At 52.0% G+C, this 57,671-nt stretch carries 51 protein-coding genes (1 of these 51 running past the window's edge); 24 read left to right on the top strand and 27 right to left on the bottom strand.

What is annotated here, in order from left to right; genetic code table 11:
* Nucleotides 1-221, bottom strand: partial view of a hypothetical protein gene (locus O4H49_RS18830; RefSeq protein ID WP_269424993.1) — the start only. The gene continues 412 nt to the left of window position 1, outside the view; only the first 221 of its 633 coding nucleotides appear in the window; its start codon is at nt 219-221; the stop codon falls past the left edge of the window.
* 314 nt (nt 222-535) lie between these two features.
* Here O4H49_RS18830 and cysQ point away from each other — a divergent pair, with 314 nt between their 5' ends.
* Nucleotides 536-1,399 (top strand): 3'(2'),5'-bisphosphate nucleotidase CysQ, encoded by an 864-nt coding sequence (gene cysQ, locus O4H49_RS18825; protein ID WP_269424992.1) that lies wholly within the window; start codon nt 536-538, stop codon nt 1,397-1,399.
* 41 nt (nt 1,400-1,440) lie between these two features.
* Nucleotides 1,441-2,463 (top strand): L-threonylcarbamoyladenylate synthase, encoded by a 1,023-nt coding sequence (locus tag O4H49_RS18820; RefSeq protein WP_269424991.1) that lies wholly within the window; start codon nt 1,441-1,443, stop codon nt 2,461-2,463.
* An 11-nt stretch (nt 2,464-2,474) separates the two neighbouring features.
* On the opposite strand, the gene O4H49_RS18815 is transcribed toward O4H49_RS18820, so the two are convergent.
* Both O4H49_RS18815 and O4H49_RS18810 read right to left on the bottom strand, forming a co-directional pair.
* Nucleotides 2,475-3,728, bottom strand: a complete 1,254-nt coding sequence (locus O4H49_RS18815; RefSeq protein ID WP_269424990.1) for an MFS transporter — start codon at nt 3,726-3,728, stop codon at nt 2,475-2,477.
* Between the two features lie 21 nt (nt 3,729-3,749).
* The gene (locus tag O4H49_RS18810) at nt 3,750-4,364 is read right to left on the bottom strand and encodes an HAD family hydrolase (RefSeq protein WP_269424989.1); all 615 of its coding nucleotides are present in this window, start codon (nt 4,362-4,364) and stop codon (nt 3,750-3,752) included.
* Nucleotides 4,365-4,531: 167 nt separating this feature from the next.
* Here O4H49_RS18810 and O4H49_RS18805 point away from each other — a divergent pair, with 167 nt between their 5' ends.
* From O4H49_RS18805 to O4H49_RS18780, 6 genes are all read left to right on the top strand, one after another.
* Nucleotides 4,532-5,974 (top strand): cryptochrome/photolyase family protein, encoded by a 1,443-nt coding sequence (locus tag O4H49_RS18805; RefSeq protein ID WP_269424988.1) that lies wholly within the window; start codon nt 4,532-4,534, stop codon nt 5,972-5,974.
* Nucleotides 5,975-6,101: 127 nt separating this feature from the next.
* Nucleotides 6,102-7,565 carry an FAD-binding oxidoreductase gene (locus O4H49_RS18800; RefSeq protein ID WP_269425011.1) on the top strand — a complete coding sequence of 488 codons (1,464 nt, stop codon included), beginning with the start codon at nt 6,102-6,104 and terminating at the stop codon, nt 7,563-7,565.
* Nucleotides 7,562-8,032 carry a GNAT family N-acetyltransferase gene (locus O4H49_RS18795; protein ID WP_269424987.1) on the top strand — a complete coding sequence of 157 codons (471 nt, stop codon included), beginning with the start codon at nt 7,562-7,564 and terminating at the stop codon, nt 8,030-8,032. The genes O4H49_RS18800 and O4H49_RS18795 overlap by 4 nt, the downstream gene beginning before the upstream one ends.
* Before the next feature lie 114 nt (nt 8,033-8,146).
* Entirely contained in the window at nt 8,147-8,575 is a 429-nt protein-coding gene (locus O4H49_RS18790; RefSeq protein ID WP_269424986.1) for an organic hydroperoxide resistance protein, read from the top strand.
* A 206-nt stretch (nt 8,576-8,781) separates the two neighbouring features.
* Nucleotides 8,782-9,228 (top strand): MarR family winged helix-turn-helix transcriptional regulator, encoded by a 447-nt coding sequence (locus O4H49_RS18785; RefSeq protein WP_269424985.1) that lies wholly within the window; start codon nt 8,782-8,784, stop codon nt 9,226-9,228.
* 212 nt (nt 9,229-9,440) lie between these two features.
* On the top strand, nt 9,441-10,922 hold the full coding sequence (locus tag O4H49_RS18780; protein ID WP_269424984.1) for a PLP-dependent aminotransferase family protein: 1,482 nt from the start codon (nt 9,441-9,443) through the stop codon (nt 10,920-10,922).
* Nucleotides 10,923-10,944: 22 nt separating this feature from the next.
* Here the strand turns inward: O4H49_RS18780 and O4H49_RS18775 are convergent, their stop codons facing one another.
* The gene (locus O4H49_RS18775; RefSeq protein ID WP_269424983.1) at nt 10,945-11,394 is read right to left on the bottom strand and encodes a hypothetical protein; all 450 of its coding nucleotides are present in this window, start codon (nt 11,392-11,394) and stop codon (nt 10,945-10,947) included.
* A gap of 190 nt (nt 11,395-11,584) precedes the next feature.
* Here O4H49_RS18775 and O4H49_RS18770 point away from each other — a divergent pair, with 190 nt between their 5' ends.
* On the top strand, nt 11,585-11,908 hold the full coding sequence (locus tag O4H49_RS18770) for a PilZ domain-containing protein (RefSeq protein ID WP_269424982.1): 324 nt from the start codon (nt 11,585-11,587) through the stop codon (nt 11,906-11,908).
* Nucleotides 11,909-12,066: 158 nt separating this feature from the next.
* Here the strand turns inward: O4H49_RS18770 and O4H49_RS18765 are convergent, their stop codons facing one another.
* The 4 genes from O4H49_RS18765 to O4H49_RS18750 all read right to left on the bottom strand — a co-directional run bounded on the left by O4H49_RS18765 (nt 12,067) and on the right by O4H49_RS18750 (nt 19,678).
* Entirely contained in the window at nt 12,067-16,263 is a 4,197-nt protein-coding gene (locus tag O4H49_RS18765) for an ATP-binding protein (RefSeq protein ID WP_269424981.1), read from the bottom strand.
* A gap of 160 nt (nt 16,264-16,423) precedes the next feature.
* Complete coding sequence (locus O4H49_RS18760; RefSeq protein WP_020592155.1) at nt 16,424-17,416, bottom strand: GlxA family transcriptional regulator; 993 nt, start codon at nt 17,414-17,416, stop codon at nt 16,424-16,426.
* 422 nt (nt 17,417-17,838) lie between these two features.
* Entirely contained in the window at nt 17,839-19,419 is a 1,581-nt protein-coding gene (locus O4H49_RS18755) for a trimethylamine methyltransferase family protein (protein ID WP_269424980.1), read from the bottom strand.
* Nucleotides 19,412-19,678 carry a hypothetical protein gene (locus tag O4H49_RS18750; RefSeq protein WP_269424979.1) on the bottom strand — a complete coding sequence of 89 codons (267 nt, stop codon included), beginning with the start codon at nt 19,676-19,678 and terminating at the stop codon, nt 19,412-19,414. The genes O4H49_RS18755 and O4H49_RS18750 overlap by 8 nt, the downstream gene beginning before the upstream one ends.
* Before the next feature lie 465 nt (nt 19,679-20,143).
* On the opposite strand from O4H49_RS18750, the gene O4H49_RS18745 reads away from it, so the two are divergent.
* A complete protein-coding gene (locus O4H49_RS18745) occupies nt 20,144-22,663 on the top strand; it encodes a GcvT family protein (RefSeq protein WP_269424978.1) in 2,520 nt (839 codons plus the stop codon).
* A gap of 119 nt (nt 22,664-22,782) precedes the next feature.
* On the opposite strand, the gene O4H49_RS18740 is transcribed toward O4H49_RS18745, so the two are convergent.
* A complete protein-coding gene (locus tag O4H49_RS18740; RefSeq protein ID WP_269424977.1) occupies nt 22,783-24,291 on the bottom strand; it encodes an FMN-binding glutamate synthase family protein in 1,509 nt (502 codons plus the stop codon).
* A gap of 302 nt (nt 24,292-24,593) precedes the next feature.
* On the opposite strand from O4H49_RS18740, the gene O4H49_RS18735 reads away from it, so the two are divergent.
* Complete coding sequence (locus O4H49_RS18735) at nt 24,594-25,619, top strand: glycosyltransferase family 61 protein (RefSeq protein ID WP_269424976.1); 1,026 nt, start codon at nt 24,594-24,596, stop codon at nt 25,617-25,619.
* A 40-nt stretch (nt 25,620-25,659) separates the two neighbouring features.
* Nucleotides 25,660-26,622 (top strand): UDP-glucuronic acid decarboxylase family protein, encoded by a 963-nt coding sequence (locus O4H49_RS18730; protein WP_269424975.1) that lies wholly within the window; start codon nt 25,660-25,662, stop codon nt 26,620-26,622.
* Nucleotides 26,623-26,765: 143 nt separating this feature from the next.
* Here the strand turns inward: O4H49_RS18730 and lpdA are convergent, their stop codons facing one another.
* Genes lpdA through O4H49_RS18710 form a run of 4 tightly spaced genes read right to left on the bottom strand, consistent with a single transcriptional unit; the run spans nt 26,766 to nt 31,794 of the window.
* Entirely contained in the window at nt 26,766-28,160 is a 1,395-nt protein-coding gene (lpdA, locus tag O4H49_RS18725; protein WP_269424974.1) for a dihydrolipoyl dehydrogenase, read from the bottom strand.
* A gap of 3 nt (nt 28,161-28,163) precedes the next feature.
* On the bottom strand, nt 28,164-29,543 hold the full coding sequence (locus O4H49_RS18720; RefSeq protein ID WP_269424973.1) for a dihydrolipoamide acetyltransferase family protein: 1,380 nt from the start codon (nt 29,541-29,543) through the stop codon (nt 28,164-28,166).
* Between the two features lie 2 nt (nt 29,544-29,545).
* The gene (locus O4H49_RS18715; RefSeq protein ID WP_269424972.1) at nt 29,546-30,559 is read right to left on the bottom strand and encodes an alpha-ketoacid dehydrogenase subunit beta; all 1,014 of its coding nucleotides are present in this window, start codon (nt 30,557-30,559) and stop codon (nt 29,546-29,548) included.
* 2 nt (nt 30,560-30,561) lie between these two features.
* The gene (locus O4H49_RS18710; RefSeq protein ID WP_269424971.1) at nt 30,562-31,794 is read right to left on the bottom strand and encodes a 3-methyl-2-oxobutanoate dehydrogenase (2-methylpropanoyl-transferring) subunit alpha; all 1,233 of its coding nucleotides are present in this window, start codon (nt 31,792-31,794) and stop codon (nt 30,562-30,564) included.
* 149 nt (nt 31,795-31,943) lie between these two features.
* Here O4H49_RS18710 and O4H49_RS18705 point away from each other — a divergent pair, with 149 nt between their 5' ends.
* On the top strand, nt 31,944-32,441 hold the full coding sequence (locus O4H49_RS18705) for an Lrp/AsnC family transcriptional regulator (protein WP_269424970.1): 498 nt from the start codon (nt 31,944-31,946) through the stop codon (nt 32,439-32,441).
* Between the two features lie 23 nt (nt 32,442-32,464).
* Here the strand turns inward: O4H49_RS18705 and O4H49_RS18700 are convergent, their stop codons facing one another.
* Nucleotides 32,465-33,199: a transporter substrate-binding domain-containing protein gene (locus O4H49_RS18700; protein WP_269424969.1), complete on the bottom strand. Its 735-nt coding sequence runs from the start codon at nt 33,197-33,199 to the stop codon at nt 32,465-32,467.
* Nucleotides 33,200-33,454: 255 nt separating this feature from the next.
* Between O4H49_RS18700 and O4H49_RS18695 the strand changes: the two genes are divergently transcribed.
* Entirely contained in the window at nt 33,455-34,174 is a 720-nt protein-coding gene (locus O4H49_RS18695; RefSeq protein WP_269424968.1) for a hypothetical protein, read from the top strand.
* Nucleotides 34,175-34,232: 58 nt separating this feature from the next.
* On the opposite strand, the gene O4H49_RS18690 is transcribed toward O4H49_RS18695, so the two are convergent.
* Nucleotides 34,233-35,822, bottom strand: a complete 1,590-nt coding sequence (locus O4H49_RS18690; RefSeq protein ID WP_269424967.1) for a hypothetical protein — start codon at nt 35,820-35,822, stop codon at nt 34,233-34,235.
* Between the two features lie 319 nt (nt 35,823-36,141).
* Here O4H49_RS18690 and bmt point away from each other — a divergent pair, with 319 nt between their 5' ends.
* Nucleotides 36,142-37,224, top strand: coding sequence for a betaine--homocysteine S-methyltransferase (gene bmt / locus O4H49_RS18685; RefSeq protein ID WP_269424966.1), 1,083 nt, complete (start codon nt 36,142-36,144; stop codon nt 37,222-37,224).
* A 320-nt stretch (nt 37,225-37,544) separates the two neighbouring features.
* The gene (locus O4H49_RS18680) at nt 37,545-38,291 is read left to right on the top strand and encodes a substrate-binding periplasmic protein (protein WP_269424965.1); all 747 of its coding nucleotides are present in this window, start codon (nt 37,545-37,547) and stop codon (nt 38,289-38,291) included.
* Nucleotides 38,292-38,367: 76 nt separating this feature from the next.
* Here O4H49_RS18680 and O4H49_RS18675 read toward each other — a convergent pair whose 3' ends face one another.
* The 4 genes from O4H49_RS18675 to O4H49_RS18660 all read right to left on the bottom strand — a co-directional run bounded on the left by O4H49_RS18675 (nt 38,368) and on the right by O4H49_RS18660 (nt 42,355).
* Nucleotides 38,368-39,084, bottom strand: a complete 717-nt coding sequence (locus tag O4H49_RS18675) for an HAD family hydrolase (RefSeq protein ID WP_269424964.1) — start codon at nt 39,082-39,084, stop codon at nt 38,368-38,370.
* Between the two features lie 9 nt (nt 39,085-39,093).
* Complete coding sequence (gene choV, locus O4H49_RS18670) at nt 39,094-40,299, bottom strand: choline ABC transporter ATP-binding protein (RefSeq protein ID WP_269424963.1); 1,206 nt, start codon at nt 40,297-40,299, stop codon at nt 39,094-39,096.
* Between the two features lie 11 nt (nt 40,300-40,310).
* The gene (choW, locus tag O4H49_RS18665) at nt 40,311-41,171 is read right to left on the bottom strand and encodes a choline ABC transporter permease subunit (protein ID WP_269424962.1); all 861 of its coding nucleotides are present in this window, start codon (nt 41,169-41,171) and stop codon (nt 40,311-40,313) included.
* Between the two features lie 221 nt (nt 41,172-41,392).
* Complete coding sequence (locus O4H49_RS18660) at nt 41,393-42,355, bottom strand: choline ABC transporter substrate-binding protein (protein ID WP_269424961.1); 963 nt, start codon at nt 42,353-42,355, stop codon at nt 41,393-41,395.
* 392 nt (nt 42,356-42,747) lie between these two features.
* Here O4H49_RS18660 and betI point away from each other — a divergent pair, with 392 nt between their 5' ends.
* The 3 genes from betI to O4H49_RS18645 all read left to right on the top strand — a co-directional run bounded on the left by betI (nt 42,748) and on the right by O4H49_RS18645 (nt 45,437).
* Nucleotides 42,748-43,380: a choline-responsive transcriptional repressor BetI gene (betI, locus tag O4H49_RS18655; RefSeq protein ID WP_269424960.1), complete on the top strand. Its 633-nt coding sequence runs from the start codon at nt 42,748-42,750 to the stop codon at nt 43,378-43,380.
* An 82-nt stretch (nt 43,381-43,462) separates the two neighbouring features.
* Nucleotides 43,463-44,929 carry a betaine-aldehyde dehydrogenase gene (betB, locus tag O4H49_RS18650; protein ID WP_269424959.1) on the top strand — a complete coding sequence of 489 codons (1,467 nt, stop codon included), beginning with the start codon at nt 43,463-43,465 and terminating at the stop codon, nt 44,927-44,929.
* Between the two features lie 64 nt (nt 44,930-44,993).
* On the top strand, nt 44,994-45,437 hold the full coding sequence (locus tag O4H49_RS18645) for an HIT family protein (protein ID WP_269424958.1): 444 nt from the start codon (nt 44,994-44,996) through the stop codon (nt 45,435-45,437).
* Between the two features lie 282 nt (nt 45,438-45,719).
* Here O4H49_RS18645 and O4H49_RS18640 read toward each other — a convergent pair whose 3' ends face one another.
* Together O4H49_RS18640 and O4H49_RS18635 are read right to left on the bottom strand one after the other, a co-directional pair.
* The gene (locus tag O4H49_RS18640) at nt 45,720-46,394 is read right to left on the bottom strand and encodes an ATP-dependent Clp protease proteolytic subunit (protein ID WP_269424957.1); all 675 of its coding nucleotides are present in this window, start codon (nt 46,392-46,394) and stop codon (nt 45,720-45,722) included.
* Between the two features lie 154 nt (nt 46,395-46,548).
* The gene (locus tag O4H49_RS18635; RefSeq protein WP_269424956.1) at nt 46,549-47,697 is read right to left on the bottom strand and encodes a zinc ABC transporter substrate-binding protein; all 1,149 of its coding nucleotides are present in this window, start codon (nt 47,695-47,697) and stop codon (nt 46,549-46,551) included.
* 104 nt (nt 47,698-47,801) lie between these two features.
* Here O4H49_RS18635 and O4H49_RS18630 point away from each other — a divergent pair, with 104 nt between their 5' ends.
* The 3 genes from O4H49_RS18630 to O4H49_RS18620 all read left to right on the top strand — a co-directional run bounded on the left by O4H49_RS18630 (nt 47,802) and on the right by O4H49_RS18620 (nt 50,106).
* On the top strand, nt 47,802-48,299 hold the full coding sequence (locus tag O4H49_RS18630) for a Fur family transcriptional regulator (RefSeq protein ID WP_269424955.1): 498 nt from the start codon (nt 47,802-47,804) through the stop codon (nt 48,297-48,299).
* 98 nt (nt 48,300-48,397) lie between these two features.
* A complete protein-coding gene (locus O4H49_RS18625; protein ID WP_269424954.1) occupies nt 48,398-49,303 on the top strand; it encodes a metal ABC transporter ATP-binding protein in 906 nt (301 codons plus the stop codon).
* Nucleotides 49,304-49,305: 2 nt separating this feature from the next.
* On the top strand, nt 49,306-50,106 hold the full coding sequence (locus O4H49_RS18620; RefSeq protein WP_269424953.1) for an iron chelate uptake ABC transporter family permease subunit: 801 nt from the start codon (nt 49,306-49,308) through the stop codon (nt 50,104-50,106).
* Between the two features lie 24 nt (nt 50,107-50,130).
* Here O4H49_RS18620 and O4H49_RS18615 read toward each other — a convergent pair whose 3' ends face one another.
* Both O4H49_RS18615 and O4H49_RS18610 read right to left on the bottom strand, forming a co-directional pair.
* Nucleotides 50,131-51,075 (bottom strand): LysR substrate-binding domain-containing protein, encoded by a 945-nt coding sequence (locus tag O4H49_RS18615; protein ID WP_269424952.1) that lies wholly within the window; start codon nt 51,073-51,075, stop codon nt 50,131-50,133.
* Between the two features lie 366 nt (nt 51,076-51,441).
* On the bottom strand, nt 51,442-52,809 hold the full coding sequence (locus O4H49_RS18610) for a PLP-dependent aminotransferase family protein (protein ID WP_269424951.1): 1,368 nt from the start codon (nt 52,807-52,809) through the stop codon (nt 51,442-51,444).
* 167 nt (nt 52,810-52,976) lie between these two features.
* On the opposite strand from O4H49_RS18610, the gene O4H49_RS18605 reads away from it, so the two are divergent.
* Nucleotides 52,977-53,945 carry a threonine dehydratase gene (locus tag O4H49_RS18605; protein ID WP_269424950.1) on the top strand — a complete coding sequence of 323 codons (969 nt, stop codon included), beginning with the start codon at nt 52,977-52,979 and terminating at the stop codon, nt 53,943-53,945.
* Between the two features lie 39 nt (nt 53,946-53,984).
* Here the strand turns inward: O4H49_RS18605 and O4H49_RS18600 are convergent, their stop codons facing one another.
* Nucleotides 53,985-54,560, bottom strand: a complete 576-nt coding sequence (locus O4H49_RS18600; RefSeq protein WP_269424949.1) for a GNAT family N-acetyltransferase — start codon at nt 54,558-54,560, stop codon at nt 53,985-53,987.
* Nucleotides 54,561-54,724: 164 nt separating this feature from the next.
* Between O4H49_RS18600 and O4H49_RS18595 the strand changes: the two genes are divergently transcribed.
* Complete coding sequence (locus O4H49_RS18595; protein ID WP_269424948.1) at nt 54,725-55,594, top strand: tetratricopeptide repeat protein; 870 nt, start codon at nt 54,725-54,727, stop codon at nt 55,592-55,594.
* Nucleotides 55,595-55,612: 18 nt separating this feature from the next.
* On the opposite strand, the gene O4H49_RS18590 is transcribed toward O4H49_RS18595, so the two are convergent.
* From O4H49_RS18590 to O4H49_RS18580, 3 genes are all read right to left on the bottom strand, one after another.
* A complete protein-coding gene (locus tag O4H49_RS18590) occupies nt 55,613-56,326 on the bottom strand; it encodes a hypothetical protein (RefSeq protein ID WP_269424947.1) in 714 nt (237 codons plus the stop codon).
* Nucleotides 56,327-56,475: 149 nt separating this feature from the next.
* Complete coding sequence (locus O4H49_RS18585) at nt 56,476-56,925, bottom strand: DMT family transporter (protein WP_269424946.1); 450 nt, start codon at nt 56,923-56,925, stop codon at nt 56,476-56,478.
* Between the two features lie 169 nt (nt 56,926-57,094).
* Nucleotides 57,095-57,671, bottom strand: a 577-nt coding sequence (locus tag O4H49_RS18580; protein WP_269424945.1) for a hypothetical protein, incomplete at its 5' end; no start/stop codon positions are given.

The following is a 57,671-nucleotide window of genomic DNA, read 5'->3' as shown; positions in this document are numbered from 1 at the left end:
AGATCCTTGTCCTTGAACATCGCCTGAATTTCGCCCCACTGGCTCTCATCCAGGTGAATCTCTCCCTTGAAAGTACAGCCATGCCCATAACAATATCCTATCTGCCCCGGCGTATAGCTGCTCGAGAGATGAGACAGAGCTTTCTCTGATGGTTTCGTTACGCTGCAGGCTGCCAGAAGCGGCAAGCTGACCAAAGCAAGAACAAGCAGATTTTTTGGCAAGGCAAACTCCAACAGACAGGCTATCACAGTCTTTGATCTGCCTTTGTTGAAAGCAGAACATCAGACACACTTGATGTCCCTTAATACCGGATCAGAAAAAGAAAATACCAGCTGGTAATGCCACCGGAAATTCTTTTTTGCAACCTTGGCTGAAAGCCTTTCATCAAGCTTTTACAAGAAACCCGGCTCCAGAAACTGGTCTGGTTCAGCACGATTACCCCCTGTTTTTTGCTTAAAATCTGGACAGTTCTCTTTAGATAAGCTAGGAGCAACCTCATCTATTCAATTGCCTGCTGCCGCGCGAGGAAAAGACCATGAGCCCACTACAGATCCCTGCAGAAATTCCGGTACACGCTGACAATCGTGACCTGATGAATGCCCTGCTCATGATCGCCCAGCGCGCGGGTGAAATCGTTATGGAAGTCTACAATCGCCAGGGCGAGATCGAAGTTCAGACAAAGGATGATGCTTCCCCGGTCACAGAAGCAGATCAGGCCGCAGAAGCTTTTATCCTCGGTGCACTGAACACCGTTACCCCGGATATTCCGGTGGTTTCTGAAGAAGCCGCCTCCAAAGGCGAAATCCCTTCAATTGATGACGGGCTTTTCTGGCTGGTTGACCCGCTGGATGGCACCAAGGAATTTATCAACCGTAACGGCGAATTCACGGTCAACATCGGCCTGATCGAAAACGGTGTGCCTGTTGCAGGTGTCGTGCATGCTCCGGCCAAAGGACAGACCTGGGTTTCCGCCGATCTTTGTGTGTTCTTCGAAGAAGGCTACGAACCTATCGTGGCACAGGTGCGGTCTATCCCCGAAGAAGGTGCAACTGTTGTTGCCAGCCGCCGTCACGGTGATAACGATGATCTCGCCGCCTTCCTTGAAAGCCGCAAAGTTTACGAGCAGATTTCTGCCGGCTCCTCGCTCAAGATCTGCCTGATCGCTACAGGACGCGCCGATCTTTACCCCCGTTTTGGCCCGACAATGGAATGGGATACTGCCGCAGCTCACGCGGTCCTGCTCGCAGCAGGTGGACATCTCAGTGATGCCGATGGCGATCCACTGACCTATGGCAAACATAATTTCCGCAATCCGTATTTTGTCGCAGAAGGCGAACATCTGGATGCGGGTTTTGACCTGTTTGAAGATGACGCCGATGAAGAACAGGACGAAGCCTGAGCTGCAGCGCCTATCCTTAGCTAAACGACCGGGGCCTTACCATGACAGCTACTCGCTCAGGAACGTATGACAACATCATCACCGCAGACACTGCCGGATTTGATCTTGCCTGCGACCTGCTCCGCGCTGGTGGTCTGGTCGCCTTTCCTACAGAAACCGTCTATGGCCTTGGGGCAGATGCCACCAACGGCAAGGCTTGCGCAGGGATTTACGAAGCCAAAGGCCGGCCCAGCTTCAATCCGCTGATTGTTCATTTCTCTGACAAAGCTGCAGCAGCCAAACGTGTTATTTTCACCAGTCAGGCCGAGAAGCTGGCCCAGACCTTCTGGCCCGGCCCGCTGACACTGGTTTTACCCCGCCAGGAAAATTGCGACATCGCCCCGATTTGTTCGGCCGGACTTGACAGCCTGGCCGTTCGGGTTCCCGGACATCCACTGGCGCATCAGCTGCTCGAACAGATTGGCCTGCCCCTTGCCGCCCCCAGCGCCAATGCATCAGGCAAGATCAGCCCAACCACTGCGGAACATGTTGCCAGTTCTCTGGGCAACAGGGTCAGCTGTATTATCAAGGGCCCTGCCTGTACGGTCGGGCTGGAATCAACTGTGATCGACCTGACAGGTTCAGCCCCGGTTTTGCTGCGCCCCGGCACCCTGACCAGAGAAGACATCGAAGCGGTTGTCGGCCCAATTCTGCTCGGGCAGTCCCTGATGGAGTGCAAAGCCGAGGAACTTTCAGGGACAGAGATAACCACAACTGGCCTCAAATCACCCGGGCTGTTGAAAAGCCACTATGCACCGCGCCTGCCGCTCCGGCTAAACGCCCGTCATGTTCTGGCTGATGAAGCTCTGCTTTCCTTTGGCTCCATCGTGCTGGCCGGGGCCGCCGTGACCCTGAACCTCAGCCCGGCAGAAGACCTGCGCGAAGCTGCCGCGAACCTCTTTGCTGCCCTGCACGAACTGGACAGCAGGACGGATATTGCCGGAATTGCCGTTGTTCCGCTCCCCGAACATGGCCTCGGACTGGCCATCAACGACAGGCTGAAACGCGCTGCAGCGCCACGCTGATCCAACAAGTTTCAGATTGCCCTGACTGTATCATCAAGGTACCGGATCAACTGTTTACGCCTGATGAAAAAGGCCAACCAGAGAACCAGACTGACAGCGACGGCAATCAACATCGGAGTAACCAGCCCCCGTGTAACAGCAAAGGTTCCGAGCAAATAGGTCCCAATTCCCCCAGTCAATTCGGTCAACATGAAAACACTGCCCATTGTCCTGCCCCGCATTTCCTCAGCAACGGACAATTGGATAAGCGAAATTGTTCCTGTCCGGTGAAATTCGCCCGTTATCCCCAGAACAACCGCGCCTGCAACGGCCAAATACACATTTCCTGCCAAGAATAATCCAGCAATACAACAGATATAAACCAGAAGCGACCAGAGGATTTTATTGGTTCCTACTGCTTTCACCCCCTGATAAGCAAGCCAAAGGGCTGAAAGTGTAGCCCCCACCCCGAGAGAAGACAGGATTAGGGAAACACCTTCTACCCCCATTCCAAGAATCTGTTCGGCATAGGCCGGGTTCAGGAAGTAAAAACTTGATCCTAGAACATCCCCTACCAGTAACAGTGCCAGCAATCCGAAAATACCGCGATGCTGACGAAGATAATCAGCCCCTATGGCAATATCTTTCAAGACACTATTCTGGCTCCTCTCCGGCTTGACATACTCTTCAGGTGTTTTCAGCAGCATTGCCGAGCCTAAAAACACAACATAGCCCAGCGCATTGACAGCAAAAGCCAAAGAAACACCATAGACACTGATAATCCAGCCTGCGAGGACTGGTCCTGCAAAAACGGCAAACTGGCTATAGGAGGAATTAACGGCAATTGCTGAAGAAAGTAGAGACTTATCAACAAACCGTGGAAGCATACCATACATGGACGGAACACTCAGGCTGATAATAATACCGTGAATGAAGACCATCAGCGCCAACACCCAAATTGTCAGATCGCCATTCAGGGCAAGGAAGGCGAGAACCAAGGCATGCACAAGAGCCAATACATAGGCGATCATTAAAATCCGGTAACGGTCATAACGATCTGCAAGCACACCACCAAAGGGCGTAAGGACGACATTCGGCACAATGTCAAGCAAGGCCATGGTCGCCAACCAGCTGGTTGAGCCCGTCAATTCCCAGGTGAACCACGACACAGCAATAATCTGGACAAAGAAACTGATCCAGGATGCAATCGAACCAACCGAGAAAATTCGAAAGTTGCGATCAGCAAAGGCTTTCCCTATCCCCCCTAACAGGGCTTGTTCTGCCATGATCCCTTCCTTGTATTCAAATCAAACAAAATCAGATAACAGGTTCATTTGTATTAATGACTTCTTCAGTTTTTCGGGGTCGATGAAGTGAACTGTTTCAAAGCCCAGATCTTTCGCCATCAGAATGTTATCTGCCCGGTCATCAATAAAGACACAATTCTCAGCTGTCAGTGAAAAATCCGTCAGCAAGCGTCGATAGATCGCCGGATCAGGTTTGGCAAGTTTCACTTCGCCGGATACCGTGATCCCGCGGAAGTGTTGCAGAAAGGGAAAACGTTCCTGGGCAAAAGGGAAGGTTTCCGCTGACCAGTTGGTCAGGGCATAAAGCGGCACTTCAGCGCTATGAAGTTGTTCCAGAATCTCCACAGTGCCCTCAATCTGTTCGCCCAGCGTTTCAGGCCAGCGGGTCAGCAACGCCTCAAGAGGGGTATGATACTGTGGAAATTTATGTTGCAGTTCGCCAATAACATCCGCAAAGGCTTCCCCGGCGTCCAGTCTGTGATTGGCTTCAAAGGTAAAGACAGAGCCGAGGAACCGCTCCATTTCATCCGCATCATCAAATATCGTGCCATAGAGATATCGCAGATTCCAGTCTACCAGAACACCGCCGAGATCAAATACGACTGCTTTTGCCATTATAAAACTCTTTCCCTATGATCCAGCTGATGTAAAGCTTCGTATCTGATAGTGTAATCCGGCTGGTATTAAAACCGGGTCATGGAAAATATTACATCAATATCAACCATGGCATTTAAAGATGATTTAATTTTCAACAGATTATCCCATAGAGCAATATATTTTTCATGACAATGCCCGGCCCCGTTATTCACTGGTTTCGTCGCGATCTTCGGCTTGCAGACAACCCCGCCCTCACCGCCGCAGGCCAAAATGGTGCTCCGGTCATCCTGCTCTATGTTCACGATGACATATCAGCCGTTGACTGGACCGCTGGAGCCGCTTCGAACTGGTTTCTTCATCACAGCCTGGAAAACCTGAACCGGGATCTTCTGCCCTATGGCAACCGGATTGTTTTTCGCAAGGGATCTGCTGTCAATGTTATTCGCGATCTGGCGGTGGAAACGAAAGCCAGTACTGTATTTTTCACCCGATGCTATGAACCCTGGGCCGCAGAAGAAGAAAAAATTCTGGCGCACGAACTCAAGGCATCCGGGATTGCCGCCCGACGTTTTGGTGGAAATCTACTCTTCGAACCGGAAAGTCTGAAAACCGGGTCGCAGCAGCCCTTCAAGGTCTACACCCCTTTTTACAAGGCCGGTTTGAAGCAGCTCCAGACTGAAGGCATCAGACCCCGCCCCGAGAAACTTCCGGCTCCTGCAAACCTTCCCTCAAGTGATGACCTCCGCAGCTGGAACCTTTGTCCGACAAAACCGGACTGGAGCACCGGACTGGCAGAGAACTGGCAACCGGGAGAACAGGGCGCAGACGCCGCGCTTGAGAATTTCATCGAGGAGCATCTAAACCGCTATTCCTCTGATCGGGATCGGCCCGGCATCAAAGGAACATCGCGCCTGTCACCACATCTGCATTTTGGGGAGATCACTCCCCGCTCCTGCTGGCAACGCACCCTGAGCAAATGTGTTATCGAAAACGGCTTCCCCTCACAGGGGGCCGAGGTTTTCCTGAAAGAACTGATCTGGCGGGAATTCTCTCATCATCTTCTTCATCACACCCCCGATCTTCCATCCAGACCTTTCCGGCAGAAGTTTTCAGAATTTCCCTGGCGCAAGGATGAGGATCAGCTTGTCGCCTGGCAACGCGGTCTGACGGGCTATCCTCTGGTTGATGCAGGCATGCGCGAACTCTGGCACAGCGGCTGGATGCACAACCGTGTGCGGATGATCACCGCTTCTTTTCTGATCAAGCATTTGCTGATTGACTGGCGACAGGGACAGAAATGGTTCTGGGATACACTGGTTGATGCTGATCTCGCCAACAATGCAGCGAGCTGGCAGTGGGTCGCCGGTTGCGGTGCTGATGCCGCACCCTATTTCCGGATTTTCAATCCCGTCCTCCAGGGAGAAAAATTCGATCCCGATGGTGTATATATCAAGCGCTGGGTTCCCGAACTGGGCAATCTGCCTGCAAAATACATTCACGCCCCCTGGCTGGGCCCCGAAAATGTGCTGAAACAGGCTGGCGTGACACTGGGCAAGGATTATCCCCGCCCGATTGTTGATCACGCAGCGGCACGCAATCGGGCACTTGCCGCGCTCAAGTCGTTATAAACATCTGCGAATAATAACCCTATGGGGAAAATCAAAAGCTTTGATCTGGCGCTTGGCCCAAAAGCACACTAGATTTAAAATGAAGCTCATCCTGCTTCTAAACCTTTATAAAAGCTCCAGTTCTGTCATGGCTCCTTCTTCAACCCCGGTTTCACTTCCCGCATTGCCCGATGGCTTCCTCCCTGCCCTGAAGCGGATCGTGGGCGACAGGGGGCTTCTGACCAAGGCTGAAGGAATCCTGCCGCACGTAACGGAACAGCGCGGACGCTTTGTCGGGGCAACGGCCTGTGTGGTCAAACCCGGGACAACAGGAGAAGTCGCACAGGTTATAAAGCTCTGCCAAGATCACGACATTGCGATTGTCCCACAGGGCGGCAATACCGGGTTGGTCAGTGCCGGGATTGCCTTTGCCGAAGATCGGGCGATTATCCTTAACCTCAGCCGTATGAACAAAGTCAGGAACCTCGACCCACTGAACAACACCATGACTGTCGAGGCTGGCTGCATCCTGCAGAACATTCAGGAAGCAGCTGCCAAGGCTGATCGTTTCTTTCCGCTGTCTCTGGGGTCGGAGGGCAGCTGTCAGATCGGCGGCAATATCGCCAGCAATGCCGGAGGCATCAATGTCATCCGTTATGGCAACACCCGTGCACTGGTCCTCGGGCTGGAGGTTGTAACAGCTGATGGCGAGATCTGGGACGGCTTGCGATCCCTGCGCAAGGACAATACCGGGTATGATCTCAAACAGCTGTTTATCGGCTCGGAAGGAACACTCGGGGTTATTACCGCTGCCGTGCTCAAGCTTTTCCCAGCCATGAAGGAACGCAGCACCGCTTTTATTGGTCTCCGGCAACTTGATGATGCCCCGCCCCTGCTCGGCCTTGCCCAATCGCTCATTGGTGAAGCGCTCAACTCTTTTGAGCTGATCCCCCGTATTGCTTTGGACTTTGCCTTGAAACACGGACAGGACATTACTGATCCACTGGGGCAACCCTACGACTGGTATATTCTGCTGGAAGCCAGCGCCGGAACCCCACAGGCAAACTTGCCCTTGCTGTTCGAAAGCTTTCTCGAACAGGCGCTTGAAGCAGGCCTGATCCATGATGCTGCCTTGGCGCAAAACACGGCACAGGCCGACAGTTTCTGGCGTTTGCGTGAAAACATCACCCTTTGCCAAAAGGCCGAGGGCGGGTCGATCAAACATGATATTGCTGTCCCTCTTTCAGCAATCCCGGCCTTTATCAGCAAGGCCAATGCTGCGGTAGAATCTTATCTGCCCGGTATCCGACCCTATCCCTTCGGTCATATCGGCGATGGCAACATCCACTATAATCTCAGCCAGCCTCCGGGCATGGATATAAATGATTATCTCGCCCACTGGGACAGGCTCAATCGGATTGTCCATGACATCGTGGTCGACATGGGGGGAAGTATATCAGCGGAACACGGCATTGGCCGGGTCAAACTGGAAGAAAACCTCCACTATAAATCGCCTTTGGAAATCAGGATGATGCAACAGATCAAACAAAGCCTTGATCCAAAAAACCTGATGAACCCTGGCAAACTTTTGCCCGTTTCCCCACGATCATGATCATTAGAGAATTCAGGCAGGAAGAAGCGGAAACCCTGTTCCGGCTTTTTCGCGACACGGTGCGTCAGGTCAACATACGCGACTACAGCCCGGCACAGATCGCTGCCTGGACCGGGGGAGAATTCACCCCGGAAGGGTGGCTGGAAAGAACAGCCAGCTACAGGATATTTGTTGCAGAAGACAAACAGGATACGGGGAATATTGCCGGGTTTGCCGAGCTGGATATCGATGGTCACATCGACTGTTTCTACGTCAGCCACAGACATCAGGGCCAGGGGACGGGCAAGTTGCTGATGCAAAAGCTGGAAGACGAGGCTGTAGGTCAAAAATTGCGCCGCCTCTATGCTGAAGTCAGCATCACCGCGCGCCCCTTTTTCGAAAAATTGGGTTTCCAGGTTCTTGCTGAACAACAGGTCGAACTTCGGGGGGAAAAACTGATCAACTTCCGTATGGAAAAAATTCTCTAAGCGGCAGCTCAGTTTCCTTTGTTTGACAATTATGCAGAATTTTCTTGAATAATATGAATTGCGCACAATATAATTACTAACAATTAATATTATTCATGCCAACAGGAGCAAAACATGACACCCGAAAAAATTCTCTATACCGCCCGCGCCGAAGCAACAGGTGGACGCGAAGGCCATATCAAGTCTGATGACGGTGCTTTGGATCTGGCCCTGACAACCCCGAAAGAGCTCGGTGGCGCGGGTAATTTCGGCGTAAACCCGGAGCAGATGTTTGCTGCAGGCTATGCTGCTTGCTTTATTGGTGCCCTCAAGGTTGTTGCCGGGCAGGAAAAAATCGCCCTGCCCGCAGATACAAAAATTGCCAGTGAAGTTGGTATCGGGCCGATCACAGGCGGCTTTAACATCACCGCTTCGCTGAACATTTCCCTGCCCGGCATTGAAAAGGCCAAGGCAGAAGACCTGATCGCGAAAGCGCACAAGGTCTGCCCCTATTCCAATGCCACCCGCGGCAACGTCGATGTAAAACTGAGCCTTGCCAGCTAAGGAAACATCCCCAAGTACGGCGTCAGGATTGGAGCAAGGATATCGGCAGATATCGATTGATATCTGTTGATGTTTCAATCCGAAGCAGGTCGGGGGGAAATCCCCCTTTCCCCCGACCTGATTGTAACCTATTTTTCAACGACCCTTTCCGGGAGTTCTTTTCGACCCGGCTTATATGTGACCAGAGATACTTAAGACAGATAAACATGCCTGAAAACCAAAAGATATCCTGCCTGGAAGAACAGCTCTGCTTCGCGCTCTATTCCAGTTCCCAGGCAATTATCAAAAAATACGGCCCCTTCCTGTCTGCGCTGGACATGACCTATCCTCAATATCTTGCCTATCTGGCTCTGGAGCCCAAGACACAGATCCCGGTCAAGGAACTGGGAGAATTGCTGCATCTTGATTCAGGCACCCTTTCCCCGCTGCTCAAACGCATGGAAAAATCCGGACTGGTAACAAGGGAGCGCAGCAGCGAAGACGAACGTAAAGTCATGGTTGGTCTGAGTGCAAAAGCACGCTCCCTTGAAGGCAAGATCGCCGAAATGCAACAGGCCGTTGCCTGTTCCAGCGGCCTTGACCTCGAAACATTTCAACAGCTGCTTACCCAACTAAAACAGTTGAACAATACACTGCGCCAGAACGGAACATAAAGCCCTGATGAATTCACTTGAACTTTATAAGATCAGGTATTCATTTTCGGCGGACTTTTTGCCCGGCTTTTCCACAAGGCACATTCTCAAAGGTATTCATTGTTCGGCTTTTACGAAAAGCAGTATTAAATTACACTATATCCAGCTAGATACACTTTCTATATCCAGAACGGACATTTTTTCGACCCTTTTCAACCCAAGAAAATATCGGAATGCCTGACCAACTTTTTGTTCTCGACCGAAATAGTGAAGAGTCCCTGCAGCTACAGATCCGGCGACAACTGGTTAACGGTATTCTGGGCGGGAGCCTGCCGCCTGGGGCTGCAGTCCCTTCAAGCCGCAAGCTGGCCACCCAGCTAAAGGTCTCACGCATCACCGTTACCCAAGCTTATCAGGCATTGATTGATGATGGTTTTCTCTCCAGCAGGGAACGAAGCCGTATCTGCGTCAGTGACCGACTGACATTGCCAAGCCATTCTCCATTCGAAACAGAAAGCCCCCCCCCTTCCGCTATTGCAACAACTGATTTCTCAACCCATCTGAGACGACAACCAACCCGTCAGGCCAATATCGAAAAACCGGCAAACTGGCGTGACTATCCCTATCCCTTTGTCACAGCACAGGTCGACAAGGCCCTGTTTCCCATTACAGCCTGGCGGGACTGTTCCCGGCAAGCGCTGAGCCTTAACGCAATGGCTGACTGGACCGAGGACCGTCTGGGAACAGATGACCCTTTCCTGATCGAACAAATCCGCACGCGTCTCCTGCCTGCCCGGGGGATACATGCCCGTGAGGATGAAATCCTGGTAACTGCGGGGGCGCAAAACAGCCTCTTTATGCTGACGCAGCTTTTTCTTAACAAGAACAGCCTGGCCGGTGTAGAGAACCCCGGCTACCCCGACCTGAGAAACATGATCGAGTTAACAGGGTCAGCCATGCGCCAGCTGGAAATCGATGATCAAGGGCTGATCCCGGATCAACAGCTCACTGGCTGTGATCTGCTCTACATCACACCAAGCCACCAATTTCCCACCACTGTCACACTGCCTATCGAGCGACGACGCGCCCTGTTGGACAAGGCCGAGCGGGAAAATATCATTATTATCGAAGATGATTACGAACCGGAACTGAACTTTATCGGCACGCCGACACCCGCCATAAAATCCCTGGATCAATCAGGACGGGTTATCTATGTCGGCAGCCTGTCAAAATCATTTTTCCCCGGTTTGAGACTGGGCTATCTCGTGGGTCCTGCCCCCGTTATTCGTGAAGCCAGAGCACTGGCGCGCCTGATGCACCGCCACACCCCAACCAATAACCAGCGAACCATGGCTCTCTTCCTTGCTTTGGGCCATCACGATGCCTTACGCAAACGCCTGCACAGAATTTACAAAAGCCGCTGGTTGGAAATAACACAGGCTTTGGAGGCTTCCGAAATCGGTTTTCATGTCCAGCCAGCCTATGGCGGCTCCAGCATCTGGGTCAAAGGACCACAAGATCTCGACAGTAATGTTTTACGGGATAATGCCTTGAAACAGGGCGTCGTCCTTGAACCCGGGAATGTCTACTATTCTGGTGACAATCAACCCAGATCAAATTTCAGACTGGGCTATACAGCGATCGAGAAAAAATTTATTGGCGAAGGTATCCATCAACTGGAAAAAGCGACAAGGCAAAGCCTGAAGCAGAATTAAAATACAGGTCTGATTTTTACGATTAATGAAAGACAGAGACGAGAGGAACCGGTGCAAGCTCTTCTTCATCCAGCAGGACAGTCATTGGGGCAGTCTCGCAATGGTCCTCAAGATCATCAGCGTGCATAAAATAAGACAGCATGCCCATGCCCATAAAAGAAGTAGGACGAGGTGATCTGGAAACCATTGTCTCTGCGTTGTCGATACTGTCTTGATCCCCTTCGTCTTCAGCACAAAGATCGGCCAAGATGCGGGATCCGGCCTCGGTCATGCGCAAGGCCTGATTAAGATCAGAAGATTTATTCCTTGTGGCGTTATCGTACAGGATCGAGTTGGCAAGCATGCCCTGCAGGTTGTGAACTCCCTGTTCGGTGTGCTCAGGCACATAGAGCAACTCTTCCTCCATCTCGAGGAAGGTTTTCCCATCAAGGCAGGTTTCAGCGTAATTCATTTCTTCGGCAACAGCGAGCATGACAATCTCCGTACAAGCTGTGCTATTTTAGGAAATTAAATCTAAAATTTACGTTAAATATTTCTTGACAAAAATTAACCATAAAACAAGGTTCTGGAGACCAAACCACCCGATCAAACTTTAAAGCTTTTTTAAGCTCAGTAAGTTACCTATGTGTAATACAAGACTGTAGAAAGAAAGACTCCCGGCAATGACTGACTCAAATGAAGACCGCAGATCTTTCCCTCGTGCCGAAGTTGTTATGGCTGGCAGTATGAAAGGAAGTTATGATCGCCGGGATTGCGCGGTAATCGATATATCCCTTACCGGCGCCAAACTTGAGCTGGATAAACCGCTGGACAGTAAATCAATCCAGACAATCAGGTTCTCGCAAACCACCGCTTTGAATGTCTCCGTTGCCTGGCACAAAGGCACCAGTGTCGGCGTCACCTTCACCGACGACCCACATGATATTGCAAATGCGCTTGAACGCCTGTTGCCAGACAGTTGCTTTGAGCCTTTCAGCAAATCATAATTTATTCTGTCTTTTGACCGATTAGTTTTTTATCAGACGCAGATACAGACCGCTGCCAGACCAGACCGTTTGGGGCGACAGTTTTCTGTCCGTCCCCTACTGGAGAAAAACGAACCTGCGAGCTGGTCACCCCTTTTGTCTTGTGTGGGGTGGGCGCCTCACAACCCCTCCAGCTTCTCCAGCAGCCCTTTAAATACATCGAGAGCAGGATCCATAGCAGCTGGGTTCGTCTCAATTTTGCCAGCTTCTTTCTTAGAGTCCCCAGCGAGCGTTATTATTTCAGTATCCTCCGCCAGGTCTTCGCGGGAAACGTCACCAATATCCCCGACACAAGCAGAGATCTTGGAAAAAAGCTCGCCCGGATTGATCGGTTTTGAAACATATTCATTCATTCCCGCATCCAGACAGAGTTCCCGGTCTGTCTCCATCGCATTCGCTGTCATGGCAATAATCGGAATTGTCGCCAGGGCCTTGTCAGATAACGCACGGATTTTTCGAGTGGCTTCAAGCCCATCCATCACCGGCATCTGCATATCCATCAGCAGAAGATCAAAATTTTCACCGGAGGTAACCGTATCAAGTGCCTCCTGACCATTCCCGACGACATGTGCCTGATGTCCCGCTTTGGCCAGCATGCTCACAGCCAGTTTCTGGTTTATCCTATTGTCTTCCACCACCAGGATTTTCAGGTTTTGCTTCTTCAGAGCAACTTCCCGCAAGGAGAAACGTTTGTCCGTTGTCGGCTCATCGCGTTTGTCAAAGGCAAGGCGCAGAAAGTTTTGTAATGTACTGTGGTTTATCGGCAAAGCCAGCGTACCATGATAGCCGAGCCCTTTGGCCCAGAGCTGGATCTCGCTGGATTTATGCTGGATAACAAGGGCAGAGTAGAAGGTCTTTTGCTTGCCCAGTTTTTCGAAAACAGCCGACAGGGCCTTCAGTTCGGCATTACCGCAGTCATCACTGGCCAAGAACAACGAGATATCCTGCTGTTCAAGCATTGAAATTGCTTTTCTGCTTTCATTCGTCACCTCGACACGGATACCCGCCTCTTTCAAATAGCGACAGAGATGTTCGGTACAAAAATTATTTTCCATATAAAGCAGGGCAGAATCACAGCCGAGTTCCTCCTCGGGCTTTACCGTCCCAATCAGCTCAATATCCCGTGTCGATTTATTCAACTCGACCGTAAACCAGAAGGTACTTCCCTGCCCGATCTGGCTTTGGATCCCGATTTCTCCCCCCATCAGGTGGACAAGCTGTTTACAAATAGCCAACCCCAGGCCTGTCCCGCCAAACTTACGGGTCGTAGAGGCATCAGCCTGGGTAAATTTCTCAAACAGATGTTTCTGGACATCCTCGCTAATTCCGATTCCTGTGTCCCGGATCTCAAAACGAAGCCTCACCTTATTACTCTCGACGGGCGTATCTTCCGCAAAGACATTTACACTGACCCCGCCCTGTAGTGTAAACTTCATGGCATTGCCGAGCAGATTAAGCAGAATTTGGCGCAACCGCCCACCGTCAGCGACAATATGTCGATCAAGATCAGGCGGCAGATAGGCCGATATTGCCAGCTCCTTGTCGTTCGCACGCGAGGCAAGCAGGTTCAGGCTTGATTCAACAATTCCGACCAGATCAACTTCGGATACCGACAGTTCCATCCGACCGGCCTCGATCTTGGAAAAATCAAGCACATCATCAATAATGTTCATCAGAGCCTGGCCCGACTCATTGATCATCTTGGCAAACTCGTACTGTTCGGGATCAAGCGTGGTTTCCAGCAACATCTCCGCCATCCCCATAACACCGTTCATCGGCGTTCGGATTTCATGACTCATGGTCGCCAGGAATTCGGATTTTGCCTTGTTGGCTGCTTCGGACAGATCCCGTGCAACACTGAGTTCTTCTGCCATATTTGCCAGTTCACCACTTTGGGTTTCCAAAGCCTCGTGTGCCATCTGCAGATCGTTCAAATTCTGTTCAAGAGCCAGTTCGGCATTTTTATGCTTGGTGACATCCAGCAAAATACCATCCCACTGCGCCATACCAAGATCATTGTGGCTTAATTGGGCAATCGACCTCACCCAGCGGGGTTGGCGATAGCTCTCGGGGTCTTGCTTGAATCGCATTTCAAAGTCGAGCCGTTGCGTCTCAGCACCGGCTTCGGCCATAGAGGTCAGCCAGTGCTGATAATCATAGCCATCGAGTGCCGTCGCCAGAAGATCAGGATTGATCTTGATCGAACTGGCACTGATGCCCGTAATTTTTCTGATCCCGTCACTCACATAGGGAAAAGAGATCTTTCCCTGGTCATCAAGGGTCAGGCGATAGACGGCACCCGGCAGGTTCGACGTCACTGCCTGCTGGAATTCTTCGGCAGCGCGTCTTTCAGTCACATCGCTAAACGTCAGAACCATTCCGTTATCAATAACCGGGCTTCCCGAAACCTCGAGAAACTGGCGGTTGGACATATGTAAAGGCAGAAAGAAAGGTTCCCCGCGGATCAGTAAATCCAGCAGACTTTCATCCTGTTTCTGCTTGCCTTTCACACCATAATCCCGGCGGCCTTCGATTTGTTCGATAATTTTATCGATGCTGACGCCAATCGGGAAAGCTTCAAAAGAAATACCGAGAATGCGATAAAACAAAGGATTGTTCACAGCGATGATGCGTTGGCCATCAATCATACAAACCCCCTGATCAATGGTATTCAGGGTTGTTTTCAGGACCGAGTAATGGCGGGAAATTTCATCGGCACGCTGTTTAAGATCTGATATATCCCGCCATGAAATCAGCTGTCCTTCCTCGCCCAGTGTTATAATCGGCGTGATCGTGACTTCAACAGGGTATTCCTGGTCAAAGGATGAACACATAGTCCACTCAAACCGGCTTATTCCTTCGGCCAGTGCCTTGTCTGTCATGGAAAGCAGCTTGAAAGAAGAACGTTCTCCATCTGCCTGGAATTCAGGTGCAAGATCTTCCATTTGCAAGGACAGCAACTCGGCTTTGTCCTTACAACCACTCATCCGTACAGCGGTCTGATTACAGTCCAGAAAACCGAGCTTCCCTTTGAGTAGAAGTGCATCAGAAGAATGCTCAAACAAGGTTTTGAAACGTTCTTCGGTAATAACCCGGTTTGTGACCTCACTCGCGCTACCCCGATAGCCAAGAAACTCCCCTACCTCGGATAACAGGGGAACACCACTGATATTGATCCAGATCGTCTGTTCAGTGACATCCAGACTGCGACAAAGCAGATTTCTAAAAGATTGGCGCCGCTTCAGGGCGTGCAGGATTTCCCCTGCATCACTTTTATCATCTTCAATAATAAGGCTGGCAATTGGTTGGCCGAGATATTCTTTATCCGCGCGCCCGGTAATTTTGGTGACTTGGGGGCTCACAAAACACAGGCGCAGATTTTCATCGCTCTCCCAGAGCCAGTCGGAAGCAACATCAGAAAAAGCCTGTAGTCGGGTTTTACTTTCAACCAGGGCATGATTAACCCGGTGCAGTTCACTCGAACGCAGTTGCGATAAACGGGCAAGATGGAAAAGTCCGGTCAACAGAAAGGTTAATAACAACCCACCCAGAAATCCCCAGGCCGGATACTGGCGACGGTTTTGATCAAGAACAGTTTCATTTGGCCAGACTTCTATATTCCAATGCCTGTTTCCAGGAAAAGGCAAAGGAACAGATTGCTTGTAAGCAAGTCCAGCGTCGCTTTTCTCGGTAAGCTTATAGTAGAGCTGCTTGTCCCCATCGAGAATTGAAATCGAATAGCCTCTGTTGCCGAGTGACTTGGTTACAAAATCAAAATAAACAGGGAGTTCGATAATTCCGGCAATCAAGCCGTTATAGTGGCCCTCAAAATTAAGTGGAAAATCAACAATAATCGCGTTACCGGACTGCACCAGCTCGATGGCCCTGGAAACATGCATCCGCCCCTTGCGGGCATGGTTCTTGATATCATTGCGACGCCATTCAATTTTGTTAAGGTCAAGTCCCAAGGCACTTTCATTACCCTTTAGGGGAACAACCCATTGAATGATATTTTCTGGATCAACCCATTCAACGGCCCGGAACCCGGGGAAATCCTCGATGATTGCCCGGGCATCGTGATCCCATTTCCTTCGGTCAAGCTCACCTGAAATATGAGAACGTTGGGCAAAGCGTTCCAGGACATCAACCCGGCTATCAATCCCGTTGAGGATCTGTTGCCGGAAAAGAGTAGCTTCATAGGATGCATTCCGATGAAGTGTCTCCTCGTTGATGGTATTGAGAAAAAACCACAGGGAAACACTGGCACAAACACCCGTCAACGCGACCAGAAAGGTCGCAGCCTTGGTCAGTTTCATCAGCAAACTCAATTTATAACGGGACAACCACGCCACCACCACGGGGTGGCGACTTCGGCAGTTTACAAGAGGGTAGGTGAATGCTTCTTTAACAAAAAAAAGCAAACATTACCAGATCCTGCACACTCTCATTGCTAGTTCGAGTTACGCTGAAACAATTCTAGTCTTCGTCGTCTTCTCCAGCCAGGCTTGGCAAGCCCCGCTCCTTGCGTGGTGTGCGCCCAAAGAAATCACGATAACACTTGGAGAAATGCGATGCGGAAACAAAGCCACAGGCCAGGGCCACATCGATGACCGACATATTGGTCTGCAGCAACAACAGCCGGGCTTTGTTCAGCCGCAGTTCCAGATAATAACGGGCGGGTGACCGGCTGAGGTACTTGCGGAACAGGCGCTCAAGCTGGCGTGTTGACAGCCCCGCATCCCGTGCCAGCTGAATTCTGGTCAAAGGCTCTTCGAGATTGTCTTCCATAAGCTTGATAACCGCCAGAAGTTTGGGATGTCGAACCCCGAGACGGATTGGCAAGGACATCCGCTGCTGATCGTGCTGGTCGCGAATACGCTCGTGCATAAACTGGTCCGCAACTTCCGAGGCAAGCTCATGACCATGCTGGGCAGAAATCACATTGAGCATCATGTCGAGAGCAGCTGTCCCCCCCGCACAGGTAAAGCGGTTACGATCAATCTCGAACAGTTCTGGCGTGACTTCGATTTCCGGGAAATCTTCAAGAAATCCTGCAAGGTTTTCCCAGTGAATCGTACAGCTGTAACCATCCAGCAGCCCTGCTTTGGCCAGGATATGCGCCCCGGTACAAAGAGCCCCGACATCAACACCGGTCCGGTCTACCCGACGCAGCCAAGAATAGATTCGCCTGTCATCCACTTTCTGAACATCTTCGCCGCTACAGACCACCACGGTGTGAAAGTGTTGCAACTCATCGAGCTTGGCATCCGGTGTAAAGGGGATACCACAGGAAGAACGCACAGGAAGATCGTCAACAGAAACCAGACTCCAGCTATAGAGCCTTTTCCCGGACTCGCGGTTCGCCAGTCGCAGAGGTTCCAGTGCCGAGGTAAAGGCAATGAGCGAGAAACGGGGAACCAGAAAAAAGACAATGCGTTGAGGTAGTTCCTGCGGGGCCTTACGAATCATTTTATGCTCACCTGACACGTGTGTATTTTAAACCCATTAACCGATCTTGACGCAAAGGCCTTAACGAAGGCTTTCCTTGCGGGTCCTGCCTTTAAGAAAGGAACAGAAGCAGCTGTTCCCGCAATCTGATGTGACCGGGCATTCAAAAACCCGAAAACAGACACCAGAAACACGGAAGCATACCAACTTTCGGCTTCCTTCACCAGAAATGACGCATTCAGAACAGTTAATCGTTATTTCATTTTTACTGTTGAGACGCCAGATATCAGAAAGAATAGAGGCCGACAAGCCACGTCTTCGTACTTTCTAGCGGTTTTCTCAATAAAAAAGAGGCAGCACCTGGCTGCCTCTTTTGTTTTGTCGATTTATCGCTGTCATTTTTCAATATCTATCCAGCGACATAACCTTTTTACTGGACGATCTTAAGTGAAAGCATCCGGCATGGAGGTTTTTTTATTGGAGATAAATTCCAGTACCGCCTCATCGATCGCCGGATCAAGCTCCGGTGCAACATACTCTTCCAGAATTTTCTTCACCAGCCCGCTTGCCCGCTGATAGGCATCCTTGGAGCCTTCGGATTCCCACTGCTCAAAAGAGTTATTGTCAGCAATGGTTGAACGGAAGAAAGCGGTTTCAAAGTTCGCCTGGGTATGGGCACAGCCAAGGAAATGACTGCCTGGGCCAACTTCACGGATCGCGCTCATGGCCTGACCGTTTTCAGTCATGTCATACCCGTCAAGCATCCGCTGCATCATGCCAAGCTGATCGGCATCCATCACCAGCTTCTCATAGGAAGAAATCAATCCACCTTCAAGCCAGCCAGCCGCGTGCAGGGTGAAGTTCACCCCGGCCAGTGCGGTTGGAATAATAGTATTGGCGGATTCATAAGCCGCCTGTGCATCAGGTGTTTTGGAACCACAAAGTGATCCACCAGAACGGAACGGCAGCCCCAGACGACGGGCCAACTGTGCCATACCATACAGCACCAGTGCAGGTTCAGGGGTTCCGAAAGTCGGCGCACCAGACTGCATGGAGATCGAGCTGGCAAAAGAGCCAAGCACAACTGGCGCGCCTTTGCGAACCATCTGGGCAAAGGCAATTCCGGCCATGGCTTCGGCCAGGGTTTGTGCCATCACACCCGCAGGTGTAACAGGCGCCATCGCACCGGAAAGAATAAACGGTGTAATGATACAGGCCTGCATGTTGCGCGCGTAGACTTTCAACGCGCCAAGCATGGTATCGTCAAAAGTCATCGGCGAGTTGGCGTTGATCAGACTGATCATCACCGTATTGTTTTCAACGAATTCATCGCCGAAAACCAGCTTGGACATGGCGATGGAATCTTCCGCACGTTCAGGCGCTGTCACCGACCCCATATAAGGCTTGTCCGAATAACGGATGTGCGAGTAGAGCATATCCAGATGGCGTTTGTTCACCGGAATATCAACCGGTTCACAGACAGTTCCCCCAGAGTGATGCAACGCTGGCATCGCGTAGGCAAGCTTCACAAAGTTGCGGAAATCCTCAATCGTGGCATAGCGACGGCCACCATCATAATCCCGGACAAAGGGAGGACCATAAACCGGAGCAAAAACAGTATTGTTTCCGCCGATAATGACACTGCGTTCGCTGTTGCGAGCATGCTGTGTGAACTGGCTTGGCGCATGTTTGCACCATTGACGTGCCAGACCGCGGGGGAAGCGGACGCGTTCACCCTGGACATCACAGCCGTTATCTTTAAGAATCTGGAGTGCTTCTGCATCATCCCGAAACTCGATCCCGATTTCCTCAAGGATGATCTCCGCATTTTCCTCGATAATCTCAAGCGCTTCTTCATTGAGCGTCTCGAAATAAGGGATCTTGCGGGTAATGAATTTCAGCTGCGTAGCCTTACCAGCAGAACGGACAGCACGGCGGGACGCCGCCCCACCACCACTGCGACCGCGGCCTGCACGACCGGCGCGGCCAGCTTGCTGTTCTGTATCTGTATCACTATCACTCATAAAAAGCCCTCCCATAGACTCTTCGAAATATTCCCCCCGGACCGTTTCTGCTCTGTCGAGTTTGCGACAGTCTGAAAACCAAAAGCGGCAAGCGGGAGAAACTGGCTGTTTCCTGGGATAAAAAACCACCAACGGCTGGCTTGTTGAGTACCATTAAAACAGATTTTAACATTTTTTTGTACGAAACTTTCCTCTCATCCAAACAAAACAAGGTTTCTGAAAAACGAGTCGCTTTGCCCGGAGAGACATATTTTTTCATTTTTATTCCCCAGACAGAATATCCTTCATCAAAACCAGCCTGCTATCTCCCTCCAAGAGAAGTTCCCCTGACCTATTCCAAAACAACTTCAATATCAGTCACCTAATACGGTGCCCCCCTTGCCCGGGTGCCAGGGAATATTTTCATCACCCCGCCCCATGTTTCCCCTGTCATGTGCGGTTTTGAAAGAGTGTCCTCATCCAGCAAAGATGGAAAAAATGTCGCAAAAAATCATTCGTGTCGTAATATGCAATGCTGATGACGCAAACCGATAGGACGTTTACAGACCTGTTCTCCATCATCATGGCGCGTACTTCTGGCAAGGGTCTGTTGTCTTGAGCAGCTTTCAGGATCGAAAGATCAGCTCATCACTTTCCAGCTGCCCGTCATCAGAAGCACAAAGGAACAATCTGGAACGCGTGTTGTCTTTAGACACGTTAGTCGCATTAAACTTGGAGTCAGGCGATGAAATCTCACTACAAAGCCGTGGTTATCGGTGGTGGTGCTGTCGGCGTAGGTACCCTGTACCACTTGGCGAAAAAAGGCTGGTCAGACGTTGCTCTTCTCGAGCGTCACGATCTCACCTCCGGTTCCACCTGGCACGCCGCCGGTCTGCTTCCCCTGTTCAACATGAGCTACTCTGTTGGTAAAATCCACCAGTACTCGGTTGACCTCTATGCCTCCCTCGAAGCCGAAACAGGTCTGCACTCCGGCCTGAAACAGGTCACCAACATTCGTCTGGCCCGTACCCAGGACCGTATGGACGAATACCGTTACTATGTTGGTGTTGCCAAAACCCTCGGCGTCAACGTGCGCTGGCTTTCTGTTGAAGAACTGAAAGAGATCTGGCCGCTTTGTAACACTGACGGTATCCTCGGTGCGATCCAGCACATGGATGACGGCTATGTCCAGCCCGCTGAACTGACCCAGGCCCTGGCCAAAGGTGCCCGTAACCTCGGCGCGGAAATCCACCAGCACACAGCCGTGATCGGCATGGAGCAGCAGGACGACGACAGTTGGCTGGTTCAGACCGACAAGGGCGATATCACCTGTGAACACGTGATCTCCTGTACCGGTAACTTTGCCCGTCAGACCGGTGCCATGGTTGGCCTCGACATTCCGGTTATCCCGGTCGAGCACCAGTTCATCGTCACCGAAGCCCACCCGGAAATCAAAGCCCGTCACGCGGCTGGCCTGCCCGAGATGGGCGTGCTGCGCGAGTCTGACTCTTCCTGGTACATGCGTGAAGAAGCCGGCGGCCTGCTGCTCGGCCCTTACGAAGTTGGTGCGCCTTGCTGTTACGTTGACGGTCCGGCCAAAGATGCAAAGTACGAGCTGTTCAACGAAGAACTTGAACGCCTTATGCCTTACATTGAAACAGCCTTCACCCGCGTTCCTGCCTTTGCCGAAGTCGGCATCAAGGAAGTTTACAACGGCGCGATTGCCTACACACCTGACGGCTCCCCGATCATCGGCCCGGCCTGGGGTCTGAAGAACTTCTGGCTCAACGAAGGTCACTCTTTCGGAATCACCGCAACTGGTGGCGCGGGCTGGCAGCTGGCAGAATGGATCGTGGACGGCGAACCGACCATCGACATGTCCGGTGTTGATCCGCGTCGTTTTGGTCCCTACGCAAGCCGCGGCTTCCTCAAGGTCAAAAACGAAGAAGCCTATGCCAACGTCTTCACCCCGCACTTCCCGGATGAATCCCGTCCAGCAGCGCGTGGCCTGAAGCGTTCCCCCTGTTATGACCGCATGAAAGAACATGGCGCGGTTATGGGCACCATCTACGGTTGGGAGCGTCCAAACTGGTTCGCACCAGCTGGTTACGGACTGACAGCAGAGCAACTCAACCAGGATGACACCATCACCCGTGAAAACCACGCGCCAGCCGAACCCGGCAAGCTGCCTGTGGAAAAATGGTCCTTCCGTCGTTCCAACTACTTCGAGTTTGTTGGACAGGAGTGCAAAAACGTTGAAGAGAACGTCGGCCTGCTCGACATGTCCGCTTTCTCCAAGTTCATCGTTCAGGGCCGGGGTGCCGAAGCCTGGCTGGAAAGCCTGGTGGCCAACAAGATCCCGAAAAAGATCGGCCGTATGGCACTGACCCACATGCTGACCCTGCACGGCGGTGTACGCGCGGAATTCACCATCCTGAAAACCGGCAAGCAGAGCTACTATCTGGTTTCAGCCGGTGCCCAGGAGCGTCACGACTGGGATTACCTGACCAAGCTGAAGCCAACGGATGGTTCTGTTGACCTGCAGAAGATCACCACCCAGCAGGGCGTGTTCGTCATCGCCGGTCCAAAGTCCCGTCTGCTGATGGAAAAACTCTCCGACGCCGACTTCTCCAACAAGGCTTTCCCATGGTTGACTGCCCAGCAGATCTCCGTTGGCATCGCCCCGGTGACGGCTGCACGTGTGAACTTTGTCGGTGAATACGGCTGGGAACTGCATCACCCGATCGAGATGCAGAACTACCTGTTCGACCTGCTGATGGAAGCCGGTGCAGAATTCGGCCTCAAGCCGTTCGGTATCCGCGCCATGGATTCCATGCGTCTGGAGAAATCCTATCGTCTGATCCCGACCGAAATGTCGATCGAGTACGCGGCTCTTGAAACCGGTCTCGACCGCTTTGTCCGCCTGGACAAGGAAGAAGACTTCATCGGTAAAGCGGCTCTGGCTGCCTGGAAAGAACGCGGTTTCGCAAACCAGTTCGTCACCATGGAAGTTCACGGCATCAAGGACGTTGACGCCCGCGGTTCCGAGCCGATCTATCTCAATGGCGAGATGATTGGCCGCGTAACCTCTGGTGGATACGGCTGGCGTACAGGGAAATCCCTTGCCCTGGCCATGGTCCGTCCGGATCTGGCAGACATCGGCACCGAGCTGGAAGTCTACATCCTCGGCGATCTCTACAAAGCCACTGTTATCGAGGAATCACCCTACGATCCCGAAAACAAAAAACTCCGCGCTGTCGAATAATCCCGACAACCGCGTACTCACGCAGAGCGGCAATCAAAAGGCGTCGGAATTTCCGGCGCCTTTCTTGTTTGAGAATTTTACTATCCGCTTTTCCAAAGCATCAAATAAGAGATACCCGGCTATTCCGCCGCTTTGCTGATTTCCGGTTCGGGATAAAGATCGGCCATCGAGACACTGCGGCCATTGTCCATCACCACCCGGGCGTGCTGGCGCCTCAGGCTGCGCACGTCTGCCGCGCCACAGCTGTGGGCGATGGTACCGACTTCCTTGTGCATGTTCTTGGCGTACCAGGCGACACGTTCGGCCTTGTCCACCGGGTCGAGCCCGAATTGCAGTTTTTTATTATGGGTGGTAATCCCGGTCGGGCAGGTGTTCTTGTTACACTGCAGGGCCTGGATACAGCCCAACGCAAACATGAAGCCACGGGCCGAGTTGACAAAGTCAGCCCCGGCGCAATAGGCCCAGGCAACATCCGACGGATTGACCATCTTGCCACTGGCACAGACCTTGATCCGCTCGCGCAGGCCATGGCGTTTCAGGCTATCAACCACCAGCGGCAGACTTTCGCGCAGCGGCATGCCCATGTTGTCGATCAGGCTCATGGGGGCTGCCCCGGTGCCACCATCGGCACTGTCGATGGTGATGAAATCCGGTGCAGATTCCGGGCCGCGTTTATTGATCTCGACACAGAGATTTTCAAAAAACCCGTAAACCCCTACCACCAGTTTAAAGCCCACTGGTTTGCCTGTGATGTCGCGGATATAGCCTAGCATATCGAGCAGGTCGGCTTCGTTGCGCACCTCGGGATGACGGTTCGGGCTGATCGCATCCCTGCCCATGGGTACGCCACGGATCTTCGAGATTTCTTCCGTCACCTTGGCAGCGGGCAGAATCCCGCCCTTGCCCGGTTTTGCGCCCTGGCTGAGCTTGAGCTCGAACATCTTGACCTGTTCATGCCCGGCGACCTCCCGCAGTTTGTCTTCGTCAAAACCGCCTTCAAGCTTGCGCACGCCAAACTTTGCCGTGCCGATCTGGAACACGATATCCGCCCCGCCTTCGAGGTGATAGGGCGACAGACCGCCCTCGCCCGTGTTCATCCAGACCCCGGCTTTTTTCGCCCCGGCGGAAAGTGCCCGGATCGCCGGGATCGAGATCGCGCCGTAACTCATGCCCGAGATGTTGAAGATGCTGTCGGTTTCATAGGGCTGTTTGCAATAGGGGCCGATAATCACAGGGCCCGGCTCGACCGTATCCTCATCCAGTGTCGGAAAGGCGCAGTTGACAAAATAGACCGTCCCCGCCGGGCGCAGATCGCGGGAAGAGCCAAAAGCCACGGTGGAATCAACATTCTTTGCCGCGCGATACACCCAGGAGCGCTCGGCCCGGTTAAAGGGCATTTCCTCCCGATCCTGGGCAAAGAAATACTGGCGGAAAAACTCGCCCAGATGTTCAAACAGATAGCGGAAACGGGCAATCACCGGATAATTGCGGCGCAAGGTGCTTTCGGTCTGGGTCTTGTCTTTAATATAGGCAAAAACCAACCAGAGAACTCCGGCGCCAATCGCTGTGATAAAGAGAAACGACAACAGCTCCATAAAGTTTATAACGAACTCTGAAATCTGCCCCATAAGAATTTCTTCCCCGCATTAATGTCATCACCCATCTGATGACTATAGTGGGTAATGTCTTAAAGGAATATACACACTGTGGTTACTGTCTGTTTTGTGCTCTTGCATCAGAACCTGAATATAGAATGCATGCCCAATAACTGCACAGGGCTTGGTCTCTATCAGAAATTTCTGGCAACACCCTGTTAGCCCGATTGGAAATTACTTGGTTATAAATAAGTTGCGAGAGAAATTGGATTATGTAATAGGACAAGCGTTTTAAGTTTTTTGCAAAATTTAGAATAATAAAGGCAAATTTCTGTATGACGCGCGGAAAAATTCAGAGAACTCCCCTGACCGAAACAATGAAAGTTCATCGGGATTACCCGATTAATATTTCTTCCACTGACAAGTTCCTTTTTCAAGAAGCAACAGAGCAAAGCGTTCCTGCGAGCAATCTGCTGGAAATCGAAGATGCTGTTGTTCTTGGAAACGGTTGGGTGTGGTCTGATAATACCGTGGTCAGAGAAGCATTTAATCCTTTTCGAATGCCGGATGCAAAAAAGAAAAGGCTGAAAGGGAAACTGCGCCTGCTGCTTTCCAGCCTTCGAAGGAAAAAAGCATCAACTGGCCTTTGGGTCTCTGATGTATGGAGTTATAATTATTATCACTGGCTGACAGATACAATTCCGCGCCTGTATCTTGCCAGAGAACACGGGGTTACAGCACAGCTTTATCTGCCTAAGATCTGTATCACACCAAAATTCATCCCGGCTTCGCTCGAACTTCTTGGTGAGAAGCAACCGCTGTATATCCGTGAAAACATCGCGTCCATACGATTTGGTAAGCTATTTTTACCGACCTATGCTGGCGAAGTCGGCAATAACCATGAACCAACAATCAGAGCCGTGGCAGAAAAATTCAGGAGCCCTTGGAACAAATCGGCGAACAACAAGCGCCGGGTCTATATCAGCCGGAAACTTGCACCCAACAGAATCATCAAGAATGAGGACGAAATATTGCCGGTTCTTGAGAAATATGGGTTTGAGGCAATCTCTTTCGAAACTCTTTCCTTTGCAGAACAAGTTGAACTCGCGGCTTCCTGCGAGATGATCGTCGGGCCTCATGGCGCGGGCCTGACCAATATCATGTTCATGCCAGAAGGAGGAAAAGTGATAGAATTTCACCCTCAAAGATCAGAATTAAATCAATGTTATTTCAACCTGTCTCACGCCATGCATCATAGTTATCAGTATTTGATTGCAGACAGTATCGACGATAAAAGCAATATGACACTGAACCCGGTTTCCCTTGAAAAGTGCCTGGCCAACGTACTCAGTCTTTCTTAAGCCCTTACAACAGGGCGATCGCCCGAGGTAGAATAGCAGAATGAACAAAAGAATTTTGATTACTGGCGGAGCAGGTTTTCTCGGTTCGCATTTGTGTGAGCGTCTGTTGCAGCGTGGCGATGAAGTCCTGTGTGTTGACAACTACTTTACAGGTACAAGAAGAAACGTGGAGCATCTTATTGGCCACCCACGTTTTGAGCTGATGCGTCATGACGTCTGCTTCCCTCTCTATGTAGAAGTTGACGAAATCTACAATCTGGCCTGCCCGGCCTCGCCTGTTCATTATCAGCACGATCCTGTTCAGACGACAAAAACATCCGTTCATGGCGCCATCAACATGCTTGGCCTTGCCAAAAGAACCAACGCCAAAATTCTCCAGGCTTCAACATCTGAAGTTTATGGTGATCCTGTCGTTCACCCACAGACAGAAGATTATTGGGGCAATGTAAACCCGATTGGCATCCGCTCTTGTTATGACGAAGGCAAACGTTGCGCCGAAACACTGTTTTTTGACTACTGGCGCCAGCATCAACTGCGAATAAAAGTACTGCGTATCTTCAATACCTATGGGCCGAGCATGCACCCGAATGATGGCCGGGTTGTTTCCAACTTTGTCATGCAGGCTCTGCAAAACCAGGACATCACGATTTATGGCGACGGTAGCCAGACCAGATCATTCTGTTATCGCGACGATTTGGTGGAAGCCATGATACGGATGATGGATACAAGCGACGATATTACCGGACCTATCAATGTAGGGAATCCAAACGAATTCACCATTCGCGAACTCGCAGAAATCGTTATCGAACTGACCGGATCCAGCTCAAAAATCATCAACAAACCTTTACCACAAGATGATCCAACGCAAAGAAAACCCGATATTTCCAAAGCAACAAGTGAACTATCCTGGTCCCCTACAGTTCAGATCAGAGAAGGCCTGGTAAAAACAATCGAATATTTTGAGAACATCGTGCGGAATGAATCTGCTGAAAACACGAACTAATCCCAAATGTTTTTATGATTACACATAAAGTCAATACTTCCGTGAAACATCAGGTTCAGAACAGGACTTGAAAATGAAAAAGGCGCCGGAAATTCCGGCGCCTTTTGAACTTTCCCCAGTAAATCAAAGCCGAACTGTCCAATCTATATATGCAAGGCATGTCCCAATGTACGCAGGGCCGCTTCCTGCAATGCTTCGCTTTGGGTCGGGTGGGCGTGGATCGTGGCGGCGATGTCTTCGAGCCTGGCACCTATTTCCAAGGCAAGCGCAAATCCGGCAGAGAGTTCGGATACGCCGGATCCTACCGCCTGGATGCCCAGGACCAGATGGTTGTCGGCCCGGGCGACGATGCGGACAAAACCGTCTTCGCGTTCCATCGACATGGCCCGGCCATTGGCCTGCAGCGGGAAGAGATCGCTTTTGATCTCATGCCCCTGCGCCCGGGCCTCGTCTGGTGACAGACCTGCAGTAACGATTTCAGGATCGGTAAAGCAAACCGCCGGAATGCAGACCTTGTCCCAGGACCGTTTTTCCCCGGCGATCAGTTCGGCCACCATTTCCCCCTGGGCCATGGCGCGATGGGCCAGCATCGGTTCCCCCGTAACATCGCCAATGGCATAGATGCCGCGCATGGAGGTTTCGCAGCGTTCATTGATGCGGATGAAGCGTCCCTCCATAAAGAGGTCAATCTCCTCAAGCCCCCAGCCCTCGGTCACCGGCTTACGCCCAACCGTGACCAAAATCTTGTCTGCCGGAATTTTCACATCCTTGCCGCTGCCGTTTTCTACCAGCAGAGCATCCCCCTTGCTGGACAGCCCCTTGGCCTTGGCCCCGGTCAGAACCTTGATGCCCAGTTCTTTCAGGCGCTTGGTCACCGGGCGGATCAGATCCTTGTCATAAAGCGGCAGGACGGCTTTGGCGGCTTCAACCACCGTGACTTCACTGCCGAGTTTGGCATAGGCAATGCCCAGCTCCAGACCGATATAGCCGCCCCCAACCACGGCCAGTTTGGCCGGAACTTCGTTCAGGGACAGGGCTTCGGTTGAAGAGATCACACGACCGCCAAACGGCAGGAACGGCAACTCGATCGGTGCAGATCCCGTGGCGATGACAATGTATTCCGCGCGGATGACCTGGGTCCCCGTCGGGGTTTCCACGGCCACAGTTTTGCCGTCGCGGAATTTCGCCCAGCCCTCTACAGTCTTCACCCCGTGTTTTTTGAGCAGCCCGGCCACACCCGAATTCAGTCGGCTGACAATGCCGTTCTTCCATTCCAGGGTTTTCCTGAGATTGATCCTGGGTGCCGAAGCAGAAATCCCCAGAGCATTATCACCGGAAAAATGCACGGCCTTTTCAAACTCGCCTGCTGCATGGATCAGCGCCTTGGAGGGAATACAGCCAACGTTCAGGCAAGTACCACCCGGTTTTCCGGCTTCGATAATCACCGTATCAATGCCCAGCTGTCCGGCGCGAATGGCACAGATGTAGCCACCGGGGCCAGCACCGATGACCAGAAGCTTTGTCTTGATTTCTTTCACGGCCTAGCCCTCCATAAAGATCATTGCCGGGCTTTCCAGAAGCGACTTGATCTTCTGGACAAACACCGCTGCATCCCAGCCGTCGATCACGCGGTGATCAAAACTGGCCGAGATATTCATCATCTTGCGCGGCACAAAAGTCGTACCATCCCACATCGGCCGGATCGCCATCTTGTTCACCCCGATAATCGCCACCTCGGGGTGGTTGATCACAGGCGTGGTCGCAATTGCCCCCAGTGGACCGAGCGAGGTAATGGTGATGGTCGAGCCGCCCAGCTCTTCACGGGTCGCGGTCCCGGATTTTGCCGCAGCCGCCAGACGGTTGACCTCGGCGGCACAGCCCCAGATATCACGGGCTTCGGCATGTTTGATCACAGGCACCACCAGACCGTTCGGGGTCTGGGCCGCCATGCCGATATGCACACCGCCGTACTGGTGGATCACTCCGGCTTCATCATCAAAGATCGCGTTGAGTGCAGGTTGTTCGCCTACTGCCTTGACCAGAGAACGCATCAGGAAGGGCAGCAGCGTCAGTTTGGGTTTGTCGTCTGATTTGGATTTGTTGAGCACACCACGCAGTTCTTCCAGCGCGGTCATGTCCACTTCCTCGACAATCGTGATGTGCGGGATGCGCGATTTGGAAATCGACATCTTTTCCGCAATCTTGCGCCGCAGCCCCACCACCTTGATATCAGTAACAGAGGTATTGGCCTGCAAGCCGCCGCCGGGTTGAGCCGTGATGGTGCTGCCATCGAAATAGGCATCGAGATCTTCGTGGGAAATCCGCCCGGCGGGGCCAGTTCCCGGCACCTGTCGCAGATCGACCCCGGCTTCCTTGGCCCGTTTACGGACCGATGGCGAGGCCAGCGGTTTCTCGCCCTCGGCTCTGGTTGGACCGGAAACTGTGCGCCGCGTCTGTAAAGCCGCAGGTTTTTCAATAGTAACTTTTGTTCGGCCATCGGCAACAAAGGCGGAAGCTGAAACCGTGGCTTCCACTTTTGTACTCGTCGCTGCAGTTGACGCTTTCGCGGTTTCTTCTGCAGCGGCAACGTCCTTGGCGGCCTTTGCCGCCTTGGCGATCAGGGCGTCAGCTTCTGATCCTTTGTCCGTCTTCTTGTCAGAGGCAGAGACATTCCCCTCACCGCTGACTTCAAGCCGGATAATCGGGGCGCCCACCGACATGATATCGCCGGGTTCCGCGCCGAGCCAGATCACCCGCCCATCAACCGGGGAAGGAATTTCCACCGTCGCCTTGTCGGTCATAACCGCAGCCAGCACCATGTCTTCCTGAACCACGTCGCCGATGGCAACTTCCCACTCGACGATCTCGGCTTCGGCAACACCTTCACCAACATCGGGGAGCTTGATGACATATTCACCCATGATCAGGCCTCCATCACTTTAACAAGGGCCCGGCCCACACGGGCTGGTCCGGGGAAATAGTCCCATTCCTGGGCATGGGGATAAGGCGTGTCCCACCCAGCCACACGAATGATCGGGGCTTCGAGGTGATAGAAACAGGTTTCCTGTACCCGCGAGAGCAACTCGCCGCCAAAGCCCGACGTCAGGGTCGCTTCATGGACCACCACACAACGCCCGGTTTTCTTGACCGAGGCAATGATGGTTTCCTCGTCCAGCGGCAGCAGTGTGCGCAGATCAATGATCTCGGCATCTATCCCGGTTTCCCGCGCTGCAGCCTCGGCAACATAGACCATGGTGCCATAGGCCAGCACGGTCACGGCTGAACCTTCGCGGGTGACCTTGGCCTTGCCCAGGGGGATGCTGTAATGACCATCCGGCACCTCGCCCAGTTCGTGTTTCGACCAGGGGGTCACAGGCTGTTCATGATGACCGTCAAAGGGGCCGTTGTAGAGACGCTTAGGCTCCAGGAAAATCACGGGATCATCGTCTTCAATCGAGGCGATCAGCAGGCCCTTGGCATCAATCGGATTGGACGGCACCACGACCTTGAGGCCAGAGACCTGGGTAAAGACTGCTTCCGGACTCTGGCTGTGGGTCTGGCCACCGAAGATCCCGCCGCCTGTCGGCATGCGGATGGTGATCGGGGCAGTAAAATCCCCGGCGGAACGATAGCGCAGGCGCGCAGCTTCCGAAACAATCTGGTCATAGGCCGGATAGACGTAATCGGCAAACTGGATCTCGACACAGGGGCGCAGGCCATAGGCGGCCATACCAATCGCCGCACCGACAATCCCGGACTCATTGATCGGGGTATCGAAGCAGCGGTTGCGGCCATATTTTTCCTGCAGGCCCTGGGTACAGCGGAACACACCGCCGAAATAGCCAACGTCCTCGCCAAAGACGACGACGTCTTCGTCCTGGCCCATCTTGACATCCATGGCATCACGGATGGCCTGAATCATGGTCATTCTGCTCATGGTCAGATCCCCGCTTCCTGACGTTGCCGCCGGAGGTGTGGCGGCATTTCCTTGTAAACATCCTCAAACATATCGCGCGCAGAGGGCGCACCACCAGAATGTAGCGTGCCGTGACTTTCGGCTTCTTTCTGGGCGGTCAGAACCTGATCACGGATTTCGGCTTCGGCCTGTTTGTGGCGGGCTTCGGTCCAGATCCCCCGGGCAATCAGATGCAGTTTCATCCGCTCGATCGGATCGCCCAGCGGCCAGGCATCGGACTCTTTCTTGGGGCGATAGGCTGCGGGATCATCCGAGGTCGAATGACCGCCAGCGCGATAGGTGACATATTCGATCATCACCGGACCAAGGTTGCGTCTGGCCCGTTCTGCCGCCCATTTGGCCACGGCGTAAACGGCCAGATAGTCGTTGCCGTCAACCCGGAGTGAGGGAATACCAAAGCCATGCCCACGCGCGGCAAAGGTGCCGGAACCGCCCTTGGCAATACCCTGGAAAGTTGAAATCGCCCACTGGTTGTTGACCACATTGAGAATCACCGGGGCCTTGTAGGTCGAGGCAAAAACCAGAGAGGCATGAAAATCTGATTCAGCAGTCGAACCATCGCCGATCCAGCCTGCCGCAATCTTGGTATCATGCTTGATCGCCGAAGCCATCGCCCAGCCCACAGCCTGAATATACTGGGTGCCAAGGTTGCCGGAAATCGAGAAAAAACCATATTCCTTTTCCGAATACATGATCGGCAGCTGGCGGCCATGAAGCGGATCTTCCTCGTTGGAATAGATCTGGTTCATCATCTTGACCATCGGGTATTCCTGGGCAAGCAGCAAACCAGCCTGACGATAGGTCGGGAAGTTCATGTCTCCCTTGACCAGAACCTTCTGAAAGGCGGTCGAGACGGCTTCTTCTCCAAGGTGTTGCATATAGAAGGACGTCTTGCCCTGGCGTTGCGCCATCATCATCCGCGCATCGAAGGTCCGCAGCGTCATCATATGCCGCAAACCTTCGATCAGCTGATCATCGTCCAGTTCTCCGGCCCAGGGGCCAACGGCTTCGCCTTCGCGGTTGAGAACGCGAATGATCGAATAGGCCAGATCCCTGATTTCTTCGGGCGGCACATCGATTTCCGGACGACGGACTGACCCGGCATTGGGAATGTTCACATTGGAAAAATCCGGGGTGTCCCCGGGACGAAATTCTGGTTCTGGTACGTGAAGATGCAGCCGTTGTTCTTCCGACATGTATCACTCCCTTGGTTTGTCGCCCGTTTTTAATCCGGTTATGTCAGCCATTATGTCATATATGCACTGGTGTTTTTTGCTAAACTCAATAGTATGAAAAAAATATTTCAGCAATTATTCGCTAAAAATAACCCGTAAAGTAGAGATTTATGCAACTCGACGCCATTGACATGAAGATTCTCCGAATCCTGCAAAAAGAAGGTCGTATCCGTTCGATTGATCTGGCCGAACGGGTTGGCCTTTCGCCCACCCCCTGTGCCCGGCGGGTCAAGATGCTTGAGGACGAAGGTGTGATCAAAGGCTACTCGGCCATCGTTGACCAGACCAAGCTTGGATACATGATCAACATCTTTGTCTCGGTCGAGCTGGAAAAACAGGCCTCGGAAAACCTCAAACTTTTTGAAGAAGCCATCGAACGCTTTGAAGAGGTGGTCGAATGTTACCTCATGACTGGAAGTCAGGATTTTCTGCTCAAGGTCGTTGCGCCGGATCTGATGACCTTTGAAAAGTTTCTCCAGGAAAAACTGACCCGTATCCCGACCATTCGCGCGGTCAGATCCCGCTTTGCCCTGCGGTCCATTGTTGAACGCAACTCCTTGCCAAATCCCCTGCAACAGACCGGCTCCAAATCCCAGTTTACAAAATAGCAACTTTCAATCGTGATCCCGCTTCAGCTTGCATCATCAACTTTTGCTTCGTTCAGAGCTTCAATTACCCGATCAAGGGCTTCTATAATTGCCGTGCTGACCTGCTGGCTGCAGATAATATGGCGCTTGTTGCCGACAGGCATATCGTCCAAAGTATGGAGAGCCAGCCCCCCACCATCAAAAGCCAGTTCTCCCAGCAAGGAAATTGCCTCTTCCTCGGCCATAAACATGTAATCTGCCCGCCCCCGGGTGATCATATCCGCCATTACGGCATTTGTTTGACTGGTTGCGGTCATTTTGGGCTTCACGGCATTGATCCTGTCATCAAGGAAAGCGCCATAGGAATAGCCATCCCGGATCAGAAGTGTCGCTCTCACATCCGCCAGCAAACCATCAATCCGTTTGTGTATAATCACCGCTGTCGCATCCTGACGGGTAAGCACAACAGTCGGCCTGTCCTGGTATATCGGCAGTGTATAACGGGCGAAAGCCTCGCGCTCGGGATTTTTGAACCAGCCTGCAGCACAAACAGGTTCAAGATTTTTGCTGATTGTTACCAGTTGCCTTTTAGGCGGCATCTCTTCCCAGAAAAAAGCGATACCAGCCTTTTGAAAAACCTCGGCTGTCCGATCCGCAATCAGCCCGGTAACCTGCTCGCCAGACTGACTGTAATAGGGCGCGCGCGCATGAAACAACACCTTGAGTTCAGCTGCATCGGTCCCCCTTAACAGGCAGGCATATGCTGCAGTAACAATCATAAGAAACAGAAGACCCCGGCCCGGATGGGGCAACGCTTTCCTGACATGACACGAGAAGCGACGAATGTCTTCGCTATAGCAGAACAAGAACAAAGTACCTCCTGTTTAGCACGATAGCTATATGTTAGCAGAAAAGAACCATGAGATTGTAGCAGGAAAACAATTCACAAGAGATTTATGATAATTAATACCACTATTAGACGAATTCATTTTCTCTCAGTAGGATAAAACAAAGCCAAGACATCGGGAACAGATATGAAAAAAACACAACAATTACCTCCTCTACGAACACTCTTAATATTCCCTTTTGCAGTTGCCATACATTTATTCCAGTCCAACAGCACTGCTCTGGCTGCGACCGAGGCTTTCAATATTGGCGGCAAGGAGGTCGCGATAGCTGCACCCGATGATTATTGTTTTCTGGACAAGAAATATCCCGGAGATGCGCGTCTTCTCTCGATATTATCCCAAGCCAATCCCGCAAACGAGATTATCACCATGATAACGCCCTGCCAGGGACTGAAAAAATGGCGGGCGGGGGAGCAAGATACCCTTGATGATCTGATGTCTGTCCAGGTTATGAGATCAACCATACAGCAAGATTTTACGGCCACCGAAAAAAATACGATCCAGGGTATCTGTCAGGGCATGAATATCTATCCCAAAGAACACATGGAACAGTTGATGACACAGGCAACAGATAGCGTTGAGGCTGGTTCACAGATCAAAGTAAACAATAACGAATTTCTGGGTGTCGTCGAACAGGACCAGACAACCTGTTACGTCGGCGTTTTACAAAATCTTATTGACGAATTCGGAAAGCCCGCAATCACCGCGACAGTGGGTGCGCCCCAAGTCCTAAAAGGAAAACTGTTTTTTCAGTATATCTCTGCCGATTTTGAAAATGAGCAGACTTTTTCCCAGCTGGTAAACCGTCTGCAGAAATTTCTCGGAACCCAGGCAGAACTCAATTAAAACCGATCTCTATTTTAAAGAAACACGGCTTTTGTCTTCAGGATCAACAACACAAGGATCAGAAAACCTGCTTCTCATGGAGTTCCGGTAAGGCCTGTCGCTTGCGCACCAACAGGTCACCGATACTGTTGAGCTTGTGTTCTACCAGTGTGTCTGGTCCACCCCAGATCGGAACAGCACGACCAAGCCGGGCCATCAGATCATAGATGATAAACTTGGCAACCGCATTGCCCCCCCGGGTACCTTCATAGAGAAGTTGCAGAGGATAGGCAGCATTGCCAACCACGGGGAAAAATCCGACGACCAGCGCGATCCAGGGTTGGTGGGCCTTGCGGCCTGTCGAGGCAATAATCCGGCAGGTCGTGTAGATTGTACGGACAATAACCCCTGAGCTCAGATAGCCAATGATACCGCCAAGGACGTCAATAACGCCAAAAGCCCCCAGGGTAAAGAGGATTGCCAGCGTGATAACCTTCACAAAGGGTTTCACCGCCATCAGAATACCAAAATCGGTAATGTAGAGGCTGGTCTCGCCGGTTTCGATTTCATGCTTGAGCAAATCTGCTTCACGATCATCAAGCTGGCGACGCTTGTGCCAATCTTCTATTCCCCGGGCGACCAGAAGTCTGCTGAGCTGGCTGCGATAGGACGGCAACAGGACAAATGCGCGAACCTTGGGGACAATATGTGTCAGCTGTTTGACCAGCTTGCTGTCCCGTAACAGCTCTCCAGCCTTGCGTGCAACCTTGGCCACTCCCTCTTTGGCGAGCCGGGCATACCAGCGGACAGGCCGGGTTTCATAATGGGAGACTTCTTCTTCAGATATCTTGCCTCGCGCAAGTCGGGACTGGAGACTGCGTTGAAGACGGGACATAAAGCGCCAGTCACCCGCATCCGGCAGAAGTTCTTCAACATCCTGCGCCAATTCCGCCAGTTCTGCTTCGCTCAGGACAGCGCCCAGTTCTTTCTGATGGCGTGATACATAGTCCCGCAAACGCGGAACATCAACATCGTCATAAAGCGGGCGGCCATTGAGCAGTGTGCGTTGCAGATAAAAAGTAAAAAGCAGGATCGGGTTCGCCGGAAACAGGGCCGGAACGCCAGATTCAAGATCGACCCAGACCCAGCGGTTTTCCCCTGTGTCTGTTGTCTCCAGCAGGAAATTGCTGGTCGCGACCGGATTACCATACCCCGCCTGCCAGGCCAGACCATCAAAACCGGCATCAAGCAAAAGCCCTTGCAGCGGTTTCATCACGTTCTCGACCAGATCCTTTATCTCACCCTCTTTTTCCGAAGAAAAAGGATGATGCAGGGAAGGTGCCCGGCCATCAATAAATTCCATGGTAATTTCGTTGGCCCGGAAGTCCTCATTCCAGGAAACTGAAATAATTTCCGCGATGCGCAGCTTGCCCGGCAGCCAGAGTTTCATCAGTTTTGAAAGAACCCGGCGACGGCAAGCGGCCTCGGCAATGGATCCACGGTGCCAGATATAGGGATTGTTCGCGCCAAAGATCACATTGTGGACCAGCCCGGCAAGCGTTGATCCGACAAATATTTTCCGTGCCGTTGCCCGCCCGTCCGGAAGATAATCCAGATAGACTGTTGCGGACCGACCTGCACCGATCTTGCGATCTTTTAAACTCGACATGAACCCGTTTTCCAACCCTGTATCACACACAAGCTTCCTGTTCGGCCATATGCCAGAGCACCATGGCGTCGCTCAAACAGACAGGAGAGCAATTGCGAGGGGCCTATATGTAGTCCTTTTTCCAACAGATGAACAGTCAGGACAGAACAAAATATCATTTTTTTACCACTGCTTCTGCACCTGCATGTCTCCGGCAACAGGCAGATCTGCATGAAAGAGCAGTAAAACCATATAAAGAATTCCTGATATAGCTTGCGCAATTTGTCAAAACCGCCTAGTTTCAAAGATATTATTTTATCCTTTGTTAGGTAGGTGACACATGTCGAACAAATTTCTGGAGCTTCTGAGCAAGCGTGACTGGCTGCTTGCCGATGGGGCAACCGGGACCAACCTTTTCGATGTGGGTCTGGAAACCGGAGACTCGCCCGAGCTCTGGAACATCGAACAGCCCGAAAAAATCTATAATCTGCAAAAAGCCTTTGTTGATTCCGGATCGGACATCATCCTGACCAATACCTTTGGCGGCACCAGGAACCGGATGAAACTGCACAAGATGGAAGACCGGGTTGCAGAGCTGAATGCTGCTGCGGTGGAAATCACCAGGCGCGTTGCCGATAGCGCCGGTCGCCCTGTTATTGTTGCAGGCTCCATGGGGCCAACAGGCGACATCTTTGAGCCCGTCGGCAGCCTGACCCGCCAGGAAGGGATAGACGCCTTCCGTGAGCAGGCCGTTGCTCTGGCGGGTGCCGGTGCAGATGTCCTCTGGCTTGAAACCATTTCCGCCCCGGAAGAACTTGAAGCAGCCGTTACAGCCTGCAGCGAAACCGGTCTGCCTATTGTTACAACACTCAGTTTTGATACCAATGGCAGGACGATGATGGGCCTGACCCCGAGTAACTTTGCCCGCAAGGTCAAGGAACTGTCACCGGTTCCTGTTGCCTATGGCGCTAACTGCGGGGTTGGTGCTTCGGAAATGGTTGCTGCTCTGATCAATATGGCAATGGCCGCCGAGGAAGGTGATATTCTCGTCTCGAAAAGCAATTGCGGTATCCCCGAGTATGTGGATGGTGCCATACGTTATAACGGCACCCCAGAGCTGATGGCGGATTATGCCAGAATTGCCGTTGATGCCGGGATCCGTATCATCGGCGGATGCTGTGGTACCTCCCCGGATCATGTGCGCCATATGCGCAACGCACTCGACAGTCACACCCGAGGCAAAAAACCTGGCCTGGATGAAGTTGTCGCCCGCCTTGGCGAAATATCCAATGGTGCAAGAGAGCAAAACAGCCTGGGTCCTCTAGGATCAAAGCCTGAAGCTCCAGCCCGTGAGGGGCGTCGTCGAGGACGCGATCCCAAACGCAAGGCAGCAGACGACGGGAAATTTCCCGGCCAACTTTGACAAGATCACAAGCTCAATAACGACCGTCAAAGCCAGAAGGGGTGTGCAATCACACCCCTTCTGGCTTTTTTACAAACAAACGACTTCACCAAACCTTAACCCCCAAAGCAGTAAGCTTGCCTTCAAAGAATGGCTTGGAGGCTGACACTTTTTTTTCGTCTATTCAGGATGTGAGCCTCTTGGCCAATCAGATTACTCTCACATCACGACCTGTCGTTTTCAGGGAAAATTGTCTGAAAATTGTCTGGGGAAATGCATTGATGACTAACAGGAACTGGATAAAGTCAGTTTTTCAGCAGCTGCTGCTTCCCTGCCTATTCATGCTTATACCCCCCCTGATTTCACCTGCTCAGGCCCGGGACCTGATCCTGTTGGCAACACCTCAGGCTCCCTTCAAATACGAAGAAAATGGCGAGTTAAAGGGGATAGATGTAGAAATCATTACGGAAGTAATGAAAAGACTTAATCTCGGCTTTCAACTGCGCCTGATCAAGTCTGATGCCCGAATTCAGGAAGAAGCCCGCCGCGGCAAAGCCGACATGCTCGTACTTTTTTCGAAAAAACAGTCAAGGCTTGAGTATCTGATCTACCCAGAAGAATCCTATATCGACCTTACCTGGAACTTCTTCATTCGCCGGGAAGACAACGGTAAATACAAATTCAACGAGCTGGCTGACCTCAAGGGATTGGCTATTGGAGCAACCAAGGACGTTGCCTACACCCCGGAGTTTTGGCAAGCAGGTCTTCAACTGGATATCACGACCAATAATGACCAACAGATTTCAAAGCTGCTGGCCGGACGCTTTGATCTGGTTCCCCTCAACACCATCAGCACACTTTATGAAGAAAAACACAGAGGCAATCTGAGCAAAATATCCTACTTGCCAACCCCCTTAAAATCCACGCGCTATTACAATGTCTTCAGCAAAGCATCCGATTTTCCTGACAAGGAAGATCTGATCAAACGCTATGATGAAATAATAAGGCAATTACAAGAGGATGGCACAATCCAGAGGATCATGGACAAATACCTTGGAGACCCGGAACACGGGGATATCACAGGTTAACTCCCAAATAAAAACCGCTGCACACAAGTGAGCAGCGGTTTTAACAGTGTCCGAAATATTTTTTCGGATCAATCTCTTATCCGAGAACACTTTCCAGCTCTTCAATTGATTCAAGGACATGATCTGCCAGGGTTGCAAGCAGCTCTCGCTCAGACGTTCCCGTCAAGACACCAACCTTGAGACCAGCCCCGGCATTGTGGCCCATTTCCATATCGTGCAGATTATCCCCCACAACCATCACCTGATGTGGTGAAAGTCCCATTGCAGCGCAAAAACCCTGCACCATCCCAGCCGTTGGTTTCAGGCCATGTCCGGAATCATATCCTGCAATAAAATCGAGCTTTTCAATCGCCCCGAAGCGGCGCAAAGAACGTCGCGCCCCTTGCTCGCTGTCGCTGGTGGCAACACCAAGCTTCAAACCTTTAGCCTTCAAGCGATCAAACAGGACAGCCAGATCGGTCACCGCGACCGCCGCTGTTTCGCCGTCTTCCTGAAAAATCTTCTCGACCTTGACCAAGAGATCTTCATAGACAACGTCGGGAAGAAACTCACACCATTTGGCAATGATTTCACCATTGCTGCTGGCAGCAAGCATCGAGCCAGGCAGCACCCGGTCCTGTACCGCATCATAGCCTGTTGCTTCAAGAATACGGGCGGCAAGGTCTTCATCCCCTGCCGCGGCCATCAATGAAGCCTTCCGGTTTAAAGGCATCCAGCTTTTGGCATAATCAAGCAGGGTTCCATCCTTGTCGAACAGAATTCCCTTGATTTCGCCCTTGGTCGTTTCCTGCATTACCATTCCCTATTCAGCAGCATCGGCAATGGAACTTTGACGCAGGATACCCTGATAAATCTCCTCATCACCGACAACCCCGACAAGACGCCCGTCAACTGCCAACAGCACAGGATTTCCAGTAGCCTGACGCAGTTCAATCGCCCGCTTCATCGTGATGTCCGGCGAAGCAACCGCCAGTGAACAATCACCGATATCCGAAAGTTCACTTTCGTCCCCATAAGGAAAGAGTGTCAGATCGAGTTTGTCTTCGAAGGTCGCCTTTACCAAAGCCCCCTGCGCATCAACTGTGACCTTGAAAGCGTCGTATTTATCGAGAATCAGCTGCTTGCCATCCCGGCGCATGTCATTGACCTCGGTCATCAGCGAGGCACAGCGCAGGACATTCAGCGGGTTCATATGGGCGACAAATTCGGCCACATACTCATTCGCCGGATTAAGCACGATTTCTTCCGGTTCACCGTACTGGACAATACGCCCCCCCTCCATAATCGCGATGTGCGTTCCGATTTTCAGGGCCTCATCCAGATCATGACTGACAAAGATAATCGTCTTTTTCAGATTGCGCTGCAGCTCAAGCAATTCGTCCTGCAAATGATCCCGGATCAAAGGATCAAGCGCGGAAAAAGGCTCATCCATCAACAGAATATCAGCATCTGTGGCAAAGGCACGGGCAAGCCCCACACGCTGTTGCATCCCCCCGGACAGCTCGTGGGCGTATTTGTCTTTCCACTTGTCGAGACTGACCAGCTTCAGCTTTTCCTCGACAATGGCTTCACGCTCGGCCTTGGGCATGCCCTTGAGCTCCAAACCGAGACCGACATTCTCGGCAACTGTCCGCCAGGGTAAAAGCGCGAACTGCTGAAAGACCATGGAAACCCGTTCTGTGCGCATGTGGCGCAAGGTCTTGGCATCGCAGGACGCCACATCAACCATGTCGTTTCCATCCCGCACCAGTACTTCACCACGGGTGACCTTGTTCAGGCCGTTCACCGCGCGTAACAGGGTGGATTTGCCCGATCCGGACAGCCCCATCAGGACACAGATCTCGCCTTCTTCAATGGTGATCGACCCATTGGCAACCCCCAGAACACAGCCTGTGGCATCAAGGATTTCTTCACGTGTTTTCCCGGCATCGACCATCGGGACTGCTTCTTTTTGCCGATCACCAAAGATGATATCGACATTTTTGAATTCTACTGCACTAGATGTCATGTTCTGTCCCCTTATGCGCCGTCGACCGGAGCGTTACGCTGCTTGCACAGTCGATCCAGCAGGATCGCAATAATCACAATGGCCAGACCTGCTTCGATCCCCATATCAGGCTTGACCTGAGATAGTGCCCGCAGCACCGGCACACCCAGTCCTGGCGCGCCAACCATGGCAGCAATTACCACCATTGAAAGAGACAGCATGATACACTGGGTGACCCCTGCGATAATCGTCGGCAAGGCAAAGGGGATTTCAACCTTCCACAGCAACTGACTTTTTGTTGCGCCAAAAGACTCAGCAGCTTCGATCAAAGGTGTCGGTACCGAAGATACTCCCAAATGGGTCAGTCGGATCGGCGCGGCTACAGCAAAAATCACAGTAGCGATCATTCCCGGAACCATCCCGAGCCCAAGCAGGATCATTGCCGGGATAAGATAAACAAATGTTGGAATGGTCTGCATCAGATCCAGAATAGGGCGAAGGATAGAAAACAGCCAGGGTCGATGAGCAGCAGCGATGCCTAAGGGCACCCCGACAACCATACAAACCATCGTCGAGTAGATTACCAGAACTAGTGACTGAATCGCCTCTTGCCAATACCCCTGATTAATAATGAACAGAAGTGACAGAAAAACAAAGAGACTCAATTTCCAGGATCGCTGCAGAAAATGTGCCAGCGCCGCGATCAGAGCCACAAGAACGATGGGTGGTAAATAGAGCAGAATATCAACAGATCCTTTGATCAAAAAGGACATGACATCCGAAAACAAATCAAAAAATCCTGAAAAGTTATCGATGAGAAAATCGAAAAAACTCTCTCCCCACTTCCCCACAGGAACTTTATTCTCAATTAACCACTCTTCGATGCTGGACATAGTGAAACCCTTTTTTTTCAAGGCGATCCCGAAGACGTATCCCGGTTATATTCCCTGCTGACGTCCCGGACTCAAGTCCTGTTTTTTGTTTTGGCAACCGAACCGTTTCTTTGTCTTGAACGGCTTCTTACTGTCGCTGGATTTATTCTTGGTATGAAAACATGCCAGAGGGCTGGTGTACAACCAGCCCTCTGCAATTATAGCGTAACAGGCAATCAGACTTACAGTCCGAGATGGCCTTTTACAGCAGCAAGTCCGTCGCCACCGTCAAAAGTGGTCACGCCAGCCAGCCAGGCATCCAGAGCACCCGGATTGGCTTTAAGCCAATCGGTAGCTGCAACGGGGCCGTCTTTGCCATCGTCCAGAATTGCGCCCATGATCTCGTTTTCCATAGCGAGGGAGAACTTGAGGTTATTCAAAAGTTTGCCGACGTTTGGACAGGCTTCTGTATAGCCCTTGCGCACGTTGGTATGAACGTTTGCTCCACCAAAGTTAGGACCGAACACGTCATCACCACCCGTCAGGTAGGTCAGCTCGAAGTTCGAGTTCATTGGATGTGGTGCCCAACCGAGGAAGACAACACCTTTATCCCGGCGAGTAGAGCGGGATACCTGGGACAGCATGCCTGCTTCGGAAGATTCAACAACTTCAAAGCCTTTCAGGCCAAAGGTGTCAGCATCGATCATCCCCTGAATCAAACGGTTACCGTCGTTGCCGGGCTCGATACCATAGATCTTGCCATCAAGTTCATCCTTGAACTTGGCGATGTCGGCAAAATCTTTCAGGCCCTTGTCTGCCAGATATGTTGGCACAGCAAGAGTGTATTTCGCGCCTTCAAGGTTGGCACCGAGGTCTTCTACAGAACCTTCTTCACGGTAGGGTGCGATATCTGCTTCCATCGTTGGCATCCAGTTGCCAAGGAAAACATCAACATCACCGTTTTTCAGACCTGCATAGGTAACCGGCACAGAAAGAATCTGTGTTTCAGGCTTGTAACCAAGACCTTCCAGAACAACAGATGCCGTAGCGGTGGTTGCAGTGATATCTGTCCAGCCAACATCCGAGAAAGTGATTGCCTGGCATTCCGCCGGATCAGCAGCCTGTGCAGTTGCTGAAAAGCCTGCTACCGCGATTGCCGTTGAGATTGCCAGTGTGCTGGCCGAAATCATATGCTTGAGTTTCATTCCACTTGCCTCCATTTTTCCCTCCAGAGCAATCCAGAGGGCTATATTATATTTAACGGCTACTCCCTGCGAGCTTCTTATTGTTTTTTCACAGGACAGATTGCCCGAATACGCTCCCTTTGGCACGGTATAAAATTATGCAATAGGAAGCATAAAAAATTACCATGACATCTCTATCAATAATTTATTTTGATTGAACGTTCAATAAAAATAAATTATTGATGAGGGAACAAACAAGAAAAAACGTTGCACAATGCCAGGATCACCCAAGACGATTATTCGGCAGGCAACCTCTGGGTATCAAGGGTAACAGCCCCTCCAGAAACCAAGCACACCCCTAAGGACAGAAGCCCCGAAGGGAACACTGCACAAGAACAGAGGAGTCGCAGGCCTTGCCGAAAGTCGGGATGGAAGAGATCAGGAAAACCCAGTTGATCGAGGCAACCATTGCCCTGATCCACGAAGAGGGATTCACCAATGCCAGTATCTCGAAAATCAGCAAACGCGCAGGCCTGTCCTCTGGTATCGTTGCCCATTATTTTGACGACAAATCCGGCTTGTTGACAGCGACACTCCAACACCTGATGCGCCAGCTTGGTGAAGAAACCTCTATCCGGCTTGCCAAAGCCAAGACCCCGATTGAACGTCTTCTCGCCGTGGTCTATTCCAACTTTGCCCAGGATCAGTTCAAACCCGGTGTCGTCGATGTCTGGCTTGCCTTCTGGGCGCTGGTTCCGACATCCCCTGAACTGGCCCGTCTGCACCGGATCAACGAGCGCCGGATGCACAGTAACTTCCAGCACGCGCTCAAACCGCTGTTGCCAGCCAAGATGGTTCGCAGCACGGCAACCGGTCTCGCTGCAATGGTTGAAGGCCTATGGATCCGCTGCGCCCTGACAGCCGGAGGCGTGACACCGAAGGAGGCGATCTCTATTATGGAAAGCTATATCAACAGCCAGATCCTTGTCTTCCAGGACACAACCGGCAAGACGCGAACCAGTACAGACAGGCTCTTTACAGAATAGGCTTTGCCTGCCCTGTAACTGAACACCCGTTTCAAAAATACCCGTTAGTTAATACGACATCAGACCTTAAGGACACGCAATTATGAGTAAGCTCCCCACCCAAAAACTCTATATCAATGGCGGGTACGTGGATGCCACCTCTGGACAGACCTTTGAAACCATCAACCCGGCAACCGGTGAAGTAATATGCGATGTACAGATCGCCTCTTCAGCAGATGTCGACAAAGCCGTTGCCGCTGCCAAAGCAGGCTTCAAAATTTGGTCAAAGATGAGTGGCACAGAGCGCAGCCGCATCCTGTTGCGTGCCGTGGCCCTGCTGCGTGAACGCAACGATGAACTGGCTGCCCTGGAAGTCACCGACACGGGCAAGCCTTTGCAGGAAGCCAACTGTGTCGATGTTGAATCCGGTGCGGAATGCATCGAGTATTTTGCCGGGCTTGCGGCTTCGCTGAACGGCGAGCACATCCAGCTTGCCAACGGCAATTTTGCCTTCACCCGCAAAGAACCTTTGGGTGTTTGTGGGGCAATTGGTGCCTGGAACTACCCGATCCAGATTGCCTGCTGGAAGTCCGCCCCTGCCCTCGCCTGTGGCAATGCCATGGTCTACAAGGCTTCGGAAGTTACCCCGCTGACCGCCTTGAAACTTGCAGAAATCTATACGGAAGCCGGATTGCCTGACGGGGTGTTCAACGTGGTTTCCGGCCTAGGTCCGGTCGGGCAGATGCTGGCAGAACACGAAGGCATCGAGAAAATTTCCCTGACCGGTTCTGTGCCGACAGGCAAACGGGTAATGGAATCCGCGGCCAAGACCCTCAAACATGTCACCCTTGAACTGGGCGGAAAATCTCCGCTGATCGTCTTTGAGGACGCCAAGCTCGATAACGCGGTTTCAGCCGCCATGCTGGCAAACTTCTATACCCAGGGCGAAATCTGCTCCAACGGCACCCGCGTCTATGTCCACAAGGACATCAAGGACAAGTTTATCGAGAAGCTGATTGCCCGCACCGAGAAAATGATTATCGGCGACCCCATGCACCCCGACACCCAGGTCGGCTCTCTGATCCATCGCGATCACATGGAAAAGGTTCTCGGCTATATTGAAATCGGCAAGAAGGAAGGTGCAAACCTTGCCTATGGCGGAAAACAGGTCACGGTCAAGGGCTTTGAAAAAGGCAACTTCCTTCAACCGGCGATTTTCACCAATGTGACAGCAGACATGCGCATTGCCCGTGAAGAAATCTTTGGCGCCGTCATGTCGGTCATCACCTTCAGCGACGAAGATGAAGTGGTCGCCGCGGCAAATGACACCCAGTTTGGTCTTGCCGCCGGGGTCTTTACCCAGGACATCACCCGGGCACATCGCGTCATCGCCAATCTCGAAGCAGGCACCTGCTGGATCAACAACTACAACATTACCCCGATTGAAATGCCCTTTGGCGGCTACAAACAATCAGGCATCGGGCGCGAGAACGGTACCGTCGCGGTGGATCACTTTACCCAACTCAAATCGGTTTATGTGGAAATGGGAGACGTGGACTGCCCTTACTAGAGGGTAATTACGAAATCGGTCTCTGAGGGCGAATAACCAAGCCTTCAGAGGCCCAGACAACGACATGGACAAAAAAACCTTGAGCGAAACCTTCGAACTGCATCCTCGTCTTACAGCCGATACGCTTGTTGTCACAGACCTGCCGCAATGCCGGGTTCTGTTGATGAATGACAGCCGCTATCCCTGGCTTATTCTGGTACCACGGCACAATGAACTACGGGAATTGCACGATCTGGCACCAACTGAGCTTGCTGCTGTCATGGAAGAAGTTCGCAAGGTATCCGAGGTTCTTGTGCAGGCTTTCGGGGCCTTCAAAATCAATGTTGCCGCCTTGGGCAATATGGTCCCGCAACTGCACATCCATGTCATCGCACGTTCACAGAGCGACCCGGCCTGGCCGGGTCCGGTCTGGGGCGTTGGAGCGCCGCTTGCCTACAGCGATGAAGCAAGCAGCGTTCTCCTGCTTAAACTTGAAGCCGCAATCGGGAACGGGAAGCCCTCAACCTGAGAAAGACAGCCTCCCTGAGCCAAGCTCAAGATCGTCTTTCTCAGGCTCCTGCCTAACCTCAGTCCCGCCATCCGATTGCGGCTTTTTTTCCCGCAGCCACCGGAACAAAACCGTTAATCCGTTTTCCCGGATTTATCCGCTTCTGTTCCGGACAAACGCAAGCCGGAGAAACTCCTTCTATACCTGTACAAGCAGGATCAGGGAAACCCTATCTGCTGCATGAATTTGTTCCAATCACGACAATTTTCCAAAAAACATACAGGCATTAATCAGAACCAGCCCCTAGTGGGAATAGTCATCCCGGATGGTATAGACCAGCTCGCTGGTCGGGAGCTTGTCAATAACCCCGGTTGAAAGCTTGCGAAAAAGAGCTTCTTCCTGGGAAATATAAAGCCGGTTGCTTTCGCTGTTCAGAAATGCCTCGATTTCTGTGTCGTTAAAATTGGTGCAACTGCCATAGATTTTTTTAAACAGGCTGTTATAGCGTTTGTTTTCCTGAAGCAGTTGCGAAATCGCCGTTGGGTCCTGCCAGGAAGAATCCCGAATCTTGGCCGGATGCAGCAGGAAATAGGAACTGTCCACACCCAGGCGGCTTTCACCACCGCAATACAACATTGTCGCAGCAGAGCTGACATCTGAAAGGTTAATTGTGGTCACTGGAACAGGCATACTGCGGATCGCCTGGTAGGCAATATATCCTGCATCCATGTCGCCGCCGTAGCTGCTGATCAACAGGTATATATTTTTAACATTGGGGTAATTCATCTCGATATTGTGCAGGTCCAGCAGCAATTCGTTGACACTGGGCATAGAGACATCAGCAAGGAAATAGATCGACACACTTCCGACCTCATCCTTGCTGATTTCCTTTTCAACCGAACCAATGATAACTTCGTCCGCGGTTGCTGTCGCAACCGCAAAGCTCATCATCAGAGCAGCCAATATCGTTTTCCCCATTATCCCCTCCTGGTACAGAACAGCCAATTGACGATCTGGAAGACAGTTGGTCTCCATAGGGCGCGAAGCCCTTAACAATCGTCACGCGCAGGCATATTCACACCAATTACAGGAACAAGTAAACGACATTATCCCGGCAGGTTCTTAGCTTTGGCTATTTTTTCGACAGGCAACCCGTCAATGAATTTGCCAGACCTTCCAGCAGACGTGGATAAGCATCGGCACCTTTTTCAAGATTTGCCCCCAGTGGATCAAGTTCGCCGATTTGCACAGCCAGGTTTTCGCTCAGCACCTCAATCACAGCAGGCTGGAACTGGGGTTCCCTGAACACACAGACAGCCCCGCTTTCCTCAAGCAGGTGACGCAGTTCACTCAACCTTTTGGCGCCTGGTTTTCGATCGGGGTCGATCGTCACGGCCCCGATAACATTCAGGTCAAAATCCAGCTCAAAATATTGATAGGCATCATGAAACACCAGATAAGGCTTTGAGGAGACAGGCAGCAGTTGTCCGGCAATATCCTGCTTTAACATAGCCAGCGACGTCTGGGTTTTACTGACGTTTGCCGCATAGATTTCTGCGTGGGCGGGATCAATTCGAGCCAACTCTTCACCAACCCGCGCAACAATCACGGATGCATTATCCAGCGATAACCAGATATGGGGATCATACTTTCCATGATTGTGGTCATGATCCTCTTCATGATGGTGGACTTCATCATTATGTTCTTCGTGATTATGTCCTTCGTGCCCGTGGCTGTGATCGGGGCCATGATCGGGATTATCGCCATGATCATGAGTGTGGTCCTGATCTTCTTCGGCCTGTTCGGTATGACCATCGCCTTCCTTTTCCCCATGGTCGTGATCTTCCCCGGTTTTCCATGCCCCTGCTGTCCGGTTTTCAAGAAGGGTAAGGCCGGCAATATCCATCAGCTCAAGCGCAGCCCCTGTCCCGCCATTCTCAGATTTCTGATGCAAGGATTTGACCAGAAATGTTTCCAGGCCCTCACCAACCCAGACCACCAGGTCGGCCGAGTTCAGAGCACGCACCTGGGATGGACGCAGGCTATAACCATGAGGAGAAGCCCCCTGATCAATCAAAAGTTCCGGTTCTCCCACCCCCTCCATGACCGACTGGACCAACGCATGGATCGGCAGAATGGAAACGGCCACACGCGGGGCCTCATCGGCAAGGGCGCTCCCGGTCATAAACAGCCCCAATGGCAGAGCGAAGAGGACTGAAAGCGATTTTTTAGGCAAAAGTCTCAAAAGAGTATCTGGTGTTAATCGGACAAAACAGGACATTAGCGTTCCTCGAACAGATCGTGGGTTACGAATTATTTTGAAAATCTCGCCATTGTTATGTTATAACATTTACAGGCCTGTCAAGACACGATATTTAAAGAGCCATGAAAAACTTCGACACCGTTTCTCTTTCTTTTGATACAAACAATCACGACCACGGGCGCTGTATTCACACCGCCATGAAGGTCGCGGACAAACTGTGCCTTTCGCGTAGCGTGCGCCTTACTCCGGCACGCCGACGGGTACTTGAACTGATCTGGGAAAGCCATCACCCCGTCGGGGCCTATGACGTCCTGTCCAGATTATCCCAGGAAAGCGGGAAAACCGCCCCGCCGACAGTCTATCGTGCTCTCGAGTTCCTGATGGAACAGGGGCTGATCCACCGGATTGAGTCGCTTAATGCCTATGTCGGCTGCGCACATCCGGCAGAGGAACATGCCGGGCTATTTCTGATCTGTACGGACTGTGGTTGTGCCGCCGAGGTCCATGATGAAGCCATTGATCAGGCAATCGTGACCAAGGCTGCAACACTGGGGTTTCGCCCCGAGCAACGGACCCTTGAAGTCAGAGGCACCTGTCCGGACTGTCGCCCCAATACTTAAAGATCCAAATACAGTTTAAGCCCCTGTTTGTTCAAGCGAACACGACAACGACAGGGCATTCAGCAAGTTCAGGCAAGATTTAAGGAAACGCCACCAAAATGACCAGAGAAGTGGCAAGTCAACAAAACGGATCTCCCGCATCCCCTCCTCACCAAAGTCAAGCAGACTGCGGTTGTGGGCATGACCATGCCCATGTCAACCCCGCCAGTGGAGAACCCCTGATTCAGGCGCGCGATCTGACTGTGGAATTTGGAGGCCGCGTTGCCCTGGACCAAGTCAATCTTACCGTCCATCGCAACGAGATTGTCACGCTTATCGGCCCCAATGGCGCGGGAAAATCAACCTTGATCCGCGCCCTGCTACAGGCAATCAAGCCGAATAAGGGCGACGTCTGGCGGCGGCACGGGCTGGTAATCGGCTATGTGCCGCAGAGACTGAACATCGACCCGATCATGCCCATGACCGTCAAGCGCTTCCTCTCAATTCCTTCCCCGCATTCTCTTGCTGAATGCAAGCAGGCCCTGCACAGCGTCGGTGCAGACCAAACCCTGGAGCAACCGGTACAGAGTCTATCCGGGGGGGAATTTCAACGGGTTCTGCTGGCCCGGGCAATTCTGCGCAAACCTGATCTACTGGTTCTGGACGAGCCCGTTCAAGGGGTTGATTTTCAAGGGCAAACCGAACTATACCGCCTGATATCCCGACTGCGCGAACGAAACGGTTTTGGCATTTTGATGGTTTCTCACGATCTGCATATCGTAATGGCCGAAACCGATCGTGTGGTCTGTATCAATGGCCATGTCTGCTGTTCCGGCGCACCGACCCAGGTCAGCGACAGCCCGGAATATCTGGCCCTGTTTGGCGGACAGACCAAACCGGGACTGGCGGTCTATCATCATCTGCATGATCATACCCATGACGGGATGGCGTCCCAACAACACACACACAGCCTGAATGTCGACCACCCTGACAAACCCGATGTCGCCCAGAAAGAAAGAAACTGATCATGGAAGATTTTCTGCTTCGGGCCCTGATCGCCGGGGTTGGAGTTGCCCTGATCTCTGGTCCGCTCGGCTGTTTTGTAGTCTGGCGACGCATGGCCTATTTTGGGGACACCCTCGCCCATTCCGCCTTGCTTGGGGTCGCACTGGGTCTTTTGCTCGGTTTTAATCTGACACTTGGTATCGTTGCCACCGCTATAATGATCGCCCTGCTGGTCACCCTGTTCCAGCATCAAAAACGCATCGCCAGTGACACGCTTCTTGGCATTCTAGCCCACTCCAGCCTTGCCATCAGTCTGGTGGTTCTCGGCCTGTTACAGGGCTATCGGGTTGATCTGCTGTCATATCTTTTTGGAGATGTTCTCGCGGTAACTCTTGAGGACATCTACTGGATCTATGGGGGCGGAACCATTGCTCTTGCGTTACTTGGCTATATCTGGAAAGACCTTCTTGCGCTGACTTTACACGAGGAACTCGCCAGAGCCGAGGGCATCAATATCACCCTGACCCAGACACTGTTCATGGTCACAGTGGCGATTGTTATTGCCATTGCCATGAAAGTCGTCGGCGTTCTCCTGATTACCTCCCTCCTGATTATCCCCGCCGCCGCCGCCCGCCGTTTCGCCCGAACCCCGGAACAGATGGCAGCGATTGCGGCCTTGATCGGCGGCGCCTCTGTTGTCGCAGGTCTGTTTGGGTCGCTGCAGTGGGATACCCCTTCGGGTCCTTCGGTTGTGGTTGCCCAGTTACTGCTGTTTCTCGGCAGCCTGCTGGCAGGTTCGCTGCTGCGGTCTGTGCGGCCCTGATCACCAGGAAACGCTTTCAGATTTTCATATTTTTCGGCACCCCTGAGCCTTTATTGCCAGATCCTCTTCGATAAAACTCTGTTTCAACTCAACCTCGAGCCAACGTCGAAAAGCCTTGATCTTGCGAGAATTCCGGCGGGACTCAGGATAGACCAGCCAGTATCCCCGCCCCTCAAGATCCTTGCAAACCAGATCAAACGGCTGGATCAGGCTCCCGTCATTGAGGGCCTTGCGATAAAACATTGGTGTTAGAACTGCCACACCCTGCCCGGCCATGGCAGCTGTTGCTTCAAGTGTCTGCGAACCCAACCTGCTTCTCGGGCGTGCCTTGAGTTCATCCGAAGGGACACCCGCGGCATCGAACCATACTTTCCACCAGGGATCGCTTGCATCGATGAAGGGCAATCTAAGAAGATCGGCAGGCTCCTTCACACCATCGATACTCTCGGCCAGCCCGGGGCTGAGCATTGGGGTGAATGATGCTGTCATCAGCAAATGAGTAGCAAGTCCCGGCCAGTCCCCCATGCCTGAGCGAATACCCAGATCGAATTCTTCCCGTGCGAAGTTTCGCATCTCTTGCGAGGCATCAAGGCGAACCGCCAGGTTACAGTGTTCCATCTGAAAACGTCCGATCCGCTCGACCAGATAGTTGGCGGCAAAGGTCTGAAGCGTCGATATAGTCAAGAGGGACTGGCTGTCGTCTTCTTCTGCGGCAAAAGCATTATGCAACAAATCAAAGGCCTGGCTGACCACCGGTGCCAGCCGCAGTCCTGTTTCCGACAGGCTGACCTGCCGGGGTTTTCTCAAAAACAGATTACTCCCGACCCGCTCTTCAAGGATCTTGATCTGATAGCTGACAGCTGCCTGGGTCATGCCCAGTTCTTCAGCCGCACGGGTAAAACTGCAATGCCGGGCCGCGGCTTCAAACACCCGAAGTGATGACAGAGGGGGTAAACTCGATGACACCATGCATAAATCCTCCTTATGCATACTACTCGGATTTTAGTTGGAAATCCAGTCTGGGAAAGCGCAAATTCTATTCATGGGCAACAAGGCTATATCATCAGGAAAAGAAGAGATCATCATGAGTGACATTTGCAACAGCTGTATCAAAATTCAGCCAGAACGAAAAAAAAATCCAAGTAAAATTCCAAATCTACTTGTTGTAATATATGATATATTATTCACTCCACGCACAAAAAAAATGTCTTATACGAACCTGCATTACCTCCCTGAGCATCTCAAGGAAGACATCGGGTTTTCCCACCAACAGTGTAGTGGAAAATTCCTTGAAGACCGACCCAGATTCTAAAAACAGGTCCAACAATCAAAACTCTACTTCAGAATATTGCATTCAAGTACCTTATCCAGAGCCAGACTGAGGACAGCCCGACTTTGCGGCGCTGTCAGACAGATCCGTATTCTGTTTTCCTCTTGCCGCCCGGTAGAGAAAAAACTGCCGGGAACTGCTTCTACGCCACCCGAGCGTAAAACCACCATCGCGTCCTCAGCAGGAATGCCCGTTTCCAGCCAGAGATGCGGCGCGGAAAAAAGAGCATTACGCGGTGTCTGCCTTCTTACTTCCTTTAACCGTGATCGGGCCAGATTCCAGCGGGCAGAAACCTCCGCCCGCTGCCAATCACAGCGGGCAAAGGCCCGCCCCTCCTCGATCCAGTGACACGCCAGACCCAACATCACTGGACTCATGGTCCAGTGCGTGGCGTGGACCTCGGCCCGGATCGGGGCAATCCAACGCTCCGGTCCTGCAATAAAGCCGAAGCGAAGTCCCGGTCCCACTGTTTTGGACAGACTGGAAATCACCAGACACTGTTCCGGTATTTCCTGCATTAACGGTGCCTGTCCTGACAAGGGGCCATAGACATCGTCTTCAATCACAAGAAGTTTTCTCGCTTTGACAACAGCCGCAATCTCAGTCCGCCTTGTTGCAGACATAACAGCACCAGTCGGGTTTTGCAGATTGGGTGTCAAAACAACAAGTCTGGCACCACTGCTCCGACTGGCTGTATCCAGAGCAGAAGGCAAAACGCCTTCCTCGTCACAGGCAATCCCCTGCAGACGCAAACGAAGCTGTCGCGCGACTGCCTTCATACCGGGAAAGGTAAACTCTTCGACCAGAACTGTTGCACCAGGTTCACAGAGGACCAGCAAGCAGGCCAGCAAGGCTTGTTGTGCGCCTGCAGTAGGCACCACAGCTGCCGGAGGCAGCTCTACCCCCCGCCATGCCAGCCATTTGCTGCCTGCCATCTGCGCCCGGGTCAGCAGGTTTGGGGCATGATAGGAAAATATCTCGTCAGATCCTGCCTCCTGTTTCAGATAGGTGGCAAGCAGCTCTGCTGCCCGATCATCATCCGGATGCCGGGCCGGAATATTTGTGGAAAGGTCGATAAGCTCCCGGGTAGCGTTTTCTTTCAAGGCGAAAAGCTCTGCTTCGCGACTGCTGGCCAGAACAAAAGTGCCCCGACCAACTTCACCGCCGATCAGGTGCCGACGTGTTGCCTCCCGATAGGCCTGGGTAATGGTACTGACATTCAAACCAAGGTCCCAGGCCAGGTCACGATAGGTCGGCAGGCGGTCACCAGCCCGTAACTCTCCCTCTTTGATCGCGCAGGCAATTGCTTGTGCAACGGCTAAATATTTAACCGTGATCGTCGGGTCCAGTGTCGGTTTCCAGTTCTGCTTCATCAAATGCCCCAAAGATACCTGTCCAAAAACAGACAATATTGTAACCCACACAATATTAGTATTGAACCACACAATCAAGCTGATAGGCTTTTCTCAATCCGCGGATTACTTATTTTTTTGCAAGCCTGGACAGCTGGCACAAAACAGAACGAACAGGAGTCAGATTAATGTTTACCGAAACACAGTTGAGAGAAGCTGCCAGCTATATCTATCAGCACATGAGCCCGACACCTCAGATCAGCTGGCCGCAGATTAACCAGCGGGTTGGTTGTCAGGTTCTGGTCAAGCACGAAAACCATACCCCCATCGGCGCCTTCAAAGCCCGTGGCGGTCTGACCTTTGCCCGCTGGCTCAAGAAAAATCATCCCGACGCAACCGGGATTGTTACCGCGACCCGTGGCAACCACGGCCAGGCCCAGGCTTTTGCCGCAACCAAGGCAGGTATCGCCTCAGTTGTGGTGGTCCCTCGCGGCAATTCCAAAGAAAAGAACAATGCCATGCGCTCCTTTGGCGCAGAGGTAATTGAACAGGGTGCTGACTTCAATGAAGCCCTGCTCGAGGTCGCCAAACTGGCCGAGCAGAGAAACCTGTTTGTGGTTCCTCCTTTCCACCCCCAGATCATGCTGGGTGTAGCCAGCTATGCACTTGAGCTTTTCTCTGCTGCGCCTGATCTTGACAGGGTCTATGTACCAATCGGCTGCGGCTCCGGCATCTGTGGCACGATTACCGCCCGTGACGCGCTTGGCCTGAAAACCGAAGTCATCGGGGTTGTTTCCGACCAGTTTCCCGCAGCGAAAACCTCCTTTGACAGTGGCAGCATTGTCGAGAGCGGCCCGGGAAGTTCTTTTGCTGATGGCATGGCCGTAAGAGTACCGGTTCCCGATGCCTTTGCCATCTACAGCAAAGGCGCAAAACGGATTGTAAGTGTGAGCGACGAAGAAGTGGCCGAAGCTGCCAGAATTTATTTCAGCGATACCCACAATGCCACCGAAGGTGCCGGCGCCGTCACTCTGGCCGCAGCCCTGCAGGAACGTGACCAGCTCGAAGGCATGAAAATTGGCATCGTTCTCACCGGCGGTAATATCGACAGCTCCGCTTTTGCGCAGCTCCTGAACGGAGAAACCCCCAGGGGTTAGACCAAAGTAGAGGATAAGCACGAACAGGAAAGGGCGGCTTCAAAGCTCTTTCACTGTCCAGATCTGGTCAACAAACCCATCCTTCAAATGGATGGTGTTTTTCAATCGCTCAACCAACCGGAACCCGTTTTTCTGATAAAAGGACAGCGCAACAGGATTATCAGCACGTATATAAGCTGATATTTTTTGATACCCCTGTGCGCGTGCAGCCTCAAAGCTTGCCGCGCACAGGTTCCTGCCGATACCGTCTCCCTGATGGGACAGGGAAACAAAGGTTGATATCTCTCCTTCGCCTGAAAAGCCTGGGGATACCAGATCGCGACTTTCCGGCTTTGGAACAGCGTCCTGATTTGCACAGATCATATGCTTATGCCTTGTCGGGTGTTGGCCTTTGGCCAAAGGCTCTATGGATTGAAAACCGAGAACTTGTTGTTCTTCTTCTGCAACAGCAACCAGAAAAATGCCTTCGTCCGGAAACGATCGCTGATAGGAGATCTGCTCTGCGACAGACAGTATCTCGTTCATTGCCGTCAAACTGCCATGAGTAATAATCGGGTTGAGCAACGCAACAATACCCTCAGCATCTTGTTCCCGCACTTTACGGATCCTTCGCATAAACCACCCGCTCCCCTTCTATTTCTTGCGACACAATCAAATTACTACTATAAGGCGCAGTTGCAGCACAACTGTGACCACTCCATCTTCCGCTGCCCCCGGTAAACCACCCTGCGCGCCTGCCTCTGTCACTGCCCCCCAAAGCTATCAAGGATGCTCCACCCGTGACAATCTCCCTCCCTTCCCGATCTTGCTCCCTCGCAATGCTTGCACTTCTGGCGTCTCTTGGCCTCAGCTCTTCCGCTGTGGCGCAAACATCTGATCCATCCGCTTGCGCCCTTGAAATCATAGAGGACGCCGAGCAGGAGATGACACTCCTGGGTAAAGGTCAAAAAGGAGACGTCTGCGCCGCCAATGCACTCGGTTATTATTATTACACCCAGCAGAACTATCCCCCGGCGCTGGAGTGGTGGGGCAAGGCCGCTGACCTGGGGCATGCACGGGCAGCTCTTGAGCTTGCTATGATCCATCGGGACGGCCTGATCCCCGACCCGGATCTGGCCGAAATGAACCATCGGCTGCAACAGGGGGCAGAGTTGGGGCAGGTTCATGCCCAGCTTGAACTGGGGTTGAATTACAGTGAAGGCAGCGGAATAGAAAAAGATCTGGGACAGGCCATGTACTGGTTTGAACAGGCTGCCAAACAGGGAAATCCTGCTGCCCAGTATTTGCTGGGCTGGTATTATTGGACCGATGAACGCGGCATGGATGACATGCAGGGACCTTATGCATCGAACGATGACAAAGCTGCTTACTGGACCTGTCTCTCTGCCCAGCAGGACGACCCCGAGGCCCAGTACGAACTCAGCAAAGCTTACAGCATTGGCCGTGGAAATCTGACAGCAGATCAGGATCAACGGGCAGCGTGGCGTCAAAAAGCGGCTGACAACGGATCAGAGGAAGCCCTTGATGAGATCGCACAGCTGAGTAGCCATACATGGTATACAAAACTGGAGCGCTGGGGACAGAGCCTTTTCAAACCCGCCACAGAAGCAAGCTGTTCTGATGACCCCCGGGTTCTGCAAGGAGAATAAGTGACAACTTTTTGTACCCTACATAAGACCGTCTTTTTCTTCCCTCTGGGTCCCGTTCAACTCTGCTTCCAGATCGGCAAAGGGGTGGTGTCGATCAAGATAATCTGAAAAGCGCCTCATAAACTCCTGATATTCCTCACCGAGGTAGTGATAAAAGGCTCCAGCTTCCAGCCGCTCCTGGCGAAGAGGCAACACGGAAATCTTCTTTTCATCCAATATTCTGCGAACCAGAAAGTCAGAGGCCAGAAAGGCTTCAACCTCGCCCTGTTCATAGGCCTTGATCACCGCATCGAAGTTCTGAAAGGCAACCGCAGTTCTGGTTTTCACAAAATCTTCCTGCCAGTAAAAACCCAGGACATATGCAATCCTGGGTTCCTTTTCCACGCCGCCCGGTCGTCGCCAAAGATACCCGGACAGCATAAACAGGGGATCGGACTTTACAAAGCTTCGTTCATAAAGCCCCTCAGCTGTGGGCAAGCGGTATAGCTCTCCATCCACAGTACGATTGTTAAAGGAAACAATCCCTCGACGACCGGGAAAGGCAACAACCTCTATCGGGCAGCCAAGTTCATGATAAACATGTTCGACAATTTTCTGGGCTCTTAGTGACAGCTTGTTTTGGCTGACTGTTGCGATCTTTTTTGGACAAGCGACAGCGTTATCCGCTGGGCTGGCTCCGGCACCGCCACCCCCAAGAAGAAAAAAAATCAAAGCTGCGGCACCCAGCCTCATGGCTCCACCAAACGATTACCAGAATCAAACGGCGACTGTTACCAACACACCGACACCACTATCATCGGATGTAAAAAATAATTTTTCCTTACCCTGAGTTACAAATTGAAAATTACCACCATAAACTGCAAGCCTGTATCGCGCTGCCGTTAAAACTTGTTGATCAGAAGAGCCCCCGCGACAAGCAAAGCAACACCAAGCAGCTTGACCGCCGTCACCGGAACAACCGGCAGATAGAACCAGCCAAAATGCCCCGCGATCATCGCCAGCAAAATCTGGCCCGTCAAAGCAGCAGAGACAACTGAGCCTGCTCCAATTTTCGGGATAAGCCAGTAAAAGGATGCAATGGCAAAGGCGCTGAGCAGCCCCCCAGTGAACCAGAGATAAAAGGGCACGCTCTGGAGTGAAGAAGAATCAGGAACCCGCCTGACAGTAAAAACCAGAGCCAGAGTTGTAAAAACCAGGCTGGCAGAAAAAGCCACGACTGTTGCAAATATGGGGTTTTTCAACAGCAGGCCGAGTTGGGAATTCAGAGCAGCCTGAGCGGCAATGGCAGCGCCAGCGACAAAGGCAACAAAAGGTAAAATAGATGTGTTCATAACCGGAAATTACACCCCGGCGTTCTGATCATCATTTACATATGTTGAGAACAATCAACTTTTTATAAAAGTCTTCGGGACCGAAAGTATTTCTTGCGGGTCTTTTTGCTATAAGACTTTGAAAATTGAGCAATATCAGAAAACTCCTGGTCACTTCAGAAGCCCATCATCACATTTCATGTGGTCCTTCTATTTCACCCTCCTCCGCCCCTTCATAAAAAGACTCAAAACGCCCAAAGGGGTCATGCGTATCCAGATAAGCCGAAAATTGCTGCATAAAGGGTTCAAATTCGATCCCGAGATAGTGATAGAGCGGTTCAATGAATACCCGCTGTTCCCGTAAAGGCGGAGGGGAAATTTTATTTTCCTTTACCAAAGAACCCACGACATATCCAACCGCCAGGAAGGACATAACGTCCCCTTGTTCATAGGCACGAATAGCAGAACCAAGGTTAAGATAAGCAACACCAAGCTTATCCTTTACATAATTCTCTTGCCAATAGACCCCCAGAACATAAGCTATTGTCAGCCTTTGCCCAGTTGATGCCTTCGGGTTCTTCCAAAGATACCCCGTAGCGGAAAACAAAGGACGAGAACGGATAAATTTTCGTTTATATAGCGTTTCTACACTTGGCAGGCGATAGAGTTCTCCGTCCAGTTTCTCCGCATTAAAGCCTTTTGCTTTTAATCTGAGACATATCCAGCAGCCTTGAAGAAATTCCAGCATTCGGAAGGATCGTAGAGAT

This window comes from Kiloniella laminariae (genome assembly GCF_027214005.1).
GTDB lineage: Bacteria > Pseudomonadota > Alphaproteobacteria > Kiloniellales > Kiloniellaceae > Kiloniella > Kiloniella laminariae_A.
Note: the sequence above shows the minus strand (reverse complement) of the source record. Positions and strands in the feature narration are given on the sequence as shown.

Bases quoted from the DNA above. Each gene is read 5' to 3' on its own strand.
- cysQ (WP_269424992.1), top strand. From the start codon at position 536: ATGAGCCCACTACAGATCCCTGCAGAAATTCCGGTACACGCTGACAAT.
- O4H49_RS18820 (WP_269424991.1), top strand. From the start codon at position 1,441: ATGACAGCTACTCGCTCAGGAACGTATGACAACATCATCACCGCAGAC.
- O4H49_RS18815 (WP_269424990.1), bottom strand. From the start codon at position 3,728: ATGGCAGAACAAGCCCTGTTAGGGGGGATAGGGAAAGCCTTTGCTGAT.
- O4H49_RS18810 (WP_269424989.1), bottom strand. From the start codon at position 4,364: ATGGCAAAAGCAGTCGTATTTGATCTCGGCGGTGTTCTGGTAGACTGG.
- O4H49_RS18805 (WP_269424988.1), top strand. From the start codon at position 4,532: ATGACAATGCCCGGCCCCGTTATTCACTGGTTTCGTCGCGATCTTCGG.
- O4H49_RS18800 (WP_269425011.1), top strand. From the start codon at position 6,102: ATGGCTCCTTCTTCAACCCCGGTTTCACTTCCCGCATTGCCCGATGGC.
- O4H49_RS18795 (WP_269424987.1), top strand. From the start codon at position 7,562: ATGATCATTAGAGAATTCAGGCAGGAAGAAGCGGAAACCCTGTTCCGG.
- O4H49_RS18790 (WP_269424986.1), top strand. From the start codon at position 8,147: ATGACACCCGAAAAAATTCTCTATACCGCCCGCGCCGAAGCAACAGGT.
- O4H49_RS18785 (WP_269424985.1), top strand. From the start codon at position 8,782: ATGCCTGAAAACCAAAAGATATCCTGCCTGGAAGAACAGCTCTGCTTC.
- O4H49_RS18780 (WP_269424984.1), top strand. From the start codon at position 9,441: ATGCCTGACCAACTTTTTGTTCTCGACCGAAATAGTGAAGAGTCCCTG.
- O4H49_RS18775 (WP_269424983.1), bottom strand. From the start codon at position 11,394: ATGCTCGCTGTTGCCGAAGAAATGAATTACGCTGAAACCTGCCTTGAT.
- O4H49_RS18770 (WP_269424982.1), top strand. From the start codon at position 11,585: ATGACTGACTCAAATGAAGACCGCAGATCTTTCCCTCGTGCCGAAGTT.
- O4H49_RS18765 (WP_269424981.1), bottom strand. From the start codon at position 16,263: ATGAAACTGACCAAGGCTGCGACCTTTCTGGTCGCGTTGACGGGTGTT.
- O4H49_RS18760 (WP_020592155.1), bottom strand. From the start codon at position 17,416: ATGATTCGTAAGGCCCCGCAGGAACTACCTCAACGCATTGTCTTTTTT.
- O4H49_RS18755 (WP_269424980.1), bottom strand. From the start codon at position 19,419: ATGAGTGATAGTGATACAGATACAGAACAGCAAGCTGGCCGCGCCGGT.
- O4H49_RS18750 (WP_269424979.1), bottom strand. From the start codon at position 19,678: ATGAAAAAATATGTCTCTCCGGGCAAAGCGACTCGTTTTTCAGAAACC.
- O4H49_RS18745 (WP_269424978.1), top strand. From the start codon at position 20,144: ATGAAATCTCACTACAAAGCCGTGGTTATCGGTGGTGGTGCTGTCGGC.
- O4H49_RS18740 (WP_269424977.1), bottom strand. From the start codon at position 24,291: ATGGGGCAGATTTCAGAGTTCGTTATAAACTTTATGGAGCTGTTGTCG.
- O4H49_RS18735 (WP_269424976.1), top strand. From the start codon at position 24,594: ATGACGCGCGGAAAAATTCAGAGAACTCCCCTGACCGAAACAATGAAA.
- O4H49_RS18730 (WP_269424975.1), top strand. From the start codon at position 25,660: ATGAACAAAAGAATTTTGATTACTGGCGGAGCAGGTTTTCTCGGTTCG.
- O4H49_RS18720 (WP_269424973.1), bottom strand. From the start codon at position 29,543: ATGGGTGAATATGTCATCAAGCTCCCCGATGTTGGTGAAGGTGTTGCC.
- O4H49_RS18715 (WP_269424972.1), bottom strand. From the start codon at position 30,559: ATGAGCAGAATGACCATGATTCAGGCCATCCGTGATGCCATGGATGTC.
- O4H49_RS18710 (WP_269424971.1), bottom strand. From the start codon at position 31,794: ATGTCGGAAGAACAACGGCTGCATCTTCACGTACCAGAACCAGAATTT.
- O4H49_RS18705 (WP_269424970.1), top strand. From the start codon at position 31,944: ATGCAACTCGACGCCATTGACATGAAGATTCTCCGAATCCTGCAAAAA.
- O4H49_RS18700 (WP_269424969.1), bottom strand. From the start codon at position 33,199: ATGATTGTTACTGCAGCATATGCCTGCCTGTTAAGGGGGACCGATGCA.
- O4H49_RS18695 (WP_269424968.1), top strand. From the start codon at position 33,455: ATGAAAAAAACACAACAATTACCTCCTCTACGAACACTCTTAATATTC.
- O4H49_RS18690 (WP_269424967.1), bottom strand. From the start codon at position 35,822: ATGTCGAGTTTAAAAGATCGCAAGATCGGTGCAGGTCGGTCCGCAACA.
- bmt (WP_269424966.1), top strand. From the start codon at position 36,142: ATGTCGAACAAATTTCTGGAGCTTCTGAGCAAGCGTGACTGGCTGCTT.
- O4H49_RS18680 (WP_269424965.1), top strand. From the start codon at position 37,545: ATGCTTATACCCCCCCTGATTTCACCTGCTCAGGCCCGGGACCTGATC.
- O4H49_RS18675 (WP_269424964.1), bottom strand. From the start codon at position 39,084: ATGCAGGAAACGACCAAGGGCGAAATCAAGGGAATTCTGTTCGACAAG.
- choV (WP_269424963.1), bottom strand. From the start codon at position 40,299: ATGACATCTAGTGCAGTAGAATTCAAAAATGTCGATATCATCTTTGGT.
- choW (WP_269424962.1), bottom strand. From the start codon at position 41,171: ATGTCCAGCATCGAAGAGTGGTTAATTGAGAATAAAGTTCCTGTGGGG.
- O4H49_RS18660 (WP_269424961.1), bottom strand. From the start codon at position 42,355: ATGAAACTCAAGCATATGATTTCGGCCAGCACACTGGCAATCTCAACG.
- betB (WP_269424959.1), top strand. From the start codon at position 43,463: ATGAGTAAGCTCCCCACCCAAAAACTCTATATCAATGGCGGGTACGTG.
- O4H49_RS18645 (WP_269424958.1), top strand. From the start codon at position 44,994: ATGGACAAAAAAACCTTGAGCGAAACCTTCGAACTGCATCCTCGTCTT.
- O4H49_RS18640 (WP_269424957.1), bottom strand. From the start codon at position 46,394: ATGGGGAAAACGATATTGGCTGCTCTGATGATGAGCTTTGCGGTTGCG.
- O4H49_RS18635 (WP_269424956.1), bottom strand. From the start codon at position 47,697: ATGTCCTGTTTTGTCCGATTAACACCAGATACTCTTTTGAGACTTTTG.
- O4H49_RS18630 (WP_269424955.1), top strand. From the start codon at position 47,802: ATGAAAAACTTCGACACCGTTTCTCTTTCTTTTGATACAAACAATCAC.
- O4H49_RS18625 (WP_269424954.1), top strand. From the start codon at position 48,398: ATGACCAGAGAAGTGGCAAGTCAACAAAACGGATCTCCCGCATCCCCT.
- O4H49_RS18620 (WP_269424953.1), top strand. From the start codon at position 49,306: ATGGAAGATTTTCTGCTTCGGGCCCTGATCGCCGGGGTTGGAGTTGCC.
- O4H49_RS18615 (WP_269424952.1), bottom strand. From the start codon at position 51,075: ATGGTGTCATCGAGTTTACCCCCTCTGTCATCACTTCGGGTGTTTGAA.
- O4H49_RS18610 (WP_269424951.1), bottom strand. From the start codon at position 52,809: ATGAAGCAGAACTGGAAACCGACACTGGACCCGACGATCACGGTTAAA.
- O4H49_RS18605 (WP_269424950.1), top strand. From the start codon at position 52,977: ATGTTTACCGAAACACAGTTGAGAGAAGCTGCCAGCTATATCTATCAG.
- O4H49_RS18600 (WP_269424949.1), bottom strand. From the start codon at position 54,560: ATGCGAAGGATCCGTAAAGTGCGGGAACAAGATGCTGAGGGTATTGTT.
- O4H49_RS18590 (WP_269424947.1), bottom strand. From the start codon at position 56,326: ATGAGGCTGGGTGCCGCAGCTTTGATTTTTTTTCTTCTTGGGGGTGGC.
- O4H49_RS18585 (WP_269424946.1), bottom strand. From the start codon at position 56,925: ATGAACACATCTATTTTACCTTTTGTTGCCTTTGTCGCTGGCGCTGCC.